Raw genomic sequence first — 57,671 nt, 5'->3', positions numbered from 1 at the left:
AGAGTGCGCCTTTGACGTTGACCGTGACGTCGTCGACGAGGACCTCGACGGCGCCGGCCTCCAACCCGTCTACGATGCGTTTGGCCACCTCGGCCGGCGTCGTCTTCTGCATCGGGATGTCGGCAACCATGTCGGTGTCGATGAATCCGGCATGCACGCCGACCACCTGGGTGTTCTGCGATGCCAATTCGAGGCGCAGCGAGTTCGTCACCGACCAGATCGCGGCTTTGGATGCGCCGTAGGCTCCACTGCCGGCAAGCCAGGACAGCACCGAATGGACGTTGACCACCGCGCCGCCGCCATTGGCCGCCAGAATCGGGGCGAATGCCCGAACCACCCGCAAGGGCCCGAAAACGTTGATGTCAAACGTTTCCGCAACGTCCTCGAAGCTGCCCGTCAGCAGTGAGCCGGGGAGCAGGATGCCGGCGTTGTTGATCACGATGTCGGCGTCACCAACGGTACGGGCCAGGGCCCCGACCGAATCCACGTCGCGGACCTCGAGTTCGTGGGTGACCACCTGCGGGCGGTCATCGGTGAAGGCGCTTCTCGCGGTCGAGTGGACCTTGCGGGCCCCACGGGCCAGCACCTCGTCGACCAGTGCCGCACCGAGCCCACGCCGGCCCCCTGTCACCACAACCACCTTGTCGGCTACTGCAACCATCTCGCGCTTCCTTCCGATTATCTGACTAACGTTTTCGTTACTTAGATCAAAGCACGCTATCCTGGGTAACGCAATCGTTAGTTATGTGAGGTGCGCCATGGAGTTCGAGAAGAAGCTGCGCGACCGCGACAAGTGGTCGGTCGGCGACGGGTGCCCGATGGCGAAAACACTCGACCTGCTGAGCACCAAGACCACTTTTCTAGTCCTCCGCGAATGCTTCTACGGCACAACACGGTTCGAGGACTTCGTAGAGAGGATCGGCGCCTCGGCGCCGGCCGTGTCGCGGGCGGTGAAGCAGTTGGAGGCCGCCGGGATCATCGAACGGGTGCCTTATCAGGAACCGGGCCGACGGGCGCGCGACGAGTACCACCTGACCACGGCAGGCAAGGAACTGCTGCCGGTGCTGCTGTCACTGGCGCAGTGGGGGGACAAGCACCTGCAGAACGGCCGGGGTCCGCTGCGGTTCGTCGACCCCGCGAGTGGTCGGGTCCTGGGAGTGCGGATCACCGACGAATCAGGGGTCATAGCGACGGAGTCCGATGACATCGAGATCCGCGCCAATCCGGCTTTCCGGCGGCGTTAGGCCAGGCTGCCTGTCAGCGGTGTCCACGGGGTTAAGGTCTCAGCCATGCGCACCCATGGGTGGAGCGGCGCGAGGCCCGCGACCGATGACGAGGCGATCGAACGCATCCTCGACGCCGCCAGCGAGGCCATCGAGCAACGTGGCGGCGACATGCGGATTGCCGATGTGGCGCGAACGTTGGGCGTCTCCCGGCAAACCGTCTACAACTACTTCCCGGGTACCAACACCCTCATCGAGGCCGCCGCCACGCGTTCCGGGCTGCGGTTCTGCGAAATACTCTCGAGGCACCTCGCCGGGATCACCGACCCGGTCGAGGCGCTGGTGGAGAGCCTGGCGTTCACCCTGGAATGGCTGCCCAGCGACAAGCACATCCAATTGATGCTGCTGCGCGACTTCAACAAAGCGTCGGCGGGGATCACCTCGGACGTCGGGATCAAGTTCAGCCACGGAATCCTGGCCGGTTTGGACGTCGACTGGACCAAGTTGAACCTCGCCGACGCCGACCTCGATGACCTCGCCGAGTACACGTTGCGGATCCTGCAGTCCTTCACCATCGACCCCGGCCGGCCGCCGCGCACGGGCGACGTGCTGCGCGGCTACCTGCGCCGCTGGATCGCACCGGTGCTGACCGCGGAGATCGCCCACAAAGGGTCAGCCGCCGCCACGAATTGACGAATTCGGTAAGCTGTCCAGTCGAGTGAGGTGGTCACATTGACTTTCGATGCGGTGGTCGTCAACGGCCGGTGGTTCGACGGCAGTGGAGGGCCGTCGGCGATCCGCAACATCGGGATACGGGACGGCCGCGTGGCCGCCGTGTCCCCCACCCCCCTGGACACCGAAGGCTGCCCGAACGTCATCGACGCAGAGGGCAAATGGGTGATGCCGGGCATCATCGACATCCATACCCACTACGACGCCGAGGTGCTGGCCGCACCGGCGCTGTCGGAATCCGTGCGCCACGGTGTCACCACCATCGTGATGGGCTCGTGCTCTCTGTCGACCGTGCATGTCAACGCGGGCGAAGCCGCCGACCTGTTCGGGCGGGTGGAGGCGATCCCGCATGAGCACGTGGTCCGCATCGTCGGCGAGCACAAGTCGTGGACGAACCCGCAGGAGTACATCGACGCCCTGGAGTCGCTGCCACTCGGCCCCAACGTGACGGCCTTCATCGGCCACTCCGACATGCGCACGTCGGTGATGGGCCTGGACCGGGCGACCCGAGAGGACGTCAAACCCACCGCCGCCGAACAGGCGCGGATGGAGCAGATGCTGAGCGAGGCGCTCGACGCCGGATTCCTCGGAATGTCCTCGCAGCAACTGCTTTTCGACAAGATCGACGGGGACACCTGCCGCTCCCGCACGCTGCCGTCCACCTACGCCAAGGGCCGCGAACTGCGGCGGCTGAAGTCGTTGTTGCGGCGCACCGGTCGCGTCCTGCAGTCCGGTCCCGACATCAGTCACCCACAGAACATCGTCTCCCAGGCACTGCAGTCGCTGGGGATCCGCCGGCCCCACCTGAAGACCAGTCTGCTGGCCGCCGCGGACATGAAGTCGGCGCCGGGAACCATCTGGTTGACCAGCGGGTTGGCTGCCCTGGTGAATCGACTCGGCGGCGACTTCCGCTTCCAGCACCTTCCGGTGCCCTTCGAGGTGTACGCCGACGGGATCGACCTGGTCGTGTTCGAGGAATTCGGGGCCGGGGCGGCCGCACTGCACCTCAAGGACGAAGTCGAGCGCAACGAGCTCATGCGCGACGAGGAGTACCGCCGACAGTTCCGAAAGGATTACGACAGCAAGTTCGGCCCGCGCGCCTGGCACCGGGACTTCTTCGATGCGGAGATCGTCTCCTGCCCCGACGAATCGGTGGTGGGCAAGTCGTTCGGTCAGGTCGGCGTGGAACGCGGCGGCCTGCACCCGGTCGACGCCTTCCTCGACCTGGTGCTCGAACACGGCACCGCGATCCGCTGGCGCACAACGATTTCCAACCACCGCCCCAAGATGCTGCGCCGGCTGGCCCAGATGCACGGCCTGCAGGTGGGGTTCTCCGACGCCGGGGCACACCTGCGCAACATGGCCTTCTACAACAGTGGGCTGCGGCTGTTGCGGCATGTGCGTGACGCTCAGCGCGAGGGCCGGCCGTTCCTGTCGGTCGAGCAGGCGGTGCACCGGTTAACCGGCGAACTGGCCGACTGGTACGGCCTGGATGCCGGTCACCTGCGGGTCGGCGACTGGGCCGACCTGGTGGTCATCGACCCGGAACGCCTCGACGACTCGCTGGACGCCTACCACGAGGCCAAAATCGATGCCTACGATGGTCTTTCGCGAATGGTGAATCGGAACGACGACACCGTCGAAGCCGTCTTCGTGTCGGGTCGCGAGGTGTTCCGCAACGGCCAGCCGACCGATCTTCTCGGACGTGAACGCACCGGGGGCTTCCTGCGCGCCGACGGCCACCCGCGGAACGTGCCGCAGCCCGTCACCGCGTAGGGCGCCGCGCTCCCAGCCGGAACACCCGCCAGCCCGCCCGCTCCCAGCGGCCGACATCCAGGCAGTTGCGGCCGTCGACGACGACGCGGGCGCGCACCCGATCCGCGAGGTCATCGGGGTCGAGGTCGACGAATTCCCGCCACTCGGTGAGCACCAGCACGGCGTCCGCGCGCTCGCAGGCCTCTTCGACTGAAACCGCGTAGGTCAACGTGGGGAACAGCCGGTTGGCATTGTCGAGCGCCTTCGGGTCGTAGACGTTGACGGCAGCACCGTTGAGTTGCAACTGGCCGGCGACGTTGAGGGCGGGAGAATCCCGCACGTCGTCGGACTCCGGCTTGAATGCCGCGCCGAGCACCGCGATGTTAGCGCCGAGCAGGGATCCGCCGCAGGCCGCGGTGGCCAGTTCGACCATCCGGGTCCGGCGCCGCATGTTGATGCTGTCGACTTCACGCAGGAAGGTCAGCGCCTGGTCGGCGCCCAGCTCCCCCGCCCGGGCCATGAACGCGCGGATGTCCTTGGGCAGGCACCCGCCACCGAAACCCAAACCGGCATTGAGACATTGCCGTCCGATACGTGGGTCGTACCCAAGCGCGTCGGCCAGCACGCTGACGTCGGCGCCTGCGGCCTCGCACACCTCGGAAATCGCGTTGATGAACGAAATCTTGGTCGCCAGAAAGGCATTGGCGGAGACCTTGACCAGTTCGGCCGTCTGCAGGTCGGTCACCAGGAAGGGCACCCCGGAGCTCAGCAGCGGCTCGTACAGCTCGCGCACCACAGCCTCGGCGCGGGTGGAATCATGTTGCACCCCAAGCACAATGCGGTCCGGGTGCAGCGTGTCGTGGACGGCATAGCCTTCACGGAGAAACTCCGGGTTCCACGCGATCTCCACATTCACTCCGTCGGGGGCCAGCGCCGAGGCCCGCTGGCTCAGTTCGGCCGCGGTGCCCACCGGCACCGTCGACTTGCCCACGAGGACAGATGATCTGGTCAACCGCGGCACGAGCGCGTCGATCACCGCGTGCACGTGCCGTATGTCGGCACCGTATTCGCCCCTCTTCTGCGGAGTGCCGACTCCCAGGAAATGCACGTCGGCGAACTCGCCCGCCATGTCGTAGTCGGTGGTGAAATGCAATCGGCCCGCAGCAAGGTTGGCAGTCAACAACTTTCGCAGGCCAGGCTCATAGAAGGGGATGTCCCCACCGGCCAGCTTGGCGACCTTACCAGGGTCGATATCAACCCCGACGACCTCGTGTCCCAGCTCTGCCATTCCGACAGCGTGGGTGGCACCGAGATAGCCGGTGCCGAAAACGGTGCATCGCATACCACCGTGTGTAGGTGCCCGCGATGAGCGGACCGCATCGCGACGCTGAACGGCAGGTGACAGCTACCCGGCAAGATCAGAAGCCGGGGATCCCGGGGATGTTGAAGCCGCCGCGGCCGCCGCCGCCTTTGCCGCCTTTACCGGGACCACCGCCGCCGGGCAACTTGGGAGCGGGGCCTTTACCGGCACCCGGACCGCGGCCGTCGTCGCCGCCGCGACCGCCGCCCCCACCCGGGCCGAGCGGGAACTGCGGGGTGAAGATCTGCGGCAGCTGCGGAACCGGTACCGGAACCGGAACCGGAGCGGGCGCAACCGGGGCCGGGGCGGGCGCCTGGGGCACCGGCACCTGCACGGGCGCCTGCGGCACCTCGACAGGCGCCTGGGGAGCCTGCGGAGCCGGAGCCTGCTCAGGGACGGGGGCGGGAGCGGGAGCCTGGGGCGCCGGAGCGGGAGCCTGCTCGGGAACGGCTTCCGGAGCCGGAGCCTGTGGGGCGGGCGCCTGCGGCGCCGGCGTGGGTTCGACGAGGGCCTGCCCCGGATCGGGGCGGGTACTCGAGGTGCTTCGGATGCTGACGGCCAGCGAGACCACCAGCGACGCCACTCCGACCACGAAGATCGACAACAGAACGCTGCCCAGCAGACCCAGCGGCCGACGACCTTCTGCCCTCGGCTCCTCGTGGTCGGCGTCGACGGCGCTGTAGGCCAGCGCGCCGTCTGCCGCGCTCGCGTTGTCGAAGTAGGCGGGGTCGAGCCCGAACGGCTTGTACGCTCCGGTGCCCGGGTCCTGGGCGTAGGCGCGTGCTGCCGTCGACGCCGACAGCAAGGGCGTGTTCGCCGACGCAAGCGCCGCTCCCCAGGCCAACGCGGTCTCCGGCTCTTCGGGCAGGGTCACCGGAAGCGTGGTCGCGGCGTCCAGGGCCGGCTTGATCATCGGGACGTCGACGCCCGAGCCGACGACGAAGACGGCTTCGGGGTGGGTCTGCAGCGTTTCGGCGGTGGCGACAAGCTCGGCCAGACGGGCCACCGCGGCGTCATCGTCCGATGGCAGCGGCTGCGTCTGGATGTCAGCGACCGATCCGTCGGCGCTGTTCACGACGGCCAGCGTCGCGGTGTCGGGTTCGATGAAAAGCAGCGCTGTCTGCGCATAGTTGGTCTCGTTGCCGACCGAATGCGCCAGCGCGGCCGCGGCGAGGAACGCCGAAACCAGCATGACGTTCTCGATCTTGCGGCTGGCCAGCGCGTCGCGGAGCTCAGCCGCCTGTGCCGGGTCCCGCCACGTCACGCCCGTCGAGGCCAGCTGGTAGCCGCCCTCGGTCGCTCCCTCGCGGGTCCCGAGTATCGCCGAGATGACTTGATCGGCAGCGTTGAACGTGGGCGCGTCCTCAGCCCTGACATCGATGCTGTCTTCATCGACCAGGGCGCCGTCGCCGTTTTCGCCTTCGACCAGCACCATCCGGACTGCGGTCGGTGCCATCGACACGCCAAGTACGGTGTCCAAAGCTCCCCCAAAGTTACTGTGCGGATTCCCCAACCCGTGCTATATAACGGTACCCACGCACCGGTTTCATACCCATTTGAATTTGCTTTGTAGGGAAACTCACAGGCCCCGAGGCCGGCTATCTGTGCCCGCCGCCGCTTCCACCGCCAAAGCCGCCGTGGCCGCCACCGCCGCCGCCAAATCCCCCTCCGCCGCCGCCAAAGCCGCCATGGCCGCCACCGGAGCCGCCACCGGGGCCGCCGCCGAACGGGCCGTGCCCGCCAGGGCCGCCACCACCGAAGGGACCTTGACCACCGGGGCTGCCGCCGCCACCGAACGGCCCGCGCCCACCGGGACCGCCGCCACCGAAGGGACCCTGACTACCGGGGCCACCGGGGATGCCGGGGATACCACCGCCGCCGAAGGGACCCTGACTGCCGGGGCCACCGCCACCGAACGGGCCACGCCCACCCGGACCGTTACCGCCACCACCGAACGGGCCGCGACCGGGATTGGGCGCGGGCGCCTGCGGGATCTGGATGACCGGCGCTTGGGGGACCTGGATAACGGGCGCCTGCGGGATGGGGTTCTGGACGCGTGGCGGCGACGCCGGAATGGGCGCTCGCGGAACGGGTAGCTGGGGCTGCTGACGCGGCACCTGGATGGGCGGCACCAGGATCGGGATCACTGGGGGAACGACGACGGGGTCGGGTAGCCGGGGCGCGGGCAACTCGGGGGCGGGCAGCACCGGTGCTACCGGCATGACCGGTGCCGCGGGTGCCGGAATCGCGGGAGCCGCCTGTGCCGGCTCGATCGGCGCCGCCGCGGCCGGCTTGGGCAGTTGCGGTGCCGCTACGCGCGGCGGCGCTGCCGGCAGGTCGATCTTGTGCTGCGGCGCGGCCACTTCTGTTTGAACGGCCTCCGGTTGCATGGGCGCGACGAAGTGGTTTTCGTTCGGCTTCGGCTGCAGGGCGACGGTCGGGCGGATGTTGATCGCCAGCGCCACTTCGAGAGCTATCGCGGCCGCGCAGGCGACCACCGCCAGGCCGCTGCCGACCAGCAAAGCAGGCCGGCGCCTGCCCGACTCCTCCTCGGGGACGTCGCCGTCGTCGAACTCGGGCGGTTCGGGAAGCTCGTCGCCCACCTGCGCATAAGCCAGCGCAGCGGTGGTCGACGCGAACAGCGGTGAACTCCCCGAAGCCAGCGCCGCGCCGCGGGCCAGCGCCATGTCGGGTTCCTCCGGCACGCTGACGGTCAGCGTCGTCGCGGCGTCCAGGGCGGGTTTGATCATCGGCACGTCGACGCCCGAACCCACCACGTAGATGCCGTCCGGGCGGGCGCGCATCGTTTCCGCGGCCGATACCAACTGAGCCAACTCGGTTACCGCGGCGTCGTCGTCCTCAGCCAGGAACTGGCGTCTCACGTCGCACAGCGAGCCGTCGCGGTTGTCCACCACGGCCAGGGTGGCGCTGTCCGGCTCGACGAACAGCACACCCGTGCGCTCGTAGCCGACCGACGCGCCCACGGACTGTCCCATCGCGACCGCCGCCAGGAACGCCGAGACCAGCATGACGTTCTCGACTTTGTGGGCGGCCAGCGCGTCGCGCAGGGCGGCCGCCTGCATCTGATCGGTCCAGCTAACACCGATAGAGGACAACCGAAGGCCTGCGTCGCAGGCGCCCTCACGGGTGCCCAGGATGGCCGCCATCACCCGGTCCGTCGCGCTGGTGGCGGCCGCGTCACGGGCCATCCTGAAGCTGTCTTCGTCGACGATCACACCGTCGGCATCCTCACCCTCGACCAACGCCAGGCGCACGGCCGACGGTGCCATCGAAACCCCGAGTACGACGTCCAAAACCCCTCCCAAGGTTCATCGGTCTGCGGAGGGAAACGCGGCACGGAGCCGCCGAATTCCATTGTGGCCCCAGAGGCTATGCGCCAGCTAGGTGGACCGTATGAAGTTCAGGTAAGACCGCGACGGTGTGGGCCCCCGCTGACCCTGGTACTTCGAGCCTACTTGCGAACTGCCGTAGGGATGTTCGGACGGGCTGGTCAGCCGCAGGATACATAACTGGCCGATTTTCATCCCCGGCCACAAGGTGATCGGGAGGTTGGCCACGTTGGAGAGCTCCAGGGTGATGTGGCCGCTGAATCCCGGATCGATGAAGCCCGCGGTGGAGTGCGTCAGCAAACCCAGCCGGCCCAGCGACGACTTGCCTTCCAGCCGTCCCGCCAGGTCGTCGGGCAAAGTGCAGAGCTCCAACGTGGAGCCAAGCACGAACTCGCCGGGATGCAGCACAAACGGCTCGCCATCCGCGGGTTCCACCAGACTGGTCAGCTCGTCCTGCTGCTGAGCCGGATCGATGTGCGTGTAGCGGGTGTTGTTGAACACCCGGAACAACGAGTCGAGCCGGACGTCGATGCTGGATGGCTGAACGAGGTCGTCGTCGAACGGATCGAGGCCCAGTCGACCGGCGGCGATCTCGGCCCTGAGGTCACGGTCAGAGAGCAGCACCCGACGAGCGTAGCTGCCGGTGGTCGCCTGGGTTACCGGACGTAGATTTCGTCCCCGGTCGGATATCCGCCACCGAAGGTGGTGACGTGGACGTGGTCATAGTGGCCGTAGCCGCCGGACTGGGCGCCGCCACCGGGTGTGTAATACGTGCCGCGCCAGATGGCGTCCTGGATGCCGAAACGCTCGGCGTTCTGCAGCACGAAAGTGACGATCGCGTTGCCCAGTTCGATCCCCTCGTCGGAACCCGGATTGGGGATCATCACGTCAAGCGCGAGGCCTTCGGGATGCCACCGCAGCGCGTCCGGTCGGACGCCGCCGATCTGGTGGATCTCGGGGAAGAGTGCGCTGATGCTGCGCTCGACCAAAATGGTCTTGACCTGCAGGCCGGCTTCCGGAGCGACGCCGACGGGCAGAACGCGGGATCCCGCGTTGGCTCGCGACCGGTCAGCCCGTGACCGTTGCGCCGGGGCCATCTCCTCGATGCTGAATTTCAGATGAGAGGTGTCAATGTTGGCCGCGATCGGGGCTGAGGCGAGTTCTATGCAGCACGTGCTGGTGTCGGGGAGCAATGGCTTGACTTCGGCCCGGGCCGCGCCCAGAGAACTGACGTCTCCGGCTACCGCGAAGTACACGGCGACAGAGGCGAGGCCCGCAGCCAGCACTGCGGGCGATTTCCGCGGCTTTCTAGCTAACTCATGCCTGCCCACGGAGGGTCACAATACGAGGTCACGGATGATAACGAAAGGGTAAACATCACATTTTTAGGATTTGCATTAATTCACTGTCTTAACGACTTCGCGAATTACACGCTTGTCATTCGCGCGGACGGTGCGGTCAGCCGACCAGCCAGCTCGACAGTTCCTCGAGCATCTGGCGCGCGTAACCTCGCCAGAACCAACCGAACGCCGGCAATGCCGAGGCGGCCACCCGGGACCGCGGAAACATGTTGTAGCGCCAGGTAATTCGTGTCCCCGTCCCAGCCGGGCGGAAGAGGAACTCGGCTTCGATCTTGTCGAGCAGTACGGCGAGCGGTCCATTGAAATCCGTGATGCGGTACACCCACGCGTGCGGTTCGTCGACGCTGACCACCGTCTCCCGGATGCTGCCCCACGGGCCGAGTTCGAGGACCCGGGTCTGGCCAGCGGTTCCGCGCCAGTCCCCGGAGTCGCGCCCACTGACGTTGAGGATCGGGGGGATCGGTCCGTAGCGACGGCGGAACATCGTCGGGACGTCCATCTCGATGATCCCGCGGAACGCCTGCTCAGGCGTCACGGGAAGGGTTCGGGATTGTTCGACCCGCACACCATTCGGCATCCGCCGATGCTAGCCTTTCTGGGCACAGCGCCGATGTAGTTCAATGGCAGAACATCAGCTTCCCAAGCTGAATACGCGGGTTCGATTCCCGTCATCGGCTCCACATGACGGCTTAGGCTTAGGACATGCGCGCAGGCAAGCCGTCACGGCGATGTCAGCTCTCGTAGTGCATTCATCACTCCGACGTGTGGACCTCCGCTTTGATCAGCCAGGGTCACATCGGCATCTGCCGTGGCGCAGGTGTCTGCGATCATCCTCGGCGACTCCGCTCGTTGTGCACGTACCACGTTGCCCACGTGGTGCGGCGAGCGAGGTCCGAGGTGACGGCGTATATCCAGAGGGTCGCTCTCGCAACCCGGACTAGCGCGCACCAAAGTCCGAGTTATTGGCCTAACTCGGACTAACGGTCGCCATGATGCCTCGGGGCACCCCGGTGGGTGTTTTCAATCCCTAGCTCGCTGCACATCGCGATTTGGAGTCGGATGGATACCCGGCCAGCAGCTAGCTGTGCGGCACGGGCGAGCGCAATACGCGGGTTCGATCCCCGTCGAAAACCATTGGCACACAACGCTCTCAGCGATGCGCCTACTGGGTCAGGTACACCCCGGCCACCCACGCGGCGGTGGCGAGCAGTGCGGCAGCCAACTCGACACCCATCGACAACGCGACACCTTTGACGGCGTGCTTCGTCGAGGTCCATGCCAGCCGCTGGTCTCCACGGGCGGCCAGCTCCGCGAGATAGACACCCAGCACGCAGCCGATCACCAGGCCGATCACCGGGATTACGAAGAAACCAATGATGCCCACCAGCGCGCCTGCCACCAGACTCCGCGTGCGCACGTCGGCGGCCCGCATCCGCTTCACGGGCCAGGTGTATTTGATCAATGTCGCCACACCGAGCAGCGTGGCCACCACGCCGAGGGTCACCCACGCGGTGATGTTGTTCTCGACGACGGCCCACACCACGATTGCGGCGAACACCAGCAGCGTGCCCGGCAACAGCGGCACCACGATGCCGATGATTCCGACGGCGATCGCCAGTGCTACGAGAACGATGCCGGCGGCACTCATGTCCTCAACGTATCTGTACGGGCCCATGCCCCGTCTCGCAGAAATAGGATCCAAGGTGTGACGTCACCCGATCGGGACGATGTGCTGACGGTGCTGACGCTGAACATTTGGGGCGATCACCTCTGGGAGGAGCGCAAGCACGCGCTCGTCGACTGGTTGACCGAGATTCGCCCCGATGTGGTCGCGTTGCAGGAAGTGACTCGGTCACCGCAATTGTGTGAGGCGACGTGGCTGGCCGAACAGACCGGAATGGACGCGGTGTACGCCGCAGCGTACGTCCGCTCCGGCCCAAGCGATTTCGGCAACGCGGTCCTGAGCCGATGGCCGATTGTCGGCTCGCGGTCGCTCCAGTTGACACTCGCGGGGGCAAATATCGAGCCTCGCGGCGCGCTGACCGTCGATCTCCGCGTTCGCAACCGTCTGGTGTCGGTCACCTCAACCCACTTGTCTTACCGGTTCGACGAGGGCAGGGTGCGCGAGGCACAGGTCCATCAGCTCACCGATTTCGTCGGAACGGGCTCTGGCGATTTCCCCCCGATTGTCTGCGGCGACTTCAACGCCCGCCCGGAATCGACCGAGGTGCGACTCGTCGGCGGCCTGCTGTTCGACGCCTTCGAGGTGGCCCGTCCTGGTGAGCTTGGCTTCACCTGGAACAACATCAACCCGTACACGGCGCGGGACCCCACACCGGATCAGCGCATCGACTACATCTTCGTAGGCCCGCGCACCGCTGACGGCGCGGGCAAGGTGCTCGCCGCGGCCGTCGTCTGCGACGCGCCGCGCCGCGGTGCCTGGCCCAGCGATCATTTCGGTGTCGTCGCCCAATTCGCGTGCCCCGACCGCGACCACTAATCGGGCCGCCAATCGTATGACCGCTCATCCGGTGAGCGAGGTGACCGCCAACGCAGCGACGCAAAGCACCACCATGGCGGTCGTGAGGGCGTAGGCGATCGTGCCGGCCCGTCCGATGGTGAACGGTCCCATGAGGTCGCGGTCACGCCCGATGCCGATCATCGCGAACAGCAACGGCACCAGTAGCACGGCATTGAGCACCTGAGTGGCGACCAGGATCGTCACGAGCGGGGCGTTCGGGATGAGCACGGCGAGCGCGCTGAGGAGTGTGACGATTCCGAACGTCAAGTAGAAGGTCTTGGCCTCGCGATAAGAGTCGTCGACGGCTGCTTCGATGCCGGCGTACTCGCACACCGAATAAGCCGTCGACAGCGGCAGTATGGAGGCAGCCAGGAGCGCCGCCCCGATCAATCCCACCGCGAACAGTGTCGAGGCGGCGGGACCGGCGAGGGGTTCGAGAGCCACTGCGGTGTCGGCAGCGTCCTGGATGGAGCGAGCCGTCGCGGTAGAGCGTCGCCGCACACGCCACCACGACGAAGAACCCGATGACCCCGGTGAGCACGGCCCCCGTCACCACGTCGAGCCGTACCAAGGGGAGGTCCTCGGTCCGAAGCTTCTTGTCGACCGCGTAGGACTGCATGAAGGAGAGTCCCCATGGGGCGAGCGTGGTGCCGAGGGTGGCGGTGACGATGGCGATGGCTTCGCTGTTGGCGGGCATGCTCGGAACGAGCATGCCGTGGAGTGCGGCCGCCCAGTCCGGGTGGGCCAGCACTCCGGACCCGACGTAGGCCAGGAAGATCGTCGACAGCAGTAGCAGGACGTGCTCGACGCGGTGGAAGCTGCCACGTAGCACCAGCAGGGAGACGATCACCGCCGCTGCGGGGACGCTCGCGTAGCGGCTGATGCCGAACAGTTCGGAGCCGGCAGCGATCCCGGCGAATTCGGCACAGGTCGTGCCGACGTTGGCGATCACGAGGGCGGCCAGCACGGCACCGCCCAACCGCACGCCGTACCGCTGGCGCACGAGGCCGATGAGGCCCTGTCCGGTGACCACACCCATGCGCGCTGCCAGGCCGTGGAAGATCACCAGGGCGACGGTGGAGAGCACGAGCACCCACAACAGCTGGTAGCCGTGTTTCGTGCCGAGGACCGAGTAGGTCGTGATGCCGGCCGGGTCGTCGTCGGAGAGGCCCGCGAGCAACCCCGGACCGACCACCGCCAGCAGTCCGCCGAGGGCGAGCCGTTTGCGGTGCGGCCGCCTCAAGGCTTCGGCCTCTCGGCACCCCTACCTTCGGCTGGTGCGTGACGCCGGCGAGGCCAAACTTGCGAGCGCAAGAAGGGTCTGTCCAGGAGCGTGGGCGACCCTGCGAGGCGGTCCCGCCAGCGGGTCGCGTGATCGGCGGGCATGGCGGCTACGGTTTCGGCGGCATTAGTGCGGGCCATCGCCCGCAGCACCCGCTCCCCCACGTCCGGGTGGCTGGCGCGGATGACCTCGGCGGCGAAGCGGGGGCCCCGGGCGGTGAGGATCTCGGTGGCCGACTCGGTGTCGAGTCGGCTCACCAGTGCAGCAAGTCCTCGCGCGTCGAGGTGGTTTACCGCCGATCGTGGGGTTGCGAGCTGCACGGCATGACCCCGCTCCGAGGTCAGGTGCAGGTCGGTCCACGCGAGGGCATCCTCCCCGGCGCGCGCCGCCAGTCGGCGCAGGCCGAGCCGCCGCAGCACCCCGCCAAATCCGACCTCGACGCCGACGAGCTCGAGCCGGTTCTGGCTGGTGCGGGCGAGCACCACTTCGGCGACCCGGGCCAGTCGCTGGCCCACTACGTCGATGACCTGGGTGTCGAGCACGTCGCGCCCCAGCAGGATCTCGTCGTCTCCCAGCGTTTCGGTGATCGAGGTGATCGCGAATGTGGCCGGATCATCGGTGCCGTGCGCTAGCACCAGCCCCGTGTGCCGGAAACTCTCGACCGCGGCCCACGGCGACAGCAGGTCCGGCGCCCCGTGGCGCTGCACGAGGAGTCGCTTAACCAGGCACGGCCCGGGCTGCTCGCCCAGTTCGACAGTCAGGTCGGCAAGGCGGCCGACCACACCCCCGTCGGGACTCAGCACTCTTTGTCCGGTCATCCGGCTGAGCAACAGCACCCCAGCAGCATGCCCGAGTGACGGGTGTTCGGCGCACGTTGGGGCGACCTCGAGCCAGAAGTTCGCGCGCACGATCTCCATTGGCAACACTCTGCAGACTGCGTGCGCTCGGCTCGCGCCAGATGGCCACGGCACCCAGGGACAATCGGCCCTACACCCATCCGCGATGCAGCGACAGAATTACAGGCCCGGGCAAGAACTCGGTCGACAAGAGGCGAGCGGATGGAAACTGCGCAGACACCGCCGGGGTCCCTGGCTGAGGGCAAGCCATTCGGACGCTACCGGTTGATCGAGTTGCTGGGCCGCGGCGGCATGGGCGCGGTGTGGCGAGCTTATGACACGGTGATGGATCGGACGGTGGCGCTCAAGGTGCTACCGGAAGAATTCGCCAACGACGACGTCTATCAGGAGCGGTTTCGCCGAGAGGCTCACGCCGCCGCCGGACTCGACGAGCCCCATGTGGTGCCGATCTACGACTTCGGGCAAATCGAGGGACGCCTATTTGTGACCATGCGGTTGATCAGGGGCCGCGACCTGCACAGCATGCTGGCGGACGGCCCCCTGCCGCCGGCACGGGCACTGGCGATCATCGACCAGATCGCCTCGGCGCTGCACGCGGCGCACCGGATTGGGTTGGTGCACCGCGACGTCAAGCCGTCGAACATTCTTGTCGCCGAGCACGACTTCGCTTACCTGATCGACTTCGGCATCGCCCGCGCCGTCGGCGAGACGTCGCTGACCAGAGCCGGCACGGTGATCGGCACCTGGGCCTACATGGCCCCCGAGCGCATCAGCACCGGCCAGAACGATCCCCGCGGCGATATCTACGCCTTGGCCTGCGTGCTGTATGAGTGCCTGACCGGGCTGCCGCCCTTTCCCGGTAAAAGCATTGAGCAACAGATCACCGCTCATCTGACCATGCCGCCGCCGAGGCCATCGATGATGCACGCGGGCCTGCCGCCACAGCTCGACCAGGTGATCGCCACCGGCATGGCCAAAGACCCCGGCCAGCGCTACGCCACCACCCTGGAGTTGGCGAGCGCCGCCAAGGACGCCATCACCACCCCGGCGCTGCGGCCCAACCCGTCCCCCGCAGCGCCGACCATGGCCGCACCGCACGTCGTACTGAACACCGAGTTGCAGCGCCCGCCCGCTGGGGTGATCGGTGACGCCGCGCCCACCCAGTTGGGCAGCCCGGGCGCGCCGAGCCACCCGGGCCTGCCAGTGCAGCCTCCGGAAGGTCCGCCACCGCCAGCAGGTGCTCGCCGCCGCGGGTTTTCGACGCGCGGCAAGGCTGCGATCGGCCTCGGGGCTGCCGCCGTGCTGGCCGCCGTGATTGTGACCACCGCCGTCATTGCGGGGGGTAACGGCGCCGGCAAGCATTCCGGCGTGGAGGCATCGGGCTCCGGTGCAACGTCATCCGTCTCCAACCCCGTGACTACGCCTCCCACGTCATCCTCCACCGAACCGACCGAGACGACGATGTCGTTGAGCGGCAGTTGGTCTGGACCCGTCTCCGGCGACCAATCCGGCTTCGACGTCACCGCCGACATCGTTGACGGCGCTCAGCTCACCGGCACCGTCAGCTATCCCCAACTCGGCTGCGCCGGAACATGGACCCAGCATGGCGTCGGCGACAACGGGGCGCGGTTGATCTCCGAACGGATCACGCGCGGCAAATGCGTGCCGGCGGAGGTCACTCTCACCCCGCGCAACGACGGCACGCTTTCCTACATGTCCACTTACTACGCGGCGTCACAACACCGGAACTTCACGATCTACGCGACCATGCGCCGTTCGGCGATCGGATAACCGGCTCAGTTGACGGGGACGTTGATGATCGGGCGCTCGACGTTCGCGGCGGGACCGTCGAAGTGCCACCACTCTCCTGAGTAAGTAGTCAGCCCACCGGTGCCCATGACTTCGCGGAGCCGGGCGCGGTTGGCCTGCTCGTTTTCGCTCACGCCCTGGGTCGCGAATGCATCTGCGCGAGAGGAGAATTCGTCGAAGTCTGTGCCCATGTCGGTCAGGCACAGACTGCCCACGCGATTACCTGGCGGGCACTGTTCTTGGGCGTTCGCAATTGTCAGGTCAACCGAGCGCCCCGCCTCGTGGCTGCGCGAATACGGGCCTGGGCGGGCCACCCAACTGGCGTCGGGCACCGCCTGGAACATCCGCACCTGCACGTCGTGCGGCCGGTAGCAGTCCCAGAAGACCAACGCTTCTCCCTGATGCAGAGCCCCGGCCGCCGCGGCCAGGCCCGGCGCCATGGATTCGTGCACCAGGCACCGGGCATCGGCGGGATACAAGGGCGCATGCAAGAAATTGTTTGACGTCGAATACCGGAGATCGATGATCGCATTGGGAACGGCCGTCCGAACGTCGACGAATCCCACTGCGCCCGCCTCTAGGGAAACCGGGGGCACGGCGTTGGACGTGGATGCGGGAGTGGGGCCGGTCGCGGTCGCACCAGAGGCCGGCGTGACGGTTGTCGAACCCGGCGTCGGGGGACCACCTCCTGGCGAACCGCAGCCTGCGCTGCAAGCCGCGGTGATCAGAGCGATAGCGAGCCGTCGCACGATGACCCATTGGCACTCGGCATCAGTCGGGAGCTCCGTAATACCCCAGCCGCAGCAACTCCGTAATCTCAGTGACCAGAGGCATCCGGGGGTTCGTCCGGTTGCTGAGGTCCTCAAACGCCGTCATCGCCAGACCCGGCAGCGCCGCGAGGAACTCCTCTTCGGCGACGCCCATGTCCCGCAGCGAGCGCGGCATCTCGACACGACGCAGCAGATCCTCGACTCCCCGGAACAGCCGGGCGCGGCTGTCGTCGGCTTCATGGCCGCCGAAGATGAGCTGACCGATCTGGGCGTACTTGTCGGGGGCGATGTAGGCCGAGTAGCCCGGAGCCGGCATGAATTTGCTCGGCAAGCCCGAGTTGTAGCGGAGTACATGCGGCAGGAAGATTGCGTTCGCCCTGCCGTGCGCGATGGCGAACTTGGCGCCGACAGCATGGGCGAGCGCATGGTTCGTCCCGACGAACGCATTTGAGAACGCGAGTCCGGCCAGGGTGGCCGCGTTCGACATGTCGGTGCGCGCAGGCAGATCGTCAGGGTCGCGATACGCCCTGGGCAGCGACTCGAAGATCAGGCGTGCCGCCTGTGCGCACAGCGCGTCGGTGTACGGCGACGCAAAGATGGAGACCGCCGCCTCCAGCGCGTGCGTCAGCGCGTCGATACCGGTGTCCGCGGTCAACACCGGCGGCATCGACGACGCCAACTCGGGGTCGATGATGGCCAGCTCAGGCACCAGGCTGTAATCGACCAGCGTCTCCTTCTTGCCGTGCACGGTCAGCACCGCTGCCGGCGACACCTCCGAACCGGTGCCCGAAGTCGTTGGTATAGCCACCAATTGGAGACGGTGCCGGTCCGTCGGATAGTCGGCCACCCGTTTGCGGGGGTCCAGGAAGGGCATGGTCAACTCGTCGAGGGACTTCTCCGGATGCTCGTAGAACAGCCGCATCGCCTTGCCGGCATCGAGCACCGAACCGCCGCCCACCGCGATCAGGACATCAGGTTGCACCCGTTGCAGCAGCTCGACGCCGCGGTGGATGGTCGTCTCGTCCGGCTCCGGAGTCACTTCGCTGAACACCTGTACGTGGCGGGCGCGCATCTTGCCGCGCACCAGGTCGACCACACCTCGCCCGTCGCTCACGGCATCGGTGACCACCACGACGGTGTCGCAATCGAGGTCGCGCAAATTCTCCAGCGCACCGGCGTTGAAAAATGTGTTCGACGGGACCCGGAACCACTGCGGCGGGGTGCGACGTTTCGCCACGGTCTTGATGTTGAGCAACTGCCGGTAGTTGACGTTCTCGGTCGTACTGGACCCTCCCCACGTTCCGCATCCCAGCGAGAAGGTCGGCGTCAGGTTGTTGTAGACCCCACCCAGCGCCCCTACCGCGGTCGGTGCGTTCACCAGGATCCGTCCGGTACGCACCGCCGCGCTGTACGCGTCGATTACCGCCTGATCGGTGGAGTAGACCGCCGAGGTGTGGCCCAGGCCGCCGTGTTCGGTGACAAGTACCGCCACGTCGATGGCGTGCTGAACGTCGCGCGCCCGAACCACACCGAGGACCGGCATCAGCTTTTCCTGCAGCAGCGGGTGCGCGGCGAGTTCGTCAAGGTCCGCCGGCAACGGGGCCAGCAACACTTTGACCGTCGGCGGGACCGAAAATCCGGCTCGCGCAGCGAGTTCCGGCGCCTTCTGGCCCAGCGCGTCCAGCGAGATCTTGTCGCCGCAGCCGAACGCGAACTGGGTTATCGCCTCAGCCTCGTCGTCGGTGAGCAGCCGCGCACCCATCCGCTCGAACTCGGCGATCATCGCGTCGTACACCTCGTCGTCGATGACGCAGGTCTGCTCCGCGGGGCAGATCACCGACGAGTCAAAGGTTTTCGAGATGAGGATGTCGACGACGGCACCCTTCACGTCGGCGGTCTTGTGGACATAGATGGGGGCATTTCCCGGGCCGACGCACAGCCCCGGCTTGCCGGTCGCACTCGCCAGCGCCACGATCTTCGGTCCGCCCGTCACCCAGATGAAGTCGACCTTGGGATGTTTGAAGAGATAATGCGTCACCTCGTGGGCGGCGTCCGGGATGACCTGCAGCGCACCCACTGGCATCCCGGCAGCTTCGGCCGCCTCACGCATGATCTCGACGCTGCGCTCGCAGGACCGGACCGCATACGGCGACGGCCGGAACACAATGGCGTTGCGGGTTTTGGCGGCGACGATCGCTTTGAACAGCACCGTCGACGTCGGGTTGGTCACCGGGGTGATCGCCAGCACCAAGCCGATCGGTTCGGCGACGCGGACGATGTTGTTCTCAATGTCCTCCTCGACGACACCCACCGACTTCTTGTCGCGTAGATAGTCGTGCAGGAATTCGGTCGCCACATAATTCTTGACGACCTTGTCCTCGAAGACTCCGAACCCGGTTTCTTGGATCGCCAAGCCCGCGAGTTCGGCAGCGGCCCGGAGCCCCGCACGCACCATCGCCTCGACGATCCGGTCCACCTGGACCTGATCGAGCTTGCGGAATTCGGCGGCCGCGGTCGCGGCGGTGTCCACGATCGCATCGATCTCCTTGCGGCGGTGGTCCGCGTTCTGAGACTCGGCGCCGTCGCCGGTGACTTTCGCGGCCGCGGCCTGCGAAGCCGCCTCCAATTTCGTTGGCATGTGCGAAACCTTCCTCGTCGACTGCCGCTGCCATCTTCAGTCACCTCCGCCGCAGCGGATAGAGGCTTAAGTCCGTGCCGATAGCGCTTGAGATACTTAGAGCCGAAAGTCCCTAGTCGACGCTCACGCGACCGCGCGACGCTTCTGATATCGATGACGTCGGTCGGGGAGTGAAGATGTCTGCAGTGATCGCGGCGCCGCAATTGATGGAGGCGGCTGCGACAGATTTGTCGGCTATCGGGTCAACGCTCGATGCGGCGCACATCCTGGCGGCGGCCCCGACTATCTCTGTCCTGCCTGCTGCCGCCGACGAGGTGTCGGCAGGTATTGCCGACCTCTTCTCCGGGTACGCCCGGGACTATCAGAAGCTGGCCGGGCAGGCGGCCGCGCTGCACCAACAGTTCGTGCAGCACCTGACCGCCGCCGCCGTCTCATACGCCGGCGCAGAGGCTGCGAACGTCGCCCTGTTGCTGCAGCCTTTACTGTCGGCCGAGGGCCCAGTTGTCGGCCCCGCCACCAGCACCCTGGACGCTCTCTCGTTTTATCTGGGCGAGATGTCGCGCCGCTTGAGTACGATCATCAGCAATTCGCCGGCCTTGTTCAACAGCCTGCTTCAGGAAATCATCGCGAATCCCACCGGGACTATTTTTGTTTTACCCGCATTTCTGCTGATACCGCCTCTCTTAGTTCTCGCGCCCATCGGACCATTGGTGTTGATACACGTGTTCCCAACGTTGGCGAACTACCTGATGAGCCTTGCTTACACATTCTTTCCCTTACTGGGACCCAACCTTTTCTGGTCCATCGGCTATCCGTTGTTAGCGATTTCCCTGGCGATTCCGCAAATACCGCTGTACCTCTTGTATCTCCTCTACATCGTGACTGGGGGCGCGTTGGTATGAAACTGGCCGGGCAGGTGGCGGCATTGCACCCTGCTCTTCGACCATTCATCCAGCGATCGCAGTCGGCGTCAGCCCCCGGTCCGCGAGCTAGGGTCGACACGTGCGCAGGACCATCGACTGGGACGGCGACGCGGTCACGATCATTGATCAGACCGCCTTGCCGGCTGACTACCGCGTCCTGCGCCTGCACAAGGTGGACGAACTGATCGACGCGATCCGCCGTCTGGCGGTCCGGGGTGCCCCGGCGCTCGGCGCAGCTGGGGCGCTCGGCGTCGTACTCGCGGCGCGCGAGGGAGGCGACGTCCGCGCCTCGGCCGACCGGGTCGCCAGGGCGCGACCGACCGCCGCGAACCTCAGTTGGGGAGTGGCGCGCGCCCTGGGGAAACTCGACGGAGGCACCGAAGCCGTACTGGCCGAGGCACTTTCGATTCTCGACGAGGACGAACGCCTGAACCGCGCCGCCTCGGGCCACGCCGCGGAGATCGTGCTGGGGCTCTGCGAACGCAGACCATTGCGCCTGCTCAGCCACTGCAACGCCGGCCACCTCGCCACGGTGGCATGGGGCAGTGCCCTCGGGGTGGTCTGGCATCTGCACCAACGCGGATTGGTCGAATCGGTGCTGGTGGATGAGACACGGCCGCTGATGCAGGGCTCACGACTGACGGCGTGGGAATTGGCGCAGGCAGGCGTGCCCTACCGGGTGCAGCCGGACAGTGCCGCGGCCGCGGCGATGGCACGCGGCCTCGTCGACTGCGTCCTGGTCGGGGCCGACCGGATCGCCGCCAACGGTGACGTCGCCAACAAGATCGGCACCTACGGCCTGGCTATCGCGGCGCGCCATCACGGCGTGCCCCTCGTCGTAGTCGCGCCGTCGTCGACCGTCGACAACTCGCTTGCCAGCGGCGCCGAGATCGCCATCGAGGAACGCGCGCCCGACGAAATCAGAACGTACGCCGGCGTCACCGTCACTCCGCCGGACGCGGACGCCTTCAACCCGGCTTTCGACGTGACGCCGGCCGAGTTGATCACCGCGGTCGTCACCGAAAACGGGCGATTTCACCCCTAAACAAAACGCCTACGAGTGGTCATGATGATTCACATGTCTGATCAACACTCCAACCCCGATGTCGTGGTTGTGGGCGCCGGCTTCGCCGGCCTGTACGCCGCTTACCGCCTTCGGCTCGCGGGTCTGTCAATGCGGATATTCGAGGCCGGCGACGACGTCGGCGGCACCTGGTACTGGAACCGCTACCCCGGCGCGCGGGTCGACATCCCGAGCCTCGACTACATGTTCAGCTTCGATGCCGACTGGGCGCGGGACTGGCAGTGGTCCGAGAAGTACGCAACGCAGCCGGAGATCCTGCGTTACCTGAACCACGTCGCCGACAAGCACGATCTGCGTCGCGACATTCAGTTCGGCACCAGGGTCACCCACGCTCATTGGGACGACAACTCGTCCGGCTACCGCGTGCGCACCGATCGCGGCGAGGAGATCGGCTGCCGTTACCTGGTGATGGCGACGGGTTGCCTCTCGGTACCGAAGGATCTCGACATCGACGGCGTCGAAAACTTCACCGGCGAGACGTATTTCACCAGTCGATGGCCCCATGAGCCCGTCGAATTCACCGGCAAGCGCGTCGGCGTCGTCGGGACGGGTTCGTCGGGCATTCAGTCGATTCCGCTGATCGCCGCGCAGGCGTCGGAAGTGGTGGTCTTCCAACGCACGCCATGCTTCTCGATTCCCGCGCAGAACGGTCCCATTTCGCCGGACAAGCTCGCGGAGATGGCGGACGAACCGGCGTACCGCCAGGCGGCGAAGTACTCCTTCGGAGGCGTCCCGGTGGAGCGCACGATCACCCCGGCCTTCTCGGTGTCCGCCGACGAACGCCGGCAGCGCTACGAACGCGCCTGGCAACGTGGCGAACTGCTGGAAGTACTCAACCTCTACGCCGATGTGATGAGTAACCCGTTGGCTAACAAGGAATTTGCCGAATTCATTCACGGTAAGATCCGTGAGATCGTGCGCGATCCCCGGACGGCCGAGGCGCTGTGCCCCAAAACGTATCCGGTCGGCGCGAAGCGGCTCTGCCTGGACACCAACTACTACGCCACGTTCAACCTGCCCCATGTCCGCTTGGTGAATCTGCAGGATCAGCCGATGGTCGGCGTGACTGCGACCGGAATCGACACGGTCGGAGAATCTTTCGAGTTCGACGCGATTGTGTTTGCCACCGGCTTCGACGCGATCACCGGCGCCGTCGCGGCGATCGACATCGTCGGCCGGGACGGACTCGCGCTGAGGGACAAATGGTCCGAGGGTCCGAAGACCTACCTCGGCCTGATGACCGAGGGATTCCCCAACCTGTTCCTCATCGCCGGCCCCCAGAGTCCCTCGGTACTGTCGAACATGGCGGTGTCCATCGAGCAGCACGTCGATTTCGTCGCCGACGCATTGACGTATCTGCGCGACCACGGCTTCGACCGGATTGAGCCCACCAAGCTCGCCGAGGCGGGCTGGATGCAGCACGTCGACGATGCCGCATCCATAACCCTTTTCCCGCAGGCGAATTCGTGGTACGTCGGCGCGAACATTCCGGGCAAGCCACGTACCTTCATGGCGTATGCCGCCGGGGTCGACTTCTACCGGGTGGCCTGTGATGAGGTAGTGGCCGGCGACTACCTGGGCTTCGCACTGTCCGGGCCCGGCCACACGCAGTGCAACGACGGCGTGGTGCGCCGCCTGCAACCCGACGTCCAGATGGTGCTGGAACAGATGGCGCTGCTGGAGTTGCCGCCGCTGGAGTCCATGCCTGCCGAGCAGGCGCGCGCCTTCATGAACGAGATGAACCTGACCCGCCCACCGGGCCCGGACGTCGGCGAAGTCTTAGACGGGATCCTGCCGGGTGCCGCGGGACCCCTGGCTTACCGTCTGTACCGGCCGTCGAGCCCGGGTCCCCATCCCGTCGTCGTGTACTTCCACGGCGGCGGTTGGGTTCTGGGCGACCACACGTCAGACGATCCGTTGTGCCGGGATCTGTGCGCGCGCAGCGACGCGCTCATCGTGTCGGTGGACTACCGGCATGCTCCCGAGCACCGTTTCCCGGCCGCGCTCGAGGACGGCTGGGCGGCGGCGCGATGGGTTGCCGAGCACTCGCAGGAACTTGGCGGCATTCCCGGTCGCCTCGCGGTGTGCGGTTGGAGCGCCGGCGCCGGGATCGCCACGGTGGTCTGCCAGATGGCCAGGGACACCGGCTGGCCGACCATTGTCGGCCAGGCGTTGATCACGCCGGTCGTCGATTCGGATCTGAGTCGCGGCTCCTACACTGAGAACGCCGACGGCTACGGTCTCACCGCCGCGTTGATGCGGTGGTTCTTCGATTACTACGCCGACCCGGAGGTGCGCAAAGACCCGCGAATCGCACCGCTGCGCGCGCCCGACCTGTCCGGCCTGCCTCCGGCGATCGTCGTCACAGCGGAGTTCGACCCGTTGCGCGACGAAGGCGACTCATACGCGAAAGCGCTTGCCGCGGCAGGTGTTCCGAGCCAGCACGTGGCGGCCCGCGGACACACACACCTGTCGCTGACCATGGTGGACGTGGTGGTCTCCGGTGCGCCGATCCGGGCACAGATCGCCGACGCACTGCGCGGGTTCTTCGCAGCCGACAACGCCAAGAGCGCGGCGCTGGTTCAGGGTTGACCGGATACGACGCAGACGTTTTGGCGCACGGCCTCAAGGTCGTCTTCTGCGGGATCAACCCTGCTGCCACGGCAGTCGCCGACGGTCATAACTTCTCCAACCGCAGCAATCGCTTCTGGCCGGTGTTGCACCTCGCCGGGTTCACCGACGTCCGTCTGCGGCCGCAGGAGGAGCGCTTGCTGCTCGAATATGGCTGTGGCATAACCGCTGTGGTCACCCGGGCGACCAGCCGGGCAGACGAGGTATCGCAGGAGGAGTTCCGGCGGGCGCGTCCGGAATTCGAGGCGAAGATGCGCCGATACGGGCCGCGGGTCATTGCGTTCCTAGGCAAGCGCGCCGTCTCGGCGATGACCGGTGATTCCAACGTCGGCTGGGGTCGGTATGCCGATCGCTTCGCGGACACAACGGCTTGGATCCTGCCCAACCCCAGCGGGCTCAACCGTGCCTTTACCCTCGACGGCCTGGTTGCCGCCTACACGGAGCTACGGCGGGCGGTGATTTAGCTCGCGCCCGCCGCGATCACCTGGTCCACCTCGAGGGCCCGCTCGGCCATCTCGGCGTGAGCCTTGTCCAGCGCCTCGGCCTGATCCTCGTCGGCCTTCATCAGCGCCTCGATGTCGAAGCTGGCCATGTCGTGAACACCCATGTCCCGGAACGCCTTCTGCACCTTGTCGCCCCACAGCCCGATGTCCTTGACGATGGGCACGATGCGGCTGAACAGGTGTGAACGGAACTGGACCATCAACGGGGAGTGGTCGACCCACTCAGCGCATTCCTTCACGTTCATGCCGAGGGTCTCGAACACCTCTTCGCCGCGGAACCGGTCGCGCATCAGGTAACAGGCGTCGACGACGAACTCTTCCCGCTCGTCGCGCTCGGCCTCGGTCAGCTCGGAGTAGTAGTCCTTCAAGGAGATCCGGCCGAAGGCGACGTGGCGGGCCTCGTCCTGCATGACGTAGGCCAGCACCTGCTTGGCCAGCGAATCCGGCGCTGCCATGTCACGCAACACCCCGAAGGCGGCGAGGGCGAGTCCTTCGATGAGTACCTGCATGCCGAGATACGGCATGTCCCAACGCGAGTCGCGCAAGGTGTCGTCAAGCAGCGCGGTCAGGTTCTTGTTGATCGGGTAGACCATCCCGACCTTCTCCTGCAGGAACCGCGAAAACGCCTCGACGTGCCGGGCCTCGTCCATGGTCTGGGTGGACGCGTAGAACTTGGCGTCCAGGTCCGGTACGACTTCGACGATCTTGGCCGCGCACACCATCGCGCCCTGCTCGCCGTGCAGGAACTGGGAGAACTGCCAGGCCTGGGAGTGTCGGCGCATCTCGGCGCGACGCGCTTCGTCCGCGGCGTCCCACATCGGGCTGCCGAACAGCGGATGGAACTCGTCGGGCAGCCCTACCGGGTTGTACGGGTCGACGTCCTGCGCCCAGTCGATCCGCAACTGTGCATCCCATTGCTTGTCCTTGCCCTTTTGATACAGGGAAAGCAGTCGGGCGCGCCCCTCGTCGTACTCCCAGGTGAAGTGCGCGTTACCGGCGCTGGGGACATCCCACGAGTAGGGCGTGGGCACATCCGTGTACTTGTCCCGCGTGGTCATGAACTGCCACCTCTCTGCCCGGTGTGACCAGTGGTCATATGACGAGTATCACACCACACTGCACCTCGTGCGGCACGTCGTCAAGCGTGACCGGTGACTCCGCTCATTCGGGGACGGTTGCTGTCAGCGCGGGGGCAGGTCGGCGGCCAGCCGTACCGCGTGGATGGACTCGTTGGTGCCGCGTTCACGGCAAGCGGCATGAAGCAACACCACCTCGCCGCCCTGCCACGGCCAGCAGGCGAAGGCGCCGCCGCGCACCGTGTCAGGCCGGTCCTTCGGCTCCCACGCGTCGGAGTCCGATGGCGCACCGGCGTAGTCGTCGTGCCATCCGTCGTCCACCCACTCGCCCCAGCCCGGAGCCGAAGTGCCGAACCGCGTGTGAGCTTCCTCGGGCTGACCATCGACTGCCCGCGCCGTCCACTCATCGGGCGGTTCATCCCCGCAGATCCATGACTGCCGCCCCCCGGCGCGCGCGATCCATTCCCACTCCGCCTCCGACAGCAATCGCATTCCGGTTGCCGACACTGTCTGCGCTGCCTGCCAACTGTCTTGCCGAAGTACCCCGTGCGCGTTCGCGGTGTCGCCCCCGATCGACCAGATGGCGGCATGGCGGTCCAACAGGGGTGTTTCAGCGCAGAGGAACGCCGCGACCCTCACTTCATGAGCTGGGGCCCACGACCGGGCGAAAGATTCCACACTCTCAGCAACTTCGTCGCCGAGTTCGGCGAGATCGGCCAGTTCGTGTTCGGCGATCCCCATTGTCATTCGCCCGGCCGGTACCACGACGAAGATCAGATCGCCGCGCTCGAAGCGGATGCGCACCACATTGTCGTCCGCAGCGGGAACCGGCGACCAGTCAGAACCCAATGCTGCCGCCAACTCCGCACTGAGGCGCTGGCACTGCGCACCGTCGTTGAGTTCATCGGCGGTGAACTCAGGCCACTGATCGGCGGCCGATGCACGCTGAGAAGGTGGTCGCGGTCCCGGCGGTTCCGGTGGGAGCTGGTTGAATACCACGTCATAGACTTCCGCTTCCCAGCTCGGTTGCGCGTACGACGGCGTTCCGGGTGCGACGGGCGGCGGGTGCCACTGGGTTTGCGGCAGACAGCCAACAGCAACGGCGACACGATCCTGCGCATCGGCTGACAGCTCGTCGAAAACATGTTGCGGATACTGCAGCTTCGCCAGATAGTCGGCGGCCAGCTCCTCCGAGGTAGAAAGCGACGTGTCTATCGGCGCGGCCAGCTGCCAGTCCGCGAAATTGCCTGCGATAGCACGCAGCTCATCGACTCCCGCTGCCGAGATACCTTCGACGAAGTTCGGCCATCTTCCCCTTGAGGACACAGGCGGGCATGCTAACAGCCGATTCATCACCTGATGGCGATGAGGTCGCCCGATTCACGCTGCGCCACAAGCGGATACATGAATTCATGTACAGAGGCGCGGTGGCCCGCCGCCCCAGGGATTGCCGCGGCAGCTACCTTCTGCCGCCCCCGGAACTACCACTGCCTCCGCCGATGGAGCTGCCTCCACCGATGGAACTACCGCCGCCGATGGAGCTACTGCCACCCCCGGTCGAGCTGCCACCCAGCGAGCCGCCACCAAGTGAGCTACCGCCCAGAGAGCCGCCCCCGAGTGAGCCACTTCCACCACCCGATGAACCGCCGCCTATCCCCGACGGTCCGGTTCCGGCGATTCCGCCACTGCTTCCGCCGAGCGGTCCCCCACTCCCACCGAATGGTGCACCGCCACCGCCGGTAGTGGACGCCGGCTCCGGCGCCGGCGCAGTCAGCGAACCCGGCAACTGAGGTGCTGCCGGCGGCACGTCCTGAGCCGGTACAACGACGCCCGGCCCGGTGGGAATAGTCGGAACCTCGAGGATCGGACCGCGAACCGTGGGAGTCTCCAAACCGGGAGCCACCGGCACCTCGGGCGCTGGAAGGTTCACGGGCGGTTGGATTTCGGGCGCATGGACTGGCGGCGGAGCCACCGGAGCGGGCCTGGGCGGCTGCGAGACGGGCACATACGTCGGCGGTTGCGTCACCGGAACCGTGGTCGGCGGCTGCGTCACCGGAACCGTGGTCGGCGGCTGCGTCACCGGAACCGTCGTCGGCGGCTGCGACACCGGAACCGTGGTCGGTGGCTGCGACACCGGAACCGTGGTCGCCGGCGGCGCGGTGGTTACCGGCTGCGTCGTCGGCGGTTGCGTCACCGGCACCGTCGTCGGGGTCTGCGTCACGGGCGCAGACGGAAGCTGGCGCGGCGGCATGCTCGGCACAGCACTCGGTGGCTGCGCCACCGGAAGCGGCAGCAGCAGAGGGTAATTGGGGTAATCGGCATCTGGGATCCTTGGCGGCAACGCGTCAGGCATCAGAACGGGCAACGCAAGAAGCGCGGGCGGTGCGCCCGGTGAATCACCGGCTATCCCGGCGGGGGGCTGGGGAATCGAAGCATCCGAGGGTGGCAGTTGGACGACCGGACCCGACGGGCGCATCGCGACGGGTCGAGGCGCCGGGGCGACAGCCACCGGCGCCAAGGGCAGCAACGGGGTCGGCATGATGCGATTCTGACCAGGGACGTGGTGCAGGCCAACGGCCGCCGGGCGGATACCGAGTGCAAGTGAAACTTCAAGTGCCACAACGGCAGTAATCAGAGTCACCGCTCCGACGCTGCCCAACAGCAGCACCGGTCTGCGCTGTTGGAGCGTTTCGCTCACACCGGCTTCTTCGCTCGACGCAAGCACCGTCGTCGGGGCGTCCGTGTCTGCATCCGGCGAGACGCTGTAGGCGAAGTTCTCCTCGGTCGGAACGTCCATGCGACTCAGCGTCACCGCATCGGGACATGCCTCCACCACATCGGCAACCCGTGCGTAGGCGAAGCCTTCGGTAGCCAGAGCGGACAGCGACCCGTGGACGGACGCCAGCGCGGCTCCGCGCGCCAGCGCCGTCTCCGGCTCTTCTGGCACGCTCACTGCCAGGGAGGTCACCATCTCCAGATGACGCTTGAGCGGCGCGACGTCCACGCCGGAGCCGATGACGAAAGCACCGTCCGGCCGCGCGGTGAGCGCCTCAGCCCACCCGGCCAGCACGCTCAGCGCCGGCCCGGCATCGACGCCGTCCAGCGGTTCGTCCCTGAGGTCGGCGACCGCTCCCTCGGCGACCTCGATGACGGCCATGGTGGCGCTCCCGGGTTCTACGAAGAGCATCGCCATGCGCTCATATCCGATGGCCCGCCCGACCGCCTGAGCCAGCGTCGTCGCGGCGATGAACGGTGGCGCGAGGGTGACGTTGCAGACCTCGTGTGCCGCCAGCGCCTCGTCCAGGCCGCACACGTCGAATTCGTCGGTCCATGTGACGCCGATGGATATCACCTGGTTGCCGGCCGCTGCCGCAGCCTCGCGAGCATCCAGTATCGCCGCCATCAGGTGATCGGTTGCTGAGCCGGCCCTGACGTCGACCGCGAACTCCCGCTCCTCGACGGCGACGCCATCCGCGTTTTGTCCCTCGACCAGCATCATACGAACGGTTGTAGGTGTCATCGACAGCCCGAGTACGATGTCCACTTCTTCTCCAAATGCGTTAGCCAACGAGTCCCGGTCCAACCACAGAAACCGCGACACTCGCAGATTTAAAATATCACCGCATCTGATTCGTTGCTGTACTCAACAGTTAGGTATTAGCTGAGAATTCTGCTCGGCGCTACAGCTTGCCCGCCACGAAACCCGCGGCCTGATCCACCAGACCGGAGTCGATATAGGACGGCTGCAGATGCGACGGCCAATTCGTGCCCCTGCCGCAGATCGGGTCCCCGGCCGCGCACTGGTCGATGGTCTTTCCGGCGAAGGCCGGCGACAGTCCCCGGGTGCCGTTACCGAACAGCGCGACGGCCGCGACGTGCTGGTCGACACCCGGCGGCAGCACGTTGGTGAACCCGAACAGTGGACGGCCTCCGGTCACCAGGTCGGCCACCTCGGCACCCAGCGAATAGCCGCCGAGGACGATACGCGTATTCGGGCAGTCTCTGGCCATCGATTGCACGTGGGCGCTCATGTCATTGGCGCCGGTGCCCGTGGTGATGTTGGCGGGGTAGTTGACGCCGTAGACACCGATCGACATCCGCGTCTTGCCCCGCAGCGAATTCACGAGGGCATCACCGACGGCGCCGACGCCGGGCGGCTCCTCCCGGCCGCGAGCGAAAACCACTTCGGCGTCGGGACAGGCGGCCGACGCTTTGGGAAGTAACGGCCCCGGGCCGACCGACAATCCGAAACCGAGCAGAACGGCAGTCGCCAGGCTGAGGGCAACATGCGCGCCTGGCGTCATCGCGACAAGCCTCATGAAGCGATGCTACGGATCTGGCCGACAATGTCGAACCGTTCGAGCCGGCCGCCGTGTTAGATCTTCAGCATGGGCGAACGTGTCACGTTCCAAAGCTCGACGGGGCCGAACCTCGCGGGGATCATCGACGTGCCGGACGGAGCGGTGCGCGGCTGGGGAGTGTTCGCTCACGGCTTCACGCTCGGCAAAGAGTCGCCGGCCGCTGCGCGCATCTGTAAACAACTCGCCGCCGACGGAATCGGCATGCTGCGCTTCGACGCGCTGGGTCTCAGTGGCTCGGAAGGAGATTGGGGCGACGGGTCGTTCACCGTCAAGGTCGACGACATCGTCGTGGCATGCAGGTTCATGACCGAACGCGGAACCCCGGCCGACATACTGGTCGGGCACTCCTGGGGCGGCGCGGCCGCACTTGCCGCCGCCCGGCAGTCGCCGGGAGTGCGGGCGGTCGTCACAGTCGCCGCGCCGATCGACCCGAGTCATGTCGAAAAGCATTACGACGCAGTGGTTGACCGCTGCCTGTCCGAGGGCAGTGCCGAGTGGATGGTCGGCGGGCGCACGCTCACCCTGAAGCGGGCCTTCGTCGAGGACGTCCGCGCGGCGCATCTGCACGACAAGATCAAGGGTCTGCGGCTGCCGTTGCTGATACTGCACTCGCCCACCGACAACACGGTTGGCATCGGAAACGCGACCGAGATCTTCCGGTTGGCCCGCCACCCGCGCAGCTTCGTCTCGCTCGAGGGCTCGGATCATCTGCTCACCGCTCGGGGCCAGGCGCGCCGGGCCGCCCGCATCATCGGCGCCTGGGCCGACGCATACCTGGACGAGGATTAGTAACTTGACGCCTCCTGTCACTTAGTGACACATTGGTGTTGTCACTAAGTGACAGGGGGTGGAGGACATAGCGCACGGCGAAGCCAGGTTGCAGGTATCCCGCCACGCCTGCGAACTGTTCTGGCGGAACGGGGTATCGGGAACGACCGGCGACGACATCGCAGCTGCCGCAGGGCTTTCCACTCGGACAATCTGGAGGTACTTCCGGTCGAAAGAGAGCTGCGTGGAACCGGTGCTCGCCAAGTCGACGCACCGGTTCATCGCAGTATTGGACCGGTGGCCGCGTGAATTGTCGCTGGGCGAACACATGGCCGCCGACGCGGTCGCGCACCCGTTCACCGAACAGGACATCGCCGACGAGGTCAGTGCGATGCGAATTGCCAGCATGACGGCGTCGGAACCGGCGCTACGCACCGCCTACCTGATGGTCCACGACGAACTCGAGCGAGGCTTCATACCCGTCATCGCCAAGCGACTGCGGATGAACCGCGACGATCTCACCGTGCGACTGTGCGCAGCGGCCGTGACCGGTGCGTTGCGGGTGATCGACGAGGACGTCAGCATCGCGGTTGTCGCGCACGGCGAAAAGGTCAGCCCGCAGCAGACACTCGCGCTGATCGACCGGGCGATTCTCGACGCGACCAACGGACGCATCGGCGGTCCCATCACCCAATAGATCAAAAGTCCCTGCACAACAACCGAATTCACCGCACGACGAGCATAGGAGTCGCCGCATGGCACTGCCCGAACCGATCTCTGTCGAGGACTTCTTCCGCCCGCCCGTCCGCGCCGGAGCGACCATCTCGCCCGACGGAACGCGGATGGCGTATCTCGCCCCGTGGCGCAACCGCCTGAACGTGTGGGTCCAACCGCTGGACGAGAGCGAGCCGGCGCGCTGCGTCACCGCGGACGACACCCGTTCGGTGTTGAGCTACGAATGGGCCGACGACCCCCGGTGGCTGCTCTACCTGCAGGACAGTGGCGGCGACGAGAATTGGCACATCTTCCGGGTCGACCTGGAGGATCCGGGGGCCTCCGCCGTTGACCTGACACCCTTCGAAGGCACCAAGGCGATCTTCGAGATCCCGGGCGGACTGTCCGGCAAGGCCATCGTGTACCTCAACAAGCGCAACGTCGCGTTGCTGGACGCCTACGAATTGGACATTGCCACAGGCGAACTCACCATGCGCGCTGAGAATCCCGGGCAGGTCGCGGGATGGCTCAGCAGCCGTGACGGCGATCTGTTCGCCGTGGCACTGACCGCCGCCGGCGACGTTGAAATCCACCGATGGGACCCCGCATCGGCCGAGCTACGGCCGATCGCCACCTATGACGGCGCCGACTACACGCTGGGCGTTTTCCCGATGGTCGTCACCCCTGACGGAACGGGAATCTGGATCGGCTCCAACGAGGGCACCGACCGCACCCGACTGGTCCGGCTTGACGTGGTCAACGGCACGGAGACGGCCGTGGACAGCCACCCCAGCTTCGACCTGGACGCCAGGGGCCTGGTCATGCCGCTCGTGCCGCAACCACTGATCCAACACAGGCGCACGGGTGAGCTGCTCGGGGCACGCTATCTGGGTGCGCGTCAGGTCATCAGGCCGCTCGACCCACTGTTCGCCGAGGTCCTGGCGAACTTGGAGAAGCTGTCCGAGGGCGATATCGGAGCGTTGTCCTCCGACGAAAGCGGTCAGCGATGGATCGTCAGCTTCAACCACGACCGGGACGCCGGACTCACCTACCTCTATGACCACTCCACCGGCCGAAGCAGGCTGCTGTTCCGGCCTTTCCCACACCTTGATCCCGCGCAGTTGGCGCCGATGACGCCCGTGACGATTCCGTCCCGCGACGGACTGGACCTGCCGTCATATCTGACGCTGCCCGTCGGACTGGAACCGAAGGGCCTGCCGATGGTGCTGCTCGTCCACGGCGGACCGTGGGCCAGGGATTGGTGGAGGTTCGACCCGGAGGCGCAGTTCCTCGCCAACCGCGGGTATGCGGTGCTGCAAGTCAACTTCCGCGGGTCAACGGGGTTCGGGAAGGCATTCGTCAAGGCCGCGGTCGGGGAGTTCGCGGGCAAAATGCACGACGATTTGATCGACGCGGTGAACTGGGCAGTCGAGATGGGTTACGCGGACCCGGCGCGGGTAGCGATCTTCGGCGGTTCCTACGGCGGCTACGCCGCACTGGTCGGCGTCACCTTCACCCCGGAGGTATTCGCGGCGGCCATCGACTACGTCGGGATCTCCAGCCTGGCCAACTTCATGCGCACACTCCCGGCGATCGCACGGCCCCACCTCGCCAACAACTGGCACCTGTTCGTCGGCGACCCGGAAGATCCCGCGCAGGAGGCGGACATGCTGGAGCGCTCACCGATCACCAAGGTGGAACGAATTCAGACGCCGTTGCTGGTTGCGCAGGGCGCCAATGACGTTCGCGTAGTCCAGGCCGAGTCCGACAATCTGGTGGAGGCGCTGCGCGCCCGCGGGGTCGAGGTGGAGTACCTGGTCAAGGAAGACGAGGGGCACGGTTTCCTCAACCCTGAGAACGTCATTGACTTGTTCGACGCCGTGGACCGGTTCCTCGAACAACATCTGGGCGGACGGGACTAGGCTCGCGGTTTCAACAACGCTGCGAGCTCTTCCCGGCTCGAGACACCGGTTTTGGTCATGGCCCGATAGATGTGACCTTCAACCGTGCGCACCGACAGTGTCAGACGCTCGGCAACCGCGCGGCTGGGCAGACCCTCTCCGAGCAACATCACGATCTCCCGTTCCCGCGACGTGAACGGTACGGGCACGCTGGCTTGACGAAGCACCGGAGTGACCGCGCCGCCGCACCGCTCGGCCAGCGCATCGGCACGCGTCGAGCAGCTCAACGCAGAGCCTCGTAAGTCTTTGTTGCGGAACGCAATCGCTGCGTGTGCCGCCGCGTCGAGCGCCGCAACAAGGTCACCCATGGCCTCGAAATCCGCTGATACAGCTATCAACTCGGCTCCGTTGCCGGACGCCAGCGCGGCGGCGAACCGGGCGGCCACGCCGACCCGCGGGCCCTGCACCAAGCCTAGGAGTTCACCTAACCGTGCCGCCGACGACCCGGTGCCGAATTGCGCGGCGGTCTGCAGACACAGCACCTCGGCGGCGAATTGACCATTTTCACGGCAGGTTTCGGCCGTTTGGAGCGCGATCTTGATCGCATCACTGAGCGCACCCTGGCACGCGGTCACCCACGCGCGCGCCAGATCACGCTCGTAGTTCACGAATCCCCAACTTCGATGGCGCTCCGCCTCCAGTGCCCGCAGCGCCGCGTCCGCCTCGTCGACAAGGCCGCACATGGCCAGTGTCGTCGCGAGCGGGATCAGGTAGCGGTACCGAAAACCGTTGGAATCGCCGCTGAAAAGCTCTACGACAGCCTGCAAGTGTCGCCTGGCCTCAGCCAGGCGCCCCGATCCGGCGGCGGCCCGGCCCATGATCGCGGCGCCCAGGAGCTGGGCTACGCCGGGAACGTCGACGGTCTGCTCGCGCGCCTGCTGAGCAAGGGCACTGGCACTCGACAAGCGACCACTGAGCAGCAGCGCACCGAGGTGCCGGTCGGCGAGGATCAGCCTCATGTGGGCAGCGGTGGACGTCCGCTGCACGCAGGCGTAACCGACTTCAGCCACCCGGTCCGCCTCGGCGCCGTTCCCCGCATCTCCATGGGCGACAACCAGCGCCCACGCCGCGGCCGAACTGATGATTCCCGGCAGGCACTCCAGGTCCACGGTCTCCCCCAGGGCTATCGCCTTGGCGGGTTGCGCCATCGATGCCCAGTAGACGGTCAGGTAGGCATCGCTCCAGCTGCGCGTGGCCGGCGTCGCCAACTCTGCGGCTTCCTCGAACAGCTCCCTGGCGCCGTCGGGGTCTGCCAGCCCCCACAGCCTGTTGAAGCCTCGGTGACCAAGCAGGTACAGGCGATCCTCTTCCGAGAGACCTTCGGTGGGTGTCGCAGCCACCGCGGCATCGGCCTCCGCACCGCGGCCCTGCCAGGCCAGCGCGAACGATCGGATGTTGTAGGCCGGCACGCCGCATCCGGCGCGAATCGCCGCTGCCGCCAGGCGGTCCGCCAGCGGAGCGTCGGCCAGGAACATCGCGCCTTCCGCGGCTCGGAGGAGTAGTTCCCCGTCCGGCACCAGGTCGGAGTCCACAGTCAGCACGGCGCGGCGCACCACGGTTCGCACCTCGTCGCGATCCTCACTCGCGGCCAACTCGGTGGCCACTCGGCCGCGCAGTCGGCGCAACCGGGTAGCCGCGGCCCGCGACCGGCGCAGCTCGCCATAGAGCGGATGGGCAAGCCGGACTTCCACATTGCCGTCGACCGGACCGATCGCAATCAATCCCCGCACGTCGGCCTCCTCGATGGCGCCCGGTTCCACCAGTCGCGCCAGGGACTGCAGTTCGACCGGCTCTCCCACCGCCAGGGTGTCCACGACATCGCCCACCGCGGCGGGCAGCGTCCCCATCCGCGACTCGATCAACTCGGCCAGACTGGGCGGCACCACGGGATCGCCGGTCCATCGCCAATAGCCGTGGCGTTGCACCAATCGGCCATCGGCCCGCTCCTGCTCGACGATGTTGCGCAGGTAGAGCGCATTCCCCCGGGTTAGTTTCCAAAGCCGTTGTGAGACATCAGGATCCACCGGACCATCCAATGCCTCCGATAACAGCGTCGTTGTCTCGCCGGCAGACAGCGGCTGCAAGTCCAGCCGCTCGAACCCGTCGCTCCACACTTCCTGCAGGGCGGCGGAGAGCGGCTCACCGCTGCGGACCGTCAGCACCACTTTCGCCGACCGGCGCTGCACGATCTGATGCAGCACGAACACCGACAGGTCATCGAGCAGGTGTGCGTCGTCGACGGCGATGACGACCACGGTTTGTTCGGTTGTCGCCGTGAGCGACTCGATCACGTCGCGGACGAGGTGAACCAACTGGCCGTCGCCCGGCCCCGGCAGTCGCACCCAGGCGGCAAATGCCCCCAGAGGAATCGATCGGGCGGACGCGCTGGCAACAGCCCGACGGGTGACGCACCCAGCAAGCCCCGTGACTGCGTCACCCGCCAGCCGACTCTTTCCGACGCCGGGTGCACCACAGATGAGCACCCCCGGCGTGCGCGGATCAGATATCGCGGCCTGGACGACCGCGATTTCCTGTGCCCGGCCAACCAGCGGCCATGTCAGACGCACCCGGTTAGCGTAGGAGAGTCGGCACAGCCTCGCAGTCGAACCGCTTTCTGCGGGGGACTGTCTGAGTCGAGGCACGTTGCGTTTTCTTCGACTGAGACGGTTTGTCACAGCGCGCGAAGCCGGAGTGCGGCAAGTTTCGCTTCGGCGACCCGATAGAAACCGTCGAGGAAGTCGTTCTCGACGCCGACGTATTCGCAGATCACCTCGTCCGCGACGCCGGCGTCGCGCAACCGCAGCGCCAGCGAGTACGGCAACGGCAATCTGCGCAGCGCGTGCTCACGCTCGGTGAGTTCCTCGGCCATCGGCCCAGCGTGCCCCGGTGACGACGGCCCCGACTGAGTAGTCCGGTACCTAATCTGGTCGTCGCTGTTCTGCGCTTCAAGAATCCGCCAAGGCGGTTGCTGAACCCTTCACACCATGAACCCGATTGACCTTCTCATCGTCGCCGTTGTCTGCGGGGCCTTCGCCTGGTCGATGGCGCGGTATGCGCCCAAGACCGTGCCGGGAATCGGTCTGGCCGCCCAAGGCGTGCTCGGCGTCTACACCGGGCTGATGGTGCGCGACATCTCCTTCGACGCGCTGGGGTCGCACTGGCCGATCGTCATAGCGGTGGCCGTCAGCACCCTCGTCCTCAGCGTGGCGGGCGGTGCGTTACTCGGCCTGCACCGCGACATCACGCCACTGACCGGTGGCCTCGCACTGGTCGCCGGCGGCTCGGCCGGGCTGGTCGCCATCGCACGCGAACTCGGCGGTGATGATCGCGTCGTCGCGGCCGTCCAGTACCTGCGCGTTGCCATGATCACGGCCGCCATGCCCATCGTCGCCACCGCCTTCTACCACAGCACTCCCTCCCACGCCGAGCAGGTCAGCGAAAAAACCTTGCTGCCTTGGTATTTCACACTTCCGTTGCTCGCAGCCATCGTGCTGGTCGGCGCGGTTGCCGGACGCCGGCTGCGGCTGCCCGGCGGCGGGTTGATCGGCCCGATGGCGATTACCATGGGACTGGAATTCGCCGGACTGGCCAACGGCCTCGCCGTTCCGATGCCGGTGTTCCAGGCCGGAATCGTGCTGATCGTGCTGCAGACGGTACTGACACTGGACCGCGAGTCAATGCGGGCTATTCGCCGGATCCTGCCCGGCGCGTTCGCCCTGATCATGGTTCTGAACGTGGTCGCGGCCGGCCTGGGGGTGGTCCTGGCGCACTCGGCAGGACTCAGCATGCTGGACGGGTACCTGGCGACCAGCCCGGGCGGTGTCTACGCGGTGCTGGGCACCGCAGCAGGCTCGGGTTCGAACGTGACGTTTGTGATGGCGTCCCAGGTCATCCGGGTGGTGCTGATGCTGGTTGCCGCACCGTTCGTGGCGAAGCTGTTCATCCGGTTCACCCCGCAAGGCACGCCGGCGGTGCAGATGCGCCCGGAACTGGTTCCCGTCACCGCCTGAGCAGGGCATCGGTGAGCGCCCCGGTGATGAACTCGCCGTAGCGGGCCGGACCAACCCCGTTCCAGGACGAACAGCTCAAGCGGTTACCGCCACGCCGAATGGTTCTTGACGGGGATATTTTCGACTTCGACGGCGACACTCCCCCCATCAATCCAGACCGGGGAGCCCGACGCACAGGTCACGTTCGCCGGGGCGCAAGCCGATCTCCGTTCCGCGCGGGCGTTTGTCCTCGACGAGGCCGCTGCACTCTGGGAGACGGCATGCGCCGGAGACTCCCCGTCCGTGGCGCAGCGGGCCCGTTTCCACTCGCCGCGCAACAGGCCACGCGGAGCCGTCGATAGGGCGTTCTCATTGGCCGGCGCCGGCGCGGTACACGCGAGCCATCCCATCCAGCGGTGCTTCCGGGATCTGCGCACCGCGGATCAACACGTGTATTTCGGTCCTGCCGCCATGAAGCGCTACGCCGCCGAGCGCTTCCACCTGGCCCAACCGAACTGGCTGATATGGCCGCTGACCGCCGCCATACAAGCTCCAAGGATTTCTCAAGTGCCTCTCGCCAAACTCATAGAAACGCATCTCAGCCGGACGAGAGGAGATGAAGAGATGCTCACAGTGAAGAACACACAGCAGCGGGTAAGCCAGCGCCGGTCGATCGCCGCACCGACGGTCTGGGACCACGCCAGCCTGGACGCCTGGGACTACATGATCGCCGTCGAGCCGCAGCACGCCGCGGCGTGCCTACGCATCCGCGACCGGCTGCGCCGCCTGGGCCGGCGCCTGGACACGATCGTGGCATCGGACTTCCAGGAGCCGGAGCTGGTCGAGATCGCCCGGGGCATCCGGCACTGCCTGCGCCTGGGTCCCGGCTTCTGCGTGCTGCGCGGCCTGCCGCTGCAGGATTGGACGGATGAGGAAGCCTCGATGCTCTACTGGGGCCTGGGCACCTACCTGGGCGGGCCGCAGCCGCAGAACCGCCAGGGCGACCGGGTTTACCTGGTGCAGGACACCGGTCAGACCGTCGCGGAGGCCCGCGGCTCGAAAACCAACTCCGAGTTGATCTTTCACACCGACTCGGCCTGCGCCTACGCCGGAAGCCGGCCCGACGTGCTCGGCCTGCTGTGCCTGCGCAAGGCCGTGTCCGGCGGGGAGTCGGTCATGGTCAGTGGCCACACCGCATACAACGCGGTGCTGGCGGCACAGCCCGAACTGGTGGAGGAACTCTACGGGCGGTTCTGCTTCGACCGCTCGCACGAAACCCAGCCGGGCGAGGACCCGTTCACGTACGGCTCGATCTTCACCGACACCCCGGAAGGCGTCCGCATCCGGTACAACCGGTTGCACATCGAGCTGGGCCACTACCGCAGCGGTCAGCCGCTGAGCGACCGGCAGCGCCAGGCTCTGGACGCTCTGGACCGGGCCCTCAACGACCCCGCCAACCACGTCGAGTTCACCCTCGACCCGGGCGACATCTTCTTCGCCGACAACCACGCCACCCTGCACAACCGCCGCAGTTTCGTCGACGCCCCCGAGGCGGCGCAACGACGCTGCCTGGTGCGCCTGTGGCTGGCCGGCGAACCCCGCAACTGAACGCAGCAAACCTTTAGAAAGCCCCAAGGCCGTCGCGACAGAATTCTGCCGTCGGTTCAGGGGAGTTCAGGGGAAAGGCGAGAAATGTTGAGGCAGTTGGCCACCTTCACCGTGCGGCGCCCCAAGGCGGTGCTGGCGGCGGTCCTGGTGCTACTCGGCATCAGTGTCGTACTCGGCGGCTCGGTGTCCGACAAGCTGGGCACGGGCGGAAACACCGACCCGGCCGCGGAGTCGTCGCAGGCCGAAGAGTTCCTGGACCAGCATTTCGGGACCACGTCCAACCTGGTCATCCAGCTGCTGCCCCGCGAAGGCACCGTCGACGCACCCGACGTCGCCCCGGTGCGGGACCGGGTGCTTCGACTGATCGCGGCCGAACCGAAGGCCAAGGTCACCAGGGCCTTCGGCGACGAGGGCGCCGGTGACCTGCGCAGCAAGGACGGCCGCTCCGGCCTCATCCTCGTCCACGTCGGCGGCACCGCGGACGAGGCCGCCGAGACGGCCAAGCGGATCATCGCGAGCCTGCCCACCGACCCGAACGTCGCCGTGCGGGCCGGCGGCTCCCTGGGTGTGCAGCAAGAGATCCGCGACAAGGTCAAACACGACCTCAAGATGAGCGAGAGCATCGCGGTGCCCATCTCGCTCGCGGTGCTGGTCGTGGTGTTCGGCGGGCTCATCGCCGCGGCGCTGCCGGTGGTGGTCGGGGTCGTCTCGATCGTCTCCACGCTGTCGGTACTGCTGCTGATGACGACCATCACCGATGTGTCCGTGCATGCCCTGACCGTCACAACCGCGTTCGGGCTGGGGCTGTCGATCGACTTCGGGCTGCTGATGGTGTCCCGGTTCCGGGAGGAATGCGCCAATGGCAGGGGCCACCACCAGGCGATCATCGCGACTGTCACCACCGCGGGCCGCACGATCCTATTCAGCGCTGCGACGGTCACCCTGGCGATGACCAGCCTGCTGGTCTTCCCCACCTACTTCCTGCGTTCGGTCGGTCTCGCCGCCACCGCCACCGTGCTGCTGTCGGCGTTCAGCGCGATCGTGGTGCTGCCCGCGCTGCTGGCTCTGCTGGGCAAGCGCGTCGACTCGCTCGCGGTGATCCGGCGCAAGGTGCCGCTGTCGGCGGACTCGCTGTTCTGGCGGCGCTTCGCCGAAGTCGTCACCCGCCGGCCGCTGCTCTACGCAGTGCCCGTCGTCGCGGCGTTGCTCGCGTTGGGGGTCCCGTTCCTGCACGCCCAGTACGCCACGCCCGACGAACGCGCGCTGCCGACGGACTCCAGCGCGCGCCTGGTGGCCGAGTCGTTGCAGCACGATTTCTCCCTCGACCCGTCTCAGGCGATCACCCTGGTCACCCGCAACGATGCCGGCGTGCTCGCCAATCTCGCCGCCGAGGTCTCCCGCATGGACGGCGTCGTCCTGGTCAACGGCACCATCGGTCGCTACGAGCATGGCCAGCCGGTCGGTCCGACGCCCGCCGCGTCCGGGGCCGGCTACGCCTTCGTCTACCTGTCGGTGCAGGCGGACTCCGACCGGGCCCAGCACCTGGTCCGCGACATCCGCGCGAAGATCACCGGCCACCAGGTCGAGGTGGGCGGGCCGACCGCCACGCTGATCGACAGCCGCGCCGCGATCGCCGACCGGCTCCCACTGGCCATCGCCCTGATCGCGGTGGCGACATTCATCCTGTTGTTCCTGTTCACCGGCAGCGTCGTGGTGCCGGTCAAGGCGCTGCTGCTGAACCTGCTGGTGCTCAGCGCGGTGCTGGGTGTCCTGGTCTGGATCTTCCAGCAAGGCCACCTTTCCGGCCTGCTGGGATTCACCCCCGCGCCGCTGAACCCGTCGATGGTCGTCCTGCTCTGCGCCATCGCGTTCAGCCTCTCCGTCGACTACGAGATCTTCCTGCTCAGCCGAATCAAGGAGGCCCGCGACTCCGGCCTGTCGAATGACGCGTCCACCGTCATCGGGCTGGGACGGGTGGGACGGATCGTGACCAGCGCCGCGCTGTTGCTGACGATCACGTTGATCTCGTTCGCCAATGGGTTGTCGTTCATGAAGATGTTCGGCATCGGCACGGCGCTCGCTGTCGTAATCGACGCGACCATCATCCGCGGCGTCGTCGTCCCGGCGTTCCTGCGGGTCGCCGGCGACCTCAACTGGTGGGCCCCCAAGCCGTTGCGCTGGTTGCACTCGCGCATCGGCATCAGCGAGACCGCGGAACACACCCCTGAGCCGGCCCAGACGCCGGAACCCGTCGACACCCCGGCGCCAGCCGAAGACCTCGCCGTGGCGGCAGCGGTGCAGGCGGCCGAAGAATACGTCGAGGCCGGACCGTCGAGCTCCCCGTCGACCTCCCCGTCGACTGAGGTCGAGGTCATCCCAGGCGCACACCTGGTGGCCAACGTCAACGGCACCGTCATCGTGGTCGCCCACCGCGAGCGGACGGCGCTGACCGAGCACTCCGTCGCCGCGCAACAGCTCGCGGCCCTGGCCGAAATGGTGCGGCGGACCGACCCGCAGAAGCTGGTCAGCGCCTTCGCCAAGCTGTCCCGTCAGCCCTGGACCCACACGCTGGTCGACGTCGGCATCGTCACGCCCACCTCGGCCGGCCTGGAAATCCTGCTGTGCGGCAGTGTCACCGTCGCGCTCGATGACGGCGACGACCGGACGTTGCTGCACGGCCGCGGTCGCCTGGTGCACTACTCGGTGCCGATGCCAGCGGTGGCCGCAGTGGTCGCCGTCGAGGAGCTGGGACAGCGGTCACGCGCCGGCATCCCGGCGAACGGCGTCTACCGGATCACCGGCGGCATCGTGCCCGGCGACGGCGCCGTCCTGCGTTCCACCCAAACCCCCGGCCGCCGCGTGCCGGCGGTCGCGTCGCCGCGGCCCGGGCGGTGGGTGGTCCTTGAAGACGGCTCCCACTTCGAGATCGACCGCGACTGCGTCATCGGCCGCGACCCGCACGGGTCGGATGCCGCGCAGCGCGGACTCCGTCCGGTGAGTCTGGAGGACCCCGCCGGTCTGCTGTCCCGGGCCCACGTCGAGGTCCGCACCGTCAACGGCGAGGTGGTCGTCGTCGACCGCGGCTCGACCAACGGCGTCTTCCTGCGCGAGCCGGCCCAGCGGGGTTGGACCCCGATCGCCCCCTGGGAGCCGGCTACATGGCGCCCCGGCTGCTACATCCAGATCGGCGGACGGATCCTTCGGCTACAGGCGGGAACCGCCCCGCTGGCCCCGCGTGGACCGCGTGTCACCAGGCAACACGTTGTGTCGCGGGAGCCTCTTCCCGGCCACGCGTCCGAGGCGGTGTTCCCGACGGGCTAGCATGGCTTAGGTCAATCGGGCTTGGATCACGCACCGCTACGCTCGACAGGAGTCGAGTCGAAAGTTGCCGTTATGCCTGAAAACCAGAATCAATCCGAAACTTTGCAGCCGCACTTCGAGGACGTCCAAGCGCACTACGACCTCTCCGACGAGTTCTTCGAGATCTTCCTGGACCCGACCCGGACCTACAGTTGCGCCTACTTCGAACGCGAAGACATGTCCCTCGAAGAGGCGCAGATCGCCAAGGTGGATCTCTCCCTCGGCAAGCTCGGACTAGAGCCCGGCATGACACTGCTCGACATCGGGTGCGGCTGGGGCACCACGATCATCCGCGCGCTCGAGCAGTACGACGTGAACGTCATCGGCCTGACGTTGAGCCGCAACCAGCAGGCGCATACCCAACGACGGCTCGACGAGCACCCCAGCCCGCGAAGCAAGCGGGTATTGCTGCAGGGCTGGGAACAATTCGACCAGAAGGTGGACCGGATCGTCTCCATCGGCGCCTTCGAGCACTTCGGGCGGGACCGCTACCCCGACTTCTTCAAAATGGCCTATGAGGCTCTTCCCGCTGACGGGGTGATGTTGCTGCACACCATCATTCAGCCCAGCGAGGAAGAATTCGCCGAGCGCGGGCTGCCCATCACCATGACGAAGCTGCGGTTCATGAAGTTCATCATGGATGAGATCTTTCCCGGCGGAGACCTTCCTCCCGCCAAGGCCGTCAAGGAGCACGCGGAGCACGCCGGCTTCTCGCTCAACCGAATTCAGCAGCTACGCCCGCACTATGCGCGCACCCTCGACACCTGGGCGACCGCGCTGGAAGCCAACCGCGACGAGGCGATCGCCGTTCAGTCGCAAGAGGTTTACGACCGTTACATGAAGTATCTGACCGGTTGTGCCGACCTGTTCCGCGAGGGCTACACGGACGTCGCGCAGTTCACTCTCGCCAAGGCCTGAGGCAGCTCACTTGTTGCGGACGCAATCGTAGGTGAGCTTGATCTCCTCACCCAGATCGACGACCTCGAACTGATCGACGCCGATGTCGTTGAATGACTGCGCGCTGATGCCCAATTCGGACCACTTCTTGGTGCTCGTTCGGTCGTCGGCGAAGGTGAGCGGCACCTGACCGCCGTCGGCGAGCAGCATTCCGTACTTCTTCAGAGCGGCGATGACCACCCGTTCGGATTTGGAGAAGTGCGAGTCGTCGAAGTCTGCTCGCAGCCGGAATCGCACGCCGTAGGGCGGAGCATTGGGATCGGTGCTGGCCGGACCTCCCGCGTGGGTGGCCGGACGCACGTAGACGCCTTCCTTCATCCGGTCGTTCGGGAGGATGAAGCGAATCGCGTGATTGATTGCGCCAGAAGCCACTTCATCGGCAGTCGGCAACATTGCGGCAATGGGGAAACCGGCCGCGTCGGCGCTGGTGCACTGATCGCCACGCAATGTCTCGGGGTATGCCTTCGCGAGGTCCCAGACGAAGAAGGCCTGCGCCGTGATGTCTTTACCGGATTGGCTGCCGTGATAGATCTCGTAGAGTTTGCGTTGGTCGCGGTCGACGACGAGCAGGTGACAGTCTTCCTGCCCCTCGGTGGCGCCGGTGGTGTCACAATTCAGGCTCGACGAACCCTCGAGGTATGCCTTGGCCGGCAACGGCATCTGCGCGGGAACGGAGTCGCAGTCCGGTCCGCCGCCGCAATAGTCCTCGATGCCGACCACCTTCGTCTTTCGTGAGTTGCCGTCGGCGAAGAAGATCGGGATGGAGAAGTCGGCCTGTAGGGCTCCGGTCCCCCAACCGCCCGCAGCACTCAGCGCCTGAATGATCGCATCCGAGCGGACTGCCTTGGCGGCGCCCGAAACGTCGACGTTCCACGGCACGGCGGTGGTGAAGAGGGCTCCGGCCGGCACCGGCCCAGTAGCACGGGACGAACCGGGCGAACCCGACCCGGGTGGTGCGTCCGAACTCGACGTCGCCGGTTTGGAGTGGCAACCGGCGACCAGGATCAGCACCGAACACAGGATCGCCAGCGCCTCTGCCGGCCGCACAAGGTACATCGTCCGACATTAACGGGTTGTTGGGCCCCCCGGAACCGGTCGCGTTGCCACGTATAAGGAGATGGACCCGGAAACGGTTCTGATCGCCGACACTTCGGAGACATTCGCGAAGCCGGCTTGTTCGATCAATCCCGGCAGTATTCCGTCCGCGTTGGGCTGGGTGTCCTGCTTGCCGTCGGCGAACTGAACGATTCGGAAGCCCAGCCGCATCAGGGCGTCCCGCTGCACACCGAAGTCGGCGATGAGGAGCTGCCCGCCGGGCCGCAGCAGCGCGAACATGTTGCCGATGATGGCCTTCTTCATCGGCACCGGGCACTGATGCAGCACCAGGCTGGACACCACTTTGTCGGCGATCCCGGGCCCGATCAGCTCGACGGCCCGGTCCCCCATGGCCTGCACGAACTCGACCTCGGCCCCGGCCTGGTGCACCTTGTCGCGCGCTATCGCCAGCACCTGCGGGTCAGGGTCGACGCCCACGACCCGGGCGCCCGGCTGCGACTGCTTCATCCTTATCGCCAATGATGCTGTGCCACAGCCGATATCGACCACGACATCGTCCGGTTTCAGATCCAGCCGCGCAATGGCGGCCGAACGCCATCGGGCTTCGCGGGTCAACAGCGCGATGACCGTGTCGTAGTACTTCGTGTACTTCGGGTCACCCGCGGCGGGCGTAAACGACTGCGCTGACATGACACTCAGTCGTACCATCGGAGAGCCATGACACTCTCTGCACAAACGGCCACAGTCTTGTCCTGCGCGGACACGCCTGCGCTGATCGACATGCGGCAGGGTGGCGCCTGCACGGCGGGCGCGTTTGTCTACGAAGGCCAGCGGGTAACCACGGCGCGCCACGCCCACGACTTGCACCAGCTGGAGTACGTCGTGCAGGGCGTTCTGGAAGTGGAGACGGATGCCGGTGCGTATGTACTGTCCGAGCGGCAGGCCGCCTGGATCCCGGCCGGGCTGGGACACATCAGCACGATCGACACCCGTGTGAGGTCGGTGTCGATATTCCTGCATCCGATCCGCCTGCAACCGTCCCGCCCGGGCGCCGGGATCGTGATGGTTTCGCCGTTGATCCGGCAGATGATCATCTACGCCTGTCGGTGGCCGATCGACAGGGACTCGCCGGACGCGGTGGCGGAGGCGTATTTCCACTGCTTCGCCGAGTTGCTGGCCGAGCTGCTGGGATCGCAGAGCCCATTCAGCCTGCCGACGACCACTCATCCTCAGCTCGCCGCGGCGCTCAAACACACGCGCAATACGTTGGCCGGTATCACCATTGACGAAGCTGCGGCCGCCGCGGGCATGTCGCCACGGTCGTTGCGGAGGTTATGCCATCGCGAGTTGCAGATGACCTGGCGCGACTACACACAACAAGCCCGCCTGATGCGGGCGGCGGCGCTGCTCGCCGACCCGCAACTGAGCGTGCTCCAGGTCGCCACCAGGGTGGGGTTCGACAGCGCCAGCTCGTTCACCCGGGCCTTCCGAAGTGCTTGGGGCCGAGCCCCGTCCGCCTACCGCCGGCACGGCAACGAGTTACCGGCATGAAGCTCAACGCCCGAAACCTGCACACGCTGCGGATACCGACACCCACCTACGATCGCAGCCGGATCAAGGTCGGCATCGTCCATTTCGGCGTCGGCGGCTTTCACCGCGCTCATCAGGCCATGTACGTCGACCGGCTGCTCAGCCAGGGCATGGCCCGCAAGTGGGGAATCTGCGGGGTCGGCGTGCTGCCCCGCGACCGGCGAATGCGCGACGCGCTGCGCGATCAGGACCATCTCTATACCCTGACCCTGGCCCACCCCGACGGCACCCGGGAACCTCGGGTCATCGGTTCGATCGTCGACTTCCGTTATGCACCAGATGATCCCGAAGATGTCATTGAGCTCCTCACCGATCCTGCCGTGCGCATCATCACCCTGACCATCACCGAGGGTGGCTACAACGAACCACTGAGTGCCGTCTTCGCGCTGGTCACCGAGGCTCTGGACCGGCGTCGGCTACGAGGTGTGAAATCGCCGACAATCGTGTCCTGTGACAACATCGTCGGGAACGGCCATATCGCGCGGCAGGCTTTCACTTCCTACGCCCAAAAGTCCAATCCCGCACTGGCGCAATGGATGGACGAGAACACGAGATTTCCGAACTCGATGGTCGACCGGATCACGCCGGTCACCACCCCCGACGTGATCGAAAGCTTGAAAACCGAATTCGGCGTCCACGACGCCTGGCCGGTGATCACCGAACCGTTCGCGATGTGGGCACTCGAGGACGACTTCGCCGACGGGCGACCACCGTTGGACCGCGCGGGTGTCACCTTCGCCGATGACGTGTCGCCGTACGAGGCGATGAAGCTCCGTCTGCTCAATGCCAGCCATCAGGGCTTGTGCTATTTCGCGTATCTGGCCGGTTACCGCCTGGTGCACGACGCCGCGCAAGACCCGCTGATCGCCGAATTACTCTGCCGTTACATGGATTTAGAGGCGATGCCGACCCTCACACCGGTGCCCGGACTGCGGGAGTTCAAGGATGGGCTGCTGCCGCGTTTCGCCAATGCGCACGTCCGCGACACGGTGGACCGACTCTGCGCCGAATCGTCGGACCGGATCCCCAAGTGGTTGCTGCCGGTGGTTCGCGACAACCTGCGCTCCGGTGGCTCGGTGCGCCTGTCCGCGGCCATCGTCGCCAGTTGGGCCCGGTACGCCGAGGGGGTGGACGAAGAAGGCCATCCCATCGAGGTGGTGGATCCGCGGGCTGACACCCTGATTCCAATCGCCCGCTCACAGCGCGCCGACGCGTCGGCGTTCCTGGCCAACCGGTCCATCTTCGGCAACCTGATCGAGGAGCCCCGTTTCGTGGAGCCCTATCTGTGGACGCTGGATTCGCTGCACCGCGACGGCGCCCGCGCGACAGTCGAGAAGCTGCTGCGACCGTGACCCTGGTCGCCGGTATCGACTGTTCGACCCAGTCCTGCAAGGTGGTGATCTGCGACGCCGACACCGGTGCGGTGATCCGCAACGGCCGCGCCCCGCACCCCGACGGCACCGAAATCGACCCCGCCGCATGGGAATCGGCTGCCCGGCAGGCGATCGCCGCGGCGGGCGGGTTCGACGATGTGGCAGCGGTATCGGTCGGCGGGCAGCAGCACGGAATGGTGTGCCTCGACTCCGCCGGTGCGGTCGTGCGCCCCGCGCTGCTGTGGAACGACGTGCGCTCGGCTGGCGCGGCGCGCGACCTGGTCGACGACCTGGGCGGACCGCAGGCGTGGGCGCAGGCCGTCGGACTGGTGCCACTGGCCGCGGTCACCACCGCGAAACTGCGCTGGCTCGCCGACCACGAGCCCCACCATGCCGACCGCACGGCGTCGGTGTGCCTGCCGCACGACTGGGTGACCTGGCGGCTCCGGGGCGAATCCGATGTCGCGGCACTGACCACCGACCGCAGCGACGCCAGTGGCACCGGTTACTTCGACGCCGAGACGAACCGGTACCGCGTCGACCTGCTCGAACTGGCCCTGCGCGGGCGCAGTCCGGACCTTCCACGCGTTCTCGGCCCCGCCGAATCAATGAGTGGCTCAATGTTATTCGGGGCAGGCCTGGGCGACAATGCCGCCGCGGCACTCGGCCTGGGTGCCGGCGAGGGCGACGTGATCGTCTCGATCGGAACCTCGGGCGTGGTGTGTTCGGTTGCCGGCGACCCGGTCCGCGACGGCCAGGGATTCGTGGCGGGCTTCGCCGACGGTACCGGCCGCTACCTTCCGCTGGTGTGCACCCTCAACGCCGCGCGGGTGCTTGATGCGGCGGCAAAGATGCTGCGGGTCGACCACGACGAGTTGTCCGGCCTGGCACTGTCGGCCCCACCGGGCAGTGCGGGCCTGGTACTGGTCCCCTACCTGGACGGTGAACGAACGCCCAACCGGCCGAACGCCTCTGGTGCACTGCACGGGCTTCGGGTCTCGAACTCGATGCCCGCCAACCTGGCCAGGGCGGCGGTGGAAGGCATGCTCTGTGCGCTGGCCGAGGGCCTCGCCCAGCTCACCACGCACGGCGTCAGCGTGCGCCGCATTCTGCTGATCGGCGGCGGCGCGCAGTCGCGGGCGGTGTGCGAGATAGCGCCGACCGTGTTCGGCATGCCCGTACTGGTACCCACCCCAGCCGAATACGTCGCACTGGGCGCGGCGCGGCAGGCGGCCTGGGCAGGTAGCGGATCACCCGAGCCGCCCGGCTGGTCGCCGCCGGCGACCCGGGAATTCATCGCAGATTCCGAACCTGCAGTGCTGCAACACTATTACGAAGTTCGCGAACTGACCGAGGGGAATTAAGCCCGACGAGGAAGGGGGCGAAACACCGGTAGGGCCCGGTATTGCGCGGCGAAGCTCGCCTGGTCGTATTTCTCGCCGATCTCACCGTCGTGCGCGATCAACGTCGGGCCGTCCACCGCCGCGAAACTGAATTGGGGCACCTGCATTTCGTGGTACAACGGGCTGCGCTGCAGACGGCCCAGCGCCAGGGCGGCCAGAATTCTGGTGCGCGCCAGCCGTCGGCCGGTCTCCAGAATCCGCACATCGATCAGGCCGTCGTCCATCCGCGTGCGCCGCGAGGGCGCGAATCCCGTTGGTAGGTATAGCGAATTTCCCACGAAGAACAGCGACGTCTGTAGCGTCTTGTTGTCGTAGCTGATCCGGACGGGCCGTTCCGTGCGCAGCGTGCGCAGCATGGCGTACATGCCCGCCAGCGGCTTGCCGATCTTCTTCTCCAACTTCTCCCGCCGTCGCACGAACGCCGGGTATGCGCCGATGCTGGCGGTGTTCACCACGATCTGACTCTCGTTGAGCCGCACCAGGTCCACGTATGCAACGCTGCCCCGCCGGATCGCGTCGACAGTCCGCGCCACCGAGTCGCAGCCGATGTCCTTGGCGAAGTGGTTGAACGTACCGGCCGGAAAAACCGCCAGCGGCAGGCCGGCTTCCAGGGCGACGGCGGCCGCCGCGGACACGGTGCCGTCGCCGCCGCCGACCCCCAGCACCTCGGCCCGCTCAGCGGCGCCGCGCAGCACCTCGCGCGGGTCATCGGAGGAATCCAGTTCGACGATTTCGGCCTCGGGCAACGCGGCACGAACCTCGTCGAGGACGCGGGCGCCGGTGCCGCTGCCCGAAGCCGGGTTGATCACCAGCACCACCCCCGAGCCATCGGGCCGTTCGGGCGTCTCGACCCGGAGAGGTTCGGTCTTCGGCAGCGCGGTCTCGACGATCGGCGGGACCAGGCGACTGCCCAGGACCGCGATGCCCGAGCCGATACCGAAACCGATGACGACATCCCCGGGGTAATGCGCACCGACTGCGACGCGGGACAACCCGACGAGACCGGCCAGCAGCGCCAGCCCGAAGCCGATCGTCGGATTCTCCAGGCCCACCCCGACGGCGAATGCGGCGGCGCTGGCGGAGTGCCCGGAGGGCAGCGAGTTGGAGGTTGGGTGGCGCCGGACGCGCCGCACCAGCGGCACCGAATCGTAGAGCGGACGCGGACGCCGCCGGACACGCTTGGCAACCTGATTGGTCACCAGGCTGGTCACTCCCAGCGATACCAGGCCGCGGGTGGCGCCGCGCTGTGCGGAGTTCTTCCCCGAGGCGAGCAGGATCGCCCCGATGGCGAACCACAGCTTGGAATGGTCGGCAGCCCGGGTCAACGGCGGCATCGCTTTGTCGAGCAACGGAGTCGGACTCTCGGCGACCGCCTCGAACAGTTCGCGATCGAGAGCGCCCAAACCCCGGGTGATCTGCTTGACACTGCGCAGCGGTCGCACGGGCCGTCGGTTCATTCGGTCCACCCTAACGGTGGGCATACGCAGAACCTCACGGCCGCTCACCCTTTCGGCGCAGGGTCCAGGCCGGCACCCAGTGCGTCACCGCCTTGTGCCGGGCCCCGAATTCCACCGGGTAGGTCACCAGCCCCCACCAGTCGCCCTGTTCGCAGAGGCCCCAGCAACTCAGTGTGCCCTCGACGACCTTGTGCAACTGCAGGCCGTTCGGGTGGTAGCGGCCCGAGCGGTGTGGCTCGCGCGGGAAGAGCACGGTCAGGTCCACCAGCACCGGGACGGGCGGACGCACCGGACGAAAGGGCCCGCGGAGCGGTTGCCCGTTGTAGCCGATCGACGCGAGCCGCCCCATCGATCGATCATACGTTCGAACGGAGGGCCCTCATAGTTTCGCCGATGCGCAATCTGGCAATCCAAGTGCCAACGGTTTCAGAAGGGGGCTCGGAGATGAAGACCATGTTCGCTGCCGGGATTCTGACGGCAGGCGCTGCGTTGTTCACCACCGCGGTAGCGGTGGCCAACGCCGACGAAGTGCAGGTGGAGGGCAGCTACGCGACGCTGGCGGCGTGCCAGGCCGACGGCCCGCACGTGGAGATCACCCACAACGACGCGGCTTACACGCACTGGGACTGCCGTCAGGGCGACGACGGGCTCTGGTACCTGCACCTGTCGAACTAGGGGCGGCTCTGCAGCCTCAGAAGACGCGCACCCAGTCGACGAGCATGTCCTGCGGGTAGCTGCCCGCGGCCGGGTCGCCGCCGCCGGAGCCACCGACGGCCAGGTTCAGGACCGGGAACACGGTGTAGTCCGGGTCGTTGAACGGCCACTCCTTGAACGGCTCGTCCAGGTTCTCGATGCCGGTGGCCGGGACCGAGAAGTACGGGGCCATGCCGTCGGCATAGTCCACCCAGAAGTACATCCCGGTGACGTCCCACTTGACGCGCCAGTTGTGCCAGCCGCCGTCCACACCGATCGGATTGGTCTCGAACGCGGTGCCGTCCGGGTTGGCGTGGACCGTGGTACCCGACGGCCAGGTGCCGTTGCCGTACCACTCGATCAAGTCGATCTCGCCACTGCGGCCAGGGTCGTCGTTGGATAGCCACCACGCCGGCCACATACCGGGCGCCAAGCAGTTGAATTTAATGCGGGCTTCCCAGGTGGTGCCCACGCCGCCACGCCACAGACCATGCACGAGGCCGCCGAAGTAGCCGCCGTGGCCATCGTGGGTGGCGCGCAACACCAGGTTGGAATTGCCGTCCAGGAACACGTTCTGGCGGCTGTCGCGGTACTGCCCCCAGAACTGCGGCTGGTCGAACCCGACCGGATTACGGATCGGCGTCCGGAAATTCGAAATCGCCCACTTGCCCGGATCGGGCGCCGAACCGGCCGGTCCGTCGAACTCGTCGTGCCAGATGAATCCACCAGTCGCTCCGGCCGCGGGGGCGGCGGGCACCGGTGCGGGGCCGGCGGGTGCGGCCGGCCGAGACGGGCTGGCATTTGCTGTCGGGGCCGCCGTCGCGGCCGCCAGTGCGCTGAATCCCGCCATCATGAGCATGCGGCGACGGTCCATCTGTGGCATGGCATGGAAGATAGCAGCCCGCCGGGCGTCGCGTGGACTCTGGCGAGGCGGTGTCGACGTAGCTCCAGGTCAGTGCGGCAAGCTTTTCGCGCGGTGGCCTCAACCCGGCTCGCTGATCTTCACAAGTGTCTTACCGATGTTGGCGCCGGTGAAAAGTCCGTTGAGGGCGTCGACACACTGTTCGATGCCCTCGTAAATGGTCTGCCGGTGCCGCAGCCGCCCCTCGGACTCCCACTGGCGCAGGTTGGCGAACGCCTCGTCGAAGCGGCCCCACTGGTCGAGTGCGTTGAATCCCTGCATGGACGCGGTCTTGGACAGCAGATTGACGTAATTGGACGGTCCCGGGTGCTCGCCGGTGAGGTAACTCGAGATGACGCCGCAGAGCACCACGCGCGCCTTGGACGCGAGCCGGCCCAGTACCGCGTTCAGGACGGGTCCGCCGACGTTGTCGAAGTAGACGTCGACGCGGCGCGGGCAGTGCTCTTTGAGCGCGGCCGCCAGGTCGTCGTTCTTGTAGTCGATGCACGCGTCGAACCCGAAGTCCTCGACGACCGCCCGGCATTTGTCGGGGCCGCCGGCGATACCCACCACCCGGGCGCCGGCGATCTTGGCGATCTGCCCGGCCACCGATCCGGTGGCACCCGCCGCGGCGGAAACCACCACCGTTTCGCCGGGCTGCGGACGGCCGATATCGGTCATGCCGAAGTACGCGGTGGCGCCCGTCGGCCCGTACACCGACATGATCGCCAACTGGTCGTCCTCACCCGGGATGGGTGTGCTGAAGATGTCGTCGCGGATCACCACGTACTCCTGGAACCCGGTCAGCGTGGTGACGATGTCGCCGACAGCGTAAGCGTCGCATCGTGTTTCGACGACCTCGCCGATTCCCGCGGCCCGGATCACCTCTCCCAGCTGCACCGGCGGCAGGTAGCTGGGCTGGTCGTCGAGCCAGGTGCGGAGGGCGGCGTCGATGCCCACGTAGGTGGTGCGCAGCAGCGCCTCTCCCGCTGCGAGTTCCGGGGCGGGGCGGGTGATCAGCTCGGTGTCTTCGGGCTGCACCAGACCGGAGGGGCGGCGGCGCAACAGGATCTGTCGATTCGGCAATGCGGGCACGACGCCGAGCCTATTCCGCGTCCTTGCCGATATGGGAGCATCTCAGGCATGAAACCAGAGGATGACCCGGAAGCCCGGATCCGGGAACTGGAGCAGCCCCTGGCCGACCAGGCACGTGCCTCCGAGGCGGGCTCCGACCTGGGCTCCGCCGGAGGTTACAACTACCCGCCGCCTCCACCGGGGCCGGTTCCCCCGCCCATGCCGTCGACTATGACTCCGCCCGGCTACGGGTACGGCAGCCCTTATCCCGGCGCCACGCCCCGCTCGTCGTCGGGGATGCGCTGGTTCTGGATCCTGGCCGCCGTGGGCGTCCTGGGCGTGCTAGTTCTGGTGGGCGGCATCGCCGCTTATGCCGCGCGCCAGTTCTCCCACGGCGACCTCGTCGTTCCGTCCCCCACCGAAAGCACTTCGGCGATCGCGACTCCCGGCACGTTGCCGACCCGCACCGCACCCTCCACCGGCAAGACACACGCACCCAGCACCGGTCCTTCGCCGTCGGCCACCGCGCCGGCGGGCGAGCCGGTCACGATCTCAGGCATCAACGAGAACAAGACCGTCGCCTGCAGCGGCAACGACATCAACATCAGTGGCATCTCGAACACGGTGACACTCACCGGCCATTGCGCGACGGTGAACGTCTCCGGCCTGCAGAACGTCGTCACGGTCGACAACGTCGACACCATCGAGGCCTCCGGACTCAATAACAAAGTCACCTATCACTCCGGTTCCCCGAAGGTCAGCAAGAACGGCAGCGGGAACGTGGTGGAGCAGGGCTGAGTGCCGCTTCAGCCGAGGTAAGCCTCGTAGCCGGCCTCGTGCGCCAGAGCCAGGCAACGCTGGGTGCATCGCAGGTAACCGGATTCGTCGCCGCGGGCCCTCGAAAGCAAGCCCCGCAACCGCAGCACCGGAAGCTCGAACAGCACGAATCCCGGCTCGGTCGGCACCGCCGCCAAGCGGTCGACGGCACGTTCGGCCGCCTCGAGGTCGGCAGCAGAGCCTCGCGACAACAGCGCCTCCACCAGCACCGTGCTGGCCGGCCCGCGGAAGATCACCTCACCACAGTCGAACTGTTCGTCGAGAACCGTTGCCGCCAAAGCTATTGCGGCATCGACCTCGCCGGATCTGGCCTGTTCCCGCGCGAACTCGATGTCGACCATCCGGCGCAGCGACAGGGTCAGCTTTTCTGCCACGAACAACGCCCGCGCCCTGGCCAGACACTCCAGTCCGGCCGCCATGTCCCCTGGATCGGTGTGCATCAGTGTGGTCGCGCTGTTGAGTAGCGCGTACGCCAACGCTGTGTCGTTGCCGGACTGCTCGGCGAATTCCAGGTCCTCGGCTGCCTGCGCCACGTCCGCCGCGGTGGGCAGCACGGCGCCGTTCTGCAGCGCGGCCTGGTATTTGTACAGGTGCGCGAACGGCGCGGCGCCCGCGTCGACGGAGCGGGCCAGTGCGATGCCCGCCTCGAGGTCGTCGCGCCAGCCGCAGCGGCCGACGAACATGCCGGCGGCGCCCCTGACGACGAGCGCGTAGGCCAGGGGCGACGCGAGAAGGAAATCGCCCACGGTGGCGTCGCCGTCGGCGATGTCGATGACGCGCTGGGTCAACCGCAGACTCTCGCTCACCTGACCGGCTTCCCACTTCGCCTGAGCCGCTGCGTAGAACAGCCCGACGGTCAGCACCGGATCGCCGATCGACTCGACCAGCGTGGTGAACTCCGAGGCCACCTCGGCGGCTTCGGAGTTGCGGGAGTTGAAGGTCAGCGTGGTCAGATGTCCGGCCATCCCCAGCACCAGTGACCTTTTGTCGCCGGCGGCGGTGGTGAGTTCGCGCAGTTCGTCGAATCCGGTGTCCGAGGGCGTACCGCCTACCTGAAAAGTGCTGCCGCACAACATTGCCCGCGGTGTGATCCGCATGTCCAGCCGGTCGGGTTCGTCGTCGGGCAACCGGTCGGCCACGTCGCGCGCCGATTCCCAGCTCTTGCGCGCCGCCCGGATGTCGCGGGTGCCGTACCAGGTTGCCGCCTGCATGTGCCAGTCGAAGGCGTCCCGCAGATCGCCGGCGGCCGCGTACTGCGTGGCCACGATGGCGGCCTCCTGGCCGGTGTAGCGGCCGTGGGTGCGTTGCAGCACGGCCGCCACCCGCCGGTGCAACTCCGACCGCCCGGACTTCAACTGCGATTCGTAGGCCACCGCCTGGATCAGCGGATGGCAGAACGCGTACCTGGCGTGCGGGGTGAAAGCGATCTGCTCGATCAGCTCCGTCTCGATCAGCGGCGCCAAATCCGTTGCATCCATCAGTGATTCGAGCAGCTGCTGATCGAATCGGAGGCCGATGACGGCCGCGGCATTCAGTGTGCGTTTGGCCGTTGCGGTGAGGCGGTCGATGCGGGCGCTGATGATCGCCTGAACACTGGCAGGTACCTGGATGTCGGCTTGCGGGCGGACACAGACATAACTGCCCGGCAGCCCCTCCAGGACACCCCGCTCGGCCAGGTCGCGCACGATCTCTTCGGCGGCGAACGGCAGACCGGCCGCCCGCTCGGCGATCACGGCGGCCAACCGGAACACCGAGGGGTCCGGACCCAGCAGCGCGCCGACCAGTTCGGCGGTGTGCGAATCATCAAGGGGCACAAGGGAGAAATGCTGCGAACCGGTGATCGAGGACAGCGCCCCGTCATACTCGGGCCGGTAGATCACCAGCAGCGCCGCGCGCATCCGCGGTACCGCCGCGGCGAAGTCGGCGAGCAGTGCTTCACTGACGCTGTCGATCCAGTGGGCGTCCTCGACGACGTACAAGGCCGGCTCGGCCCGGGTCAGCGCCACGGTTTCGATGAGTTTGACCAACCGGCGGCGGCGGGCTTCCGGGGTGATGTCCGGTAGCACGGTCTCGGGGTCGCGAATGCCCAGCAAGTCGTCGAGCAGCAGCAGATCCTCAGCGCCGGCGCCGGGAAACTTGGCCCGGACCCGCGCCCGGCCGGCCTCCGCCGGCACCGCACCGACACCGAAGACCGCCCGCAGCAGCCGGGAGATCACGTGGAACGGGATGTCGCGGGTGTGGGATTCGCAGTAGGTGACAAAGACTTCGAATCCGCGCCCGCTGGCCGTCGCCACCACCTCGCGACCCAACCTGGTCTTTCCGACACCGGGCCGCCCCGACACCGTGACGATGGCTCCGTGGCCGCGCCCCGCCTCGTCCAGAAGTTGCGCTGCGGCCGCAGTCTCCACGTGGCGCCCGACCAGCCGGGACTCGTGGCGCACCTTGTGGGTTCGTCCGGGATCCTCGACACCGACGCCCAGCAGTCGCCGCGCCGGGACGCCGGTCTCGAAGCCTTTGATCCGCACCGTTTCCGCGGGTGCGAGGGCCACCCGGTCGTCCACCAGCCGGGCAGTGGACTCGCTGAGCATGACTCCGCCTGGTGGTGCGACGGATTCCATCCGCTGGGCCATCCCCACCTGCTCGCCGACCGCGGTATAGCCGAGGTGGGCGGCACCGACTTCGCCGGCGATCACCTGCCCGGAGTTCAGGCCGACCCGCACCCGCAGATCCATGTTGTCCCTGCGGGAGACCTCGGCGGCCAGCCGCTGCGCCACCTGCTGGATGTCCATGGCCGCCAGGCAGGCGCGAAAAGCATGGTCCTCCAACGCGATCGGCGCACCGAAGAGCGCCATGATGCCGTCGCCGGTGAATTTGTCCACGGTGCCCGCGTAACGCTGCACCACCGCCGCGGATCGATCCACCAACTCGGTCATCACCTCGCGCAACCGCTCGGGCCCGAGGGCTGCCGCCATGTCCATCGACCGCACCACGTCGGCGAACAGAACGGTCACCTGCTTGTATTCGGCAGGCTGGACGACCACCGTCAGCGGCGCACCGCATGCGTCGCAGAACCGCGCGCCCTGGCGCGGCTCGGAACCGCAGTTATGGCAGACGGATGGGGTGGCGGCCACAATCTGCCCAGCATAGGCCGCTGCCGGGTCTAGGCAGGATCGCCTATTGCGTCTTTCGCCGGGCCATCAGTCGGGTCGTCCAACACGCTGACGGCAATGCCGTACGGCAGGAAGCGCACCTTGCGCTTGGGGTCGGTGTTGTTCTTGTTGGCGCGCAGGGCGTCGAGTTCGTTGGCGTACACCTGCTCAACCCGCGCGCCGCCGTCGGCGTCCACGGTGTAGATGGCCCACACGCCATCGCCGGCCTCGCCGGCGGTTTCGGGTTCCGGGCGGCTGCGCCGGGACAGATCTTCGAAGAGCAGCGACCAGCCCGGGCGCCCGCCGGGGGACCCGACATACCGGCCGATCCGCTCGAACGCGTCACGTAGCCCTTCGGTGCCTTCCCGAATCACCCGGTCCAAGTCCTCGGGATCGAACCCGAAGCCGCCGCCCGACCCACCTTTATCGCTCATACTGCCCAGTCTGCGCTCAACCTGGCAGATGCGCTACGGACCGGGTTCCGCGGGCGGGGGCGGCGGCGGTGGCGGGTTGATCGGGATCGGGATCGAGACGAACGGCAAATG

General features: G+C 66.9%; 46 protein-coding genes, 1 tRNA gene and 2 pseudogenes (1 of these 49 running past the window's edge). 23 read left to right on the top strand and 26 right to left on the bottom strand.

Going from position 1 to position 57,671, the window contains the following annotated elements:
• On the bottom strand, positions 1-661 hold the 5' portion of the coding sequence (locus AO501_RS13675) for an SDR family oxidoreductase (protein WP_055578235.1). Its footprint begins 41 nt before the window's first position; only the first 661 of its 702 coding nucleotides appear in the window; its start codon is at positions 659-661; its stop codon lies off the left edge, out of view.
• 97 nt (positions 662-758) lie between these two features.
• Between AO501_RS13675 and AO501_RS13670 the strand changes: the two genes are divergently transcribed.
• The 3 genes from AO501_RS13670 to AO501_RS13660 are packed head-to-tail and all read left to right on the top strand — an operon-like array spanning position 759 to position 3,731.
• Positions 759-1,244 (top strand): winged helix-turn-helix transcriptional regulator, encoded by a 486-nt coding sequence (locus tag AO501_RS13670; RefSeq protein WP_055578234.1) that lies wholly within the window; start codon positions 759-761, stop codon positions 1,242-1,244.
• 45 nt (positions 1,245-1,289) lie between these two features.
• Positions 1,290-1,916 carry a TetR/AcrR family transcriptional regulator gene (locus AO501_RS13665; RefSeq protein WP_055578233.1) on the top strand — a complete coding sequence of 209 codons (627 nt, stop codon included), beginning with the start codon at positions 1,290-1,292 and terminating at the stop codon, positions 1,914-1,916.
• Between the two features lie 39 nt (positions 1,917-1,955).
• A complete protein-coding gene (locus AO501_RS13660) occupies positions 1,956-3,731 on the top strand; it encodes an N-acyl-D-amino-acid deacylase family protein (protein ID WP_055578251.1) in 1,776 nt (591 codons plus the stop codon).
• Here the strand turns inward: AO501_RS13660 and AO501_RS13655 are convergent.
• The 6 genes from AO501_RS13655 to AO501_RS13630 form a co-directional block, all read right to left on the bottom strand.
• Complete coding sequence (locus AO501_RS13655) at positions 3,721-5,052, bottom strand: UDP-glucose dehydrogenase family protein (RefSeq protein WP_055578232.1); 1,332 nt, start codon at positions 5,050-5,052, stop codon at positions 3,721-3,723. The genes AO501_RS13660 and AO501_RS13655 overlap by 11 nt on opposite strands.
• Before the next feature lie 76 nt (positions 5,053-5,128).
• Complete coding sequence (locus AO501_RS13650; protein WP_419775672.1) at positions 5,129-6,550, bottom strand: DUF7159 family protein; 1,422 nt, start codon at positions 6,548-6,550, stop codon at positions 5,129-5,131.
• Between the two features lie 118 nt (positions 6,551-6,668).
• Positions 6,669-8,384, bottom strand: coding sequence for a DUF7159 family protein (locus tag AO501_RS37990; RefSeq protein WP_063892869.1), 1,716 nt, complete (start codon positions 8,382-8,384; stop codon positions 6,669-6,671).
• Positions 8,385-8,471: 87 nt separating this feature from the next.
• Positions 8,472-9,044, bottom strand: a complete 573-nt coding sequence (gene dcd / locus AO501_RS13640) for a dCTP deaminase (protein ID WP_055578230.1) — start codon at positions 9,042-9,044, stop codon at positions 8,472-8,474.
• Positions 9,045-9,076: 32 nt separating this feature from the next.
• The gene (locus AO501_RS13635) at positions 9,077-9,751 is read right to left on the bottom strand and encodes a hypothetical protein (RefSeq protein WP_055578229.1); all 675 of its coding nucleotides are present in this window, start codon (positions 9,749-9,751) and stop codon (positions 9,077-9,079) included.
• 127 nt (positions 9,752-9,878) lie between these two features.
• A complete protein-coding gene (locus AO501_RS13630; protein ID WP_055578228.1) occupies positions 9,879-10,358 on the bottom strand; it encodes an SRPBCC family protein in 480 nt (159 codons plus the stop codon).
• Positions 10,359-10,387: 29 nt separating this feature from the next.
• Here AO501_RS13630 and AO501_RS13625 point away from each other — a divergent pair.
• A tRNA-Gly gene (locus tag AO501_RS13625) sits at positions 10,388-10,461 on the top strand.
• Between the two features lie 482 nt (positions 10,462-10,943).
• Here the strand turns inward: AO501_RS13625 and AO501_RS13620 are convergent.
• On the bottom strand, positions 10,944-11,429 hold the full coding sequence (locus AO501_RS13620) for a DUF456 domain-containing protein (RefSeq protein ID WP_055578227.1): 486 nt from the start codon (positions 11,427-11,429) through the stop codon (positions 10,944-10,946).
• 57 nt (positions 11,430-11,486) lie between these two features.
• Here AO501_RS13620 and AO501_RS13615 point away from each other — a divergent pair, with 57 nt between their 5' ends.
• Complete coding sequence (locus AO501_RS13615; protein WP_055578226.1) at positions 11,487-12,281, top strand: endonuclease/exonuclease/phosphatase family protein; 795 nt, start codon at positions 11,487-11,489, stop codon at positions 12,279-12,281.
• A gap of 24 nt (positions 12,282-12,305) precedes the next feature.
• Here the strand turns inward: AO501_RS13615 and AO501_RS13610 are convergent.
• Together AO501_RS13610 and AO501_RS13605 are read right to left on the bottom strand one after the other, a co-directional pair.
• Positions 12,306-13,389, bottom strand: a pseudogene (locus tag AO501_RS13610) (NRAMP family divalent metal transporter).
• A 152-nt stretch (positions 13,390-13,541) separates the two neighbouring features.
• A complete protein-coding gene (locus AO501_RS13605; protein WP_231752481.1) occupies positions 13,542-14,501 on the bottom strand; it encodes a magnesium transporter MgtE N-terminal domain-containing protein in 960 nt (319 codons plus the stop codon).
• A gap of 141 nt (positions 14,502-14,642) precedes the next feature.
• Between AO501_RS13605 and AO501_RS13600 the strand changes: the two genes are divergently transcribed.
• Complete coding sequence (locus AO501_RS13600) at positions 14,643-16,232, top strand: serine/threonine-protein kinase (RefSeq protein ID WP_055578225.1); 1,590 nt, start codon at positions 14,643-14,645, stop codon at positions 16,230-16,232.
• A gap of 5 nt (positions 16,233-16,237) precedes the next feature.
• On the opposite strand, the gene AO501_RS13595 is transcribed toward AO501_RS13600, so the two are convergent.
• Together AO501_RS13595 and adhE are read right to left on the bottom strand one after the other, a co-directional pair.
• Complete coding sequence (locus AO501_RS13595) at positions 16,238-16,999, bottom strand: M15 family metallopeptidase (protein WP_197419835.1); 762 nt, start codon at positions 16,997-16,999, stop codon at positions 16,238-16,240.
• Between the two features lie 22 nt (positions 17,000-17,021).
• Positions 17,022-19,658 (bottom strand): bifunctional acetaldehyde-CoA/alcohol dehydrogenase, encoded by a 2,637-nt coding sequence (gene adhE, locus AO501_RS13590; protein WP_063892868.1) that lies wholly within the window; start codon positions 19,656-19,658, stop codon positions 17,022-17,024.
• A gap of 176 nt (positions 19,659-19,834) precedes the next feature.
• Between adhE and AO501_RS40210 the strand changes: the two genes are divergently transcribed.
• From AO501_RS40210 to mug, 4 genes are all read left to right on the top strand, one after another.
• Positions 19,835-20,560 carry a PE family protein gene (locus AO501_RS40210; protein ID WP_082658610.1) on the top strand — a complete coding sequence of 242 codons (726 nt, stop codon included), beginning with the start codon at positions 19,835-19,837 and terminating at the stop codon, positions 20,558-20,560.
• A gap of 100 nt (positions 20,561-20,660) precedes the next feature.
• Positions 20,661-21,626, top strand: coding sequence for an S-methyl-5-thioribose-1-phosphate isomerase (gene mtnA, locus AO501_RS13580; RefSeq protein ID WP_055578223.1), 966 nt, complete (start codon positions 20,661-20,663; stop codon positions 21,624-21,626).
• 33 nt (positions 21,627-21,659) lie between these two features.
• Positions 21,660-24,257, top strand: coding sequence for a flavin-containing monooxygenase (locus AO501_RS13575; protein WP_055578247.1), 2,598 nt, complete (start codon positions 21,660-21,662; stop codon positions 24,255-24,257).
• The gene (gene mug, locus AO501_RS13570; protein WP_055578222.1) at positions 24,254-24,760 is read left to right on the top strand and encodes a G/U mismatch-specific DNA glycosylase; all 507 of its coding nucleotides are present in this window, start codon (positions 24,254-24,256) and stop codon (positions 24,758-24,760) included. Before AO501_RS13575 ends, mug begins: the two co-directional genes overlap by 4 nt.
• Here mug and AO501_RS13565 read toward each other — a convergent pair.
• The 4 genes from AO501_RS13565 to AO501_RS13550 form a co-directional block, all read right to left on the bottom strand.
• On the bottom strand, positions 24,757-25,857 hold the full coding sequence (locus AO501_RS13565; protein WP_055578221.1) for a ferritin-like domain-containing protein: 1,101 nt from the start codon (positions 25,855-25,857) through the stop codon (positions 24,757-24,759). The two genes, mug and AO501_RS13565, sit on opposite strands and share 4 nt — an antisense overlap.
• Before the next feature lie 123 nt (positions 25,858-25,980).
• On the bottom strand, positions 25,981-27,201 hold the full coding sequence (locus tag AO501_RS13560; RefSeq protein WP_055578220.1) for a formylglycine-generating enzyme family protein: 1,221 nt from the start codon (positions 27,199-27,201) through the stop codon (positions 25,981-25,983).
• Positions 27,202-27,334: 133 nt separating this feature from the next.
• Positions 27,335-29,419 (bottom strand): DUF7159 family protein, encoded by a 2,085-nt coding sequence (locus AO501_RS40205; protein WP_156452538.1) that lies wholly within the window; start codon positions 29,417-29,419, stop codon positions 27,335-27,337.
• Positions 29,420-29,555: 136 nt separating this feature from the next.
• The gene (locus tag AO501_RS13550; protein WP_055578218.1) at positions 29,556-30,194 is read right to left on the bottom strand and encodes a cutinase family protein; all 639 of its coding nucleotides are present in this window, start codon (positions 30,192-30,194) and stop codon (positions 29,556-29,558) included.
• Positions 30,195-30,263: 69 nt separating this feature from the next.
• Between AO501_RS13550 and AO501_RS13545 the strand changes: the two genes are divergently transcribed.
• From AO501_RS13545 to AO501_RS13535, 3 genes are all read left to right on the top strand, one after another.
• Positions 30,264-31,025, top strand: a complete 762-nt coding sequence (locus AO501_RS13545) for an alpha/beta hydrolase family protein (RefSeq protein ID WP_055578217.1) — start codon at positions 30,264-30,266, stop codon at positions 31,023-31,025.
• A 67-nt stretch (positions 31,026-31,092) separates the two neighbouring features.
• Positions 31,093-31,701 (top strand): TetR/AcrR family transcriptional regulator, encoded by a 609-nt coding sequence (locus AO501_RS13540; RefSeq protein ID WP_231752482.1) that lies wholly within the window; start codon positions 31,093-31,095, stop codon positions 31,699-31,701.
• A gap of 58 nt (positions 31,702-31,759) precedes the next feature.
• Complete coding sequence (locus tag AO501_RS13535) at positions 31,760-33,640, top strand: alpha/beta hydrolase family protein (RefSeq protein ID WP_055578215.1); 1,881 nt, start codon at positions 31,760-31,762, stop codon at positions 33,638-33,640.
• Here the strand turns inward: AO501_RS13535 and AO501_RS13530 are convergent.
• Together AO501_RS13530 and AO501_RS13525 are read right to left on the bottom strand one after the other, a co-directional pair.
• On the bottom strand, positions 33,637-36,246 hold the full coding sequence (locus tag AO501_RS13530) for a LuxR C-terminal-related transcriptional regulator (protein ID WP_055578214.1): 2,610 nt from the start codon (positions 36,244-36,246) through the stop codon (positions 33,637-33,639). The two genes, AO501_RS13535 and AO501_RS13530, sit on opposite strands and share 4 nt — an antisense overlap.
• Before the next feature lie 104 nt (positions 36,247-36,350).
• On the bottom strand, positions 36,351-36,548 hold the full coding sequence (locus AO501_RS13525; protein WP_055578213.1) for a hypothetical protein: 198 nt from the start codon (positions 36,546-36,548) through the stop codon (positions 36,351-36,353).
• A gap of 115 nt (positions 36,549-36,663) precedes the next feature.
• On the opposite strand from AO501_RS13525, the gene AO501_RS13520 reads away from it, so the two are divergent.
• The 5 genes and pseudogenes from AO501_RS13520 (at position 36,664) to AO501_RS13505 (ending at position 43,554) form a co-directional block, all read left to right on the top strand.
• Complete coding sequence (locus AO501_RS13520) at positions 36,664-37,689, top strand: AbrB family transcriptional regulator (RefSeq protein WP_055578212.1); 1,026 nt, start codon at positions 36,664-36,666, stop codon at positions 37,687-37,689.
• 105 nt (positions 37,690-37,794) lie between these two features.
• A pseudogene (locus AO501_RS40705) lies at positions 37,795-38,115 on the top strand (hypothetical protein); the annotation flags it as partial.
• A 177-nt stretch (positions 38,116-38,292) separates the two neighbouring features.
• Entirely contained in the window at positions 38,293-39,276 is a 984-nt protein-coding gene (locus AO501_RS13515) for a TauD/TfdA family dioxygenase (RefSeq protein ID WP_231752478.1), read from the top strand.
• A gap of 84 nt (positions 39,277-39,360) precedes the next feature.
• The gene (locus tag AO501_RS13510; RefSeq protein ID WP_063892866.1) at positions 39,361-42,597 is read left to right on the top strand and encodes an MMPL family transporter; all 3,237 of its coding nucleotides are present in this window, start codon (positions 39,361-39,363) and stop codon (positions 42,595-42,597) included.
• 72 nt (positions 42,598-42,669) lie between these two features.
• Positions 42,670-43,554 (top strand): cyclopropane mycolic acid synthase family methyltransferase, encoded by an 885-nt coding sequence (locus AO501_RS13505; protein ID WP_055578210.1) that lies wholly within the window; start codon positions 42,670-42,672, stop codon positions 43,552-43,554.
• Positions 43,555-43,560: 6 nt separating this feature from the next.
• On the opposite strand, the gene AO501_RS13500 is transcribed toward AO501_RS13505, so the two are convergent.
• Both AO501_RS13500 and AO501_RS13495 read right to left on the bottom strand, forming a co-directional pair.
• Positions 43,561-44,649, bottom strand: coding sequence for a hypothetical protein (locus AO501_RS13500; RefSeq protein ID WP_055578209.1), 1,089 nt, complete (start codon positions 44,647-44,649; stop codon positions 43,561-43,563).
• 9 nt (positions 44,650-44,658) lie between these two features.
• Entirely contained in the window at positions 44,659-45,339 is a 681-nt protein-coding gene (locus AO501_RS13495) for a class I SAM-dependent methyltransferase (RefSeq protein ID WP_055578208.1), read from the bottom strand.
• 27 nt (positions 45,340-45,366) lie between these two features.
• Between AO501_RS13495 and AO501_RS13490 the strand changes: the two genes are divergently transcribed.
• From AO501_RS13490 to AO501_RS13480, 3 genes are read left to right on the top strand one after another with little or no spacing between them, the layout of a single operon-like run.
• The gene (locus AO501_RS13490; protein ID WP_082658606.1) at positions 45,367-46,200 is read left to right on the top strand and encodes an AraC family transcriptional regulator; all 834 of its coding nucleotides are present in this window, start codon (positions 45,367-45,369) and stop codon (positions 46,198-46,200) included.
• Positions 46,197-47,591, top strand: a complete 1,395-nt coding sequence (locus AO501_RS13485; RefSeq protein ID WP_055578207.1) for a mannitol dehydrogenase family protein — start codon at positions 46,197-46,199, stop codon at positions 47,589-47,591. Before AO501_RS13490 ends, AO501_RS13485 begins: the two co-directional genes overlap by 4 nt.
• Positions 47,588-48,976, top strand: a complete 1,389-nt coding sequence (locus tag AO501_RS13480) for a xylulokinase (protein WP_055578206.1) — start codon at positions 47,588-47,590, stop codon at positions 48,974-48,976. Before AO501_RS13485 ends, AO501_RS13480 begins: the two co-directional genes overlap by 4 nt.
• Here the strand turns inward: AO501_RS13480 and AO501_RS13475 are convergent.
• Positions 48,973-50,472 (bottom strand): bifunctional phosphatase PAP2/diacylglycerol kinase family protein, encoded by a 1,500-nt coding sequence (locus AO501_RS13475; RefSeq protein WP_055578205.1) that lies wholly within the window; start codon positions 50,470-50,472, stop codon positions 48,973-48,975. The two genes, AO501_RS13480 and AO501_RS13475, sit on opposite strands and share 4 nt — an antisense overlap.
• Positions 50,473-50,506: 34 nt before the next feature.
• Positions 50,507-50,821 (bottom strand): hypothetical protein, encoded by a 315-nt coding sequence (locus AO501_RS13470; protein ID WP_055578204.1) that lies wholly within the window; start codon positions 50,819-50,821, stop codon positions 50,507-50,509.
• 95 nt (positions 50,822-50,916) lie between these two features.
• On the opposite strand from AO501_RS13470, the gene AO501_RS13465 reads away from it, so the two are divergent.
• Positions 50,917-51,147 (top strand): hypothetical protein, encoded by a 231-nt coding sequence (locus tag AO501_RS13465; protein ID WP_055578203.1) that lies wholly within the window; start codon positions 50,917-50,919, stop codon positions 51,145-51,147.
• Between the two features lie 16 nt (positions 51,148-51,163).
• Here AO501_RS13465 and AO501_RS13460 read toward each other — a convergent pair whose 3' ends face one another.
• Together AO501_RS13460 and AO501_RS13455 are read right to left on the bottom strand one after the other, a co-directional pair.
• Positions 51,164-52,048 (bottom strand): glycoside hydrolase family 16 protein, encoded by an 885-nt coding sequence (locus AO501_RS13460; RefSeq protein ID WP_055578202.1) that lies wholly within the window; start codon positions 52,046-52,048, stop codon positions 51,164-51,166.
• Between the two features lie 99 nt (positions 52,049-52,147).
• Positions 52,148-53,161, bottom strand: coding sequence for an NADP-dependent oxidoreductase (locus AO501_RS13455; RefSeq protein ID WP_055578201.1), 1,014 nt, complete (start codon positions 53,159-53,161; stop codon positions 52,148-52,150).
• A 48-nt stretch (positions 53,162-53,209) separates the two neighbouring features.
• Between AO501_RS13455 and AO501_RS13450 the strand changes: the two genes are divergently transcribed.
• Positions 53,210-53,938, top strand: a complete 729-nt coding sequence (locus AO501_RS13450; protein ID WP_055578200.1) for a DUF3060 domain-containing protein — start codon at positions 53,210-53,212, stop codon at positions 53,936-53,938.
• Positions 53,939-53,946: 8 nt separating this feature from the next.
• Here AO501_RS13450 and AO501_RS13445 read toward each other — a convergent pair whose 3' ends face one another.
• Positions 53,947-57,018, bottom strand: a complete 3,072-nt coding sequence (locus tag AO501_RS13445) for an ATP-binding protein (RefSeq protein ID WP_231752477.1) — start codon at positions 57,016-57,018, stop codon at positions 53,947-53,949.
• 119 nt (positions 57,019-57,137) lie between these two features.
• Entirely contained in the window at positions 57,138-57,560 is a 423-nt protein-coding gene (locus tag AO501_RS13440) for a hypothetical protein (protein ID WP_055578198.1), read from the bottom strand.
• Positions 57,561-57,671 lie beyond the last annotated feature (111 nt).

The organism is Mycobacterium gordonae (assembly GCF_001417955.2).
GTDB lineage: Bacteria > Actinomycetota > Actinomycetes > Mycobacteriales > Mycobacteriaceae > Mycobacterium > Mycobacterium gordonae_B.
Note: the sequence above shows the minus strand (reverse complement) of the source record. Positions and strands in the feature narration are given on the sequence as shown.

Excerpts from the sequence above, each read along its gene's own strand:
- AO501_RS13670 (WP_055578234.1), top strand. The coding sequence starts at position 759 with ATGGAGTTCGAGAAGAAGCTGCGCGACCGCGACAAGTGGTCGGTCGGC.
- AO501_RS13665 (WP_055578233.1), top strand. The coding sequence starts at position 1,290 with ATGCGCACCCATGGGTGGAGCGGCGCGAGGCCCGCGACCGATGACGAG.
- AO501_RS13655 (WP_055578232.1), bottom strand. The coding sequence starts at position 5,052 with ATGCGATGCACCGTTTTCGGCACCGGCTATCTCGGTGCCACCCACGCT.
- AO501_RS13630 (WP_055578228.1), bottom strand. The coding sequence starts at position 10,358 with ATGCCGAATGGTGTGCGGGTCGAACAATCCCGAACCCTTCCCGTGACG.
- AO501_RS13620 (WP_055578227.1), bottom strand. The coding sequence starts at position 11,429 with ATGAGTGCCGCCGGCATCGTTCTCGTAGCACTGGCGATCGCCGTCGGA.
- AO501_RS13605 (WP_231752481.1), bottom strand. The coding sequence starts at position 14,501 with ATGGAGATCGTGCGCGCGAACTTCTGGCTCGAGGTCGCCCCAACGTGC.
- AO501_RS13600 (WP_055578225.1), top strand. The coding sequence starts at position 14,643 with ATGGAAACTGCGCAGACACCGCCGGGGTCCCTGGCTGAGGGCAAGCCA.
- adhE (WP_063892868.1), bottom strand. The coding sequence starts at position 19,658 with ATGCCAACGAAATTGGAGGCGGCTTCGCAGGCCGCGGCCGCGAAAGTC.
- AO501_RS40210 (WP_082658610.1), top strand. The coding sequence starts at position 19,835 with ATGTCTGCAGTGATCGCGGCGCCGCAATTGATGGAGGCGGCTGCGACA.
- AO501_RS13575 (WP_055578247.1), top strand. The coding sequence starts at position 21,660 with ATGTCTGATCAACACTCCAACCCCGATGTCGTGGTTGTGGGCGCCGGC.
- AO501_RS13565 (WP_055578221.1), bottom strand. The coding sequence starts at position 25,857 with ATGACCACGCGGGACAAGTACACGGATGTGCCCACGCCCTACTCGTGG.
- AO501_RS13550 (WP_055578218.1), bottom strand. The coding sequence starts at position 30,194 with ATGAGGCTTGTCGCGATGACGCCAGGCGCGCATGTTGCCCTCAGCCTG.
- AO501_RS13545 (WP_055578217.1), top strand. The coding sequence starts at position 30,264 with ATGGGCGAACGTGTCACGTTCCAAAGCTCGACGGGGCCGAACCTCGCG.
- AO501_RS13535 (WP_055578215.1), top strand. The coding sequence starts at position 31,760 with ATGGCACTGCCCGAACCGATCTCTGTCGAGGACTTCTTCCGCCCGCCC.
- AO501_RS13525 (WP_055578213.1), bottom strand. The coding sequence starts at position 36,548 with ATGGCCGAGGAACTCACCGAGCGTGAGCACGCGCTGCGCAGATTGCCG.
- AO501_RS13520 (WP_055578212.1), top strand. The coding sequence starts at position 36,664 with ATGAACCCGATTGACCTTCTCATCGTCGCCGTTGTCTGCGGGGCCTTC.
- AO501_RS13515 (WP_231752478.1), top strand. The coding sequence starts at position 38,293 with ATGCTCACAGTGAAGAACACACAGCAGCGGGTAAGCCAGCGCCGGTCG.
- AO501_RS13510 (WP_063892866.1), top strand. The coding sequence starts at position 39,361 with ATGTTGAGGCAGTTGGCCACCTTCACCGTGCGGCGCCCCAAGGCGGTG.
- AO501_RS13505 (WP_055578210.1), top strand. The coding sequence starts at position 42,670 with ATGCCTGAAAACCAGAATCAATCCGAAACTTTGCAGCCGCACTTCGAG.
- AO501_RS13500 (WP_055578209.1), bottom strand. The coding sequence starts at position 44,649 with ATGTACCTTGTGCGGCCGGCAGAGGCGCTGGCGATCCTGTGTTCGGTG.
- AO501_RS13495 (WP_055578208.1), bottom strand. The coding sequence starts at position 45,339 with ATGTCAGCGCAGTCGTTTACGCCCGCCGCGGGTGACCCGAAGTACACG.
- AO501_RS13490 (WP_082658606.1), top strand. The coding sequence starts at position 45,367 with ATGACACTCTCTGCACAAACGGCCACAGTCTTGTCCTGCGCGGACACG.
- AO501_RS13485 (WP_055578207.1), top strand. The coding sequence starts at position 46,197 with ATGAAGCTCAACGCCCGAAACCTGCACACGCTGCGGATACCGACACCC.
- AO501_RS13475 (WP_055578205.1), bottom strand. The coding sequence starts at position 50,472 with ATGAACCGACGGCCCGTGCGACCGCTGCGCAGTGTCAAGCAGATCACC.
- AO501_RS13470 (WP_055578204.1), bottom strand. The coding sequence starts at position 50,821 with ATGGGGCGGCTCGCGTCGATCGGCTACAACGGGCAACCGCTCCGCGGG.
- AO501_RS13465 (WP_055578203.1), top strand. The coding sequence starts at position 50,917 with ATGAAGACCATGTTCGCTGCCGGGATTCTGACGGCAGGCGCTGCGTTG.
- AO501_RS13460 (WP_055578202.1), bottom strand. The coding sequence starts at position 52,048 with ATGCCACAGATGGACCGTCGCCGCATGCTCATGATGGCGGGATTCAGC.
- AO501_RS13450 (WP_055578200.1), top strand. The coding sequence starts at position 53,210 with ATGAAACCAGAGGATGACCCGGAAGCCCGGATCCGGGAACTGGAGCAG.
- AO501_RS13440 (WP_055578198.1), bottom strand. The coding sequence starts at position 57,560 with ATGAGCGATAAAGGTGGGTCGGGCGGCGGCTTCGGGTTCGATCCCGAG.